The following is a 47,601-nucleotide window of genomic DNA, read 5'->3' on the forward strand; positions in this document are numbered from 1 at the left end:
CCCCCGCTCCGTGGCGATGCGACGCCTGGTCGACCACGGCCCACCACCGCTCGGCCCCGGCGGCGAGGCGGCGGACGCCCTCCACGCCTACCTCGACCTCCTGCTCGACTTCGTCTGGGAGAACCGGGCGCTCATCCGCGCGCTGGAACACCGGGTGCCACACGCGTACTACGCCCACTCGTCGAGCCGGTACTGGCTCACCGAGCTGGCACGGCGGCTCGCCGCGACGCATCCGCAGGACACCGACTACCTGACCTACATCCTGTCGACAGCACTGCGGGCGGACGTCCTCGACTATCTGATCTCCGTGCGCGGGATGGACCCGGAGCAGGTGCGAGCCGGCCTGCACCGGCTCGCGGTGTCGGCGACGCGGGGCCCGGGTACACCTCTTGCCGATGTGGACCGGCGGTCCGTATCGTGACGACCTGGCTGGAGCAGGCAGGGGAACGCCGTGACGCGAGGTGACGCAACGTGCTGTTGGAGTTGAGTCCTGACCAGGAGGTCCTCCGGGAGGCGACCGCGCGGTTCCTGGCGGACCGCGTCCCGGCCGAGACCGTCCGGAGCCTGCGCACCAGCCCAGCCGGGTTCGAGCCCGGCTACTGGAGCGCCGGCGCCGAGCTGGGGTGGGTGTCGCTGCTCGTCAGCGAGGAGCAGGGCGGTGGCTCCGTCAGCGGGTCCGGGCTCGTCGACCTGACCCTGGTCGCGCACGAGTTCGGGCTGCGCGCCGCCCCCGGCCCGCTGACCGGGACGAACGTCGTGGCCGCCACGTTGTCGGACGCCGGCGGCGCCGACACCGACGGCCCGCACGCCGACGTGCTCGCCCAGATCATGTCCGGGTCGGCCGTGGCCTCCTGGTGCCTGGCCGGGGCACCGCCGCTCGACCGGCTCGGCAGCGTCGGGGTCACCTGGCGCGCCGACGGCGACGACTTCGTCCTCAACGGCTCGTGCCGCCCGGTCGAGGCGGGTGGCCAGGCCGACCACCTGCTGGTCACCGCCCGTGGGGAACAGGGGCTGACCCAGTTCCTGGTCTCCGCCGGCGCCTCCGGAGTCTCCGTCGAGCCACTGCGCACCGTGGAGCTGAGCCGGCGGTTCGCCACCATCCGCTTCGACGAGGTCCGGGTAGGGCCCGGCACCGTCGTCGGCGCTGTCGGCGAGGCGGCCGAGCAGGTGGAGCGGCAGCTGCAGCTCGCGATCGTCATCCACAACGCCGAGGCCGTCGGCGCCATGCAGGCCGCCTTCGACATGACCGTCCAGTGGGCGTTCGAGCGCTATTCCTTCGGCCGCCCCCTCGCCTCCTACCAGGCGCTCAAGCACCGCTTCGCGGACATGAAGACCTGGCTGGAGGCCTCGCACGCGATCAACGACGCGGCCGCGGCCRCCGTCGACGCCCGCTCCCCCGAGGCCAGCGAGCTGGTCAGCGCCGCGAAGTCGTACATCGGTGACAACGGCACCGAGCTGCTGCAGGAATGCGTCCAGCTGCACGGCGGCATCGGCGTCACCTACGAGCACGACCTGCATCTGTTCCTGCGCCGCGTCACCGTGAACCGGGCCCTGTACGGAACACCGGCCGAACACCGCCAGCGCGTCGCCGGCACCGTCGAGCAGTACAAGGAGCGGGCATGACCACCGAGCCGACCGACACCTCCCCGGCGGATACAGCGCCGGTGGAGAGCGTCGAGGAGTTCCGTGCCCGCGCACGGACCTGGATCCGGGCCAACCTCCAGCCGCTGGTCACGCATGCGAAGACCGGAGTGATGCGGGCCCGCCTCACCGACGACGAGGAGCTCGCCGAGGTCGCCCGCGAGCGCGAGATCCAGCGGATGCTCTTCGACGCGAAGCTGGCGGGCATCTGCTTCCCACCTGCCTACGGCGGGCTGGGCCTCAGCCCCGCCCACCAGCGGGCGTTCAACGAGGAGATCACGGGCTTCGAGTACCCGTCCCGCATCCAGGCCCCCACGTTCTCGCCCTGCGCCGCGGTGCTGCTGGAGTTCGGCACCGAGGAGCAGAAGCTGCGCCACATCCCCGCCATCCTCAAGGGCGAGGAGATCTGGATGCAGTTCCTCTCCGAGCCCGGCAGCGGCTCGGACGTCGCCTCCGTCACGACCAGCGCCGTCCTCGAGGGTGACGACTGGATCCTCAACGGCTCGAAGATCTGGACGACCGGCGCCTGGTGGTCCGACTGGGCGCTGTGCCTGGCCCGCACCAACTGGGACGTCTCCAAGCACCGCGGGCTGACCGTGTTCATCCTGCCGATCAACCAGGACGGGGTGGACGTCCAGCGGATCGAGATGCTCAACGGTAACAAGGAGTTCTGCCAGGAGTTTCTCACCGACGTCCGGGTGCCCGACAGCGACCGGATCGGCAACGTCGACGACGGCTGGACGGTCGGAACCCGCTGGATGTTCCACGAGCGGATGCTGCACAACTCCCCTTTCGTCACCATGCCGTCCGGCTGGTCCTACGGCGGAGTCGACGCCACCTTCCTGGTGGACGTCGCCCGCGACGCCGGTCGGCTCGACGACCCGCGCACCCGCGACCTCATCGGCGAGGGCCGCGTGCTCGACCTCGTCCGCGAGGCCCTGCAGACCCGGATCAGCACCGGTGTGCGGTCCCGCAAGCTGCCTGACCAGTCGGCGGCCATCGGCCGGCTGTTCGCTGGCCTGTCCTCGACGCGGGTCACCTCGATGGCGTTCGACATCTCCGGCTCGGCCGGAGCGGCCTGGGCACCGGACGACGGCGCGATCGCCGAGATCGGCACGGACTTCCTGCTGCGTCAGACCACCTGCATCGGCGGCGGGACAACCGAGATCGCGCGTAATGTCATAAGTGAGCGGGTGCTCGGTATGCCGCGGGAGGCCGCGCTCGACCGCGACCGCGCCTTCCGGGACGTCCCACGGGGCGGCTCGGCCCGATCCTGACGCCAGAGCCGGGTGGACCTCCGGGCCGGCCGGCTCTCACCGCGTGACCCACCCACACCCGTCCGGTTCCTGTTCCTCCGGCAGCCTTTCCAGGAGGTCTGATGCCCAGCCACGACATCCCGGTCTTCGACGCGGACAACCACTTATACGAGACCCGGGACGCGCTCACCCAGTTCCTGCCCGAGAAGTACAAGGGCCTCATCGACTACGTCGAGCTGAACGGCCGCACGAAGATCGTCGTCAAGGGACAGATCAGCGAGTACATCCCGAACCCGACGTTCGACGTCGTCGCCCGCCCGGGCGCGCAGGAGGACTACTACCGGCACGGCAACCCGGAGGGCAAGACCTACCGGGAGATCTTCGGCAAGCCGGTGCGCTCCATCCCGGCCTGGCGGGAGCCGGCCGCACGGCTCGCCCTCATGGACGAGCAGGGCCTCGACCGCACCCTCATGTTCCCGACGCTGGCCAGCCTCATCGAGGAGCGGCTGCGCGACGAGCCTGACCTGATCCACGTGGTCGTCCACTCGCTCAACGAGTGGCTGCACGAGACCTGGTCCTTCAACTACGAGGACCGGATCTTCACCACCCCGGTCATCACACTGCCGATCGTCGAGAAGGCCATCGAGGAGCTGGAGTGGGTCCTCGAGCGCGGCGCGCGGGTGGTCCTCATCCGGCCGGCGCCCGTGCCCGGCCTGCGCGGCCCGCGGTCGTTCGGGCTGCCGGAGTTCGACCCGTTCTGGGCCCGGGTCCAGGAAGCCGGCATCCTCGTCGCGCTGCACTCCTCGGACAGCGGCTACGCCCGCTACAGCAGTGACTGGATGGGCCGCAGCCGCGAGATGCTGCCGTTCCAGMCCAACACCTTCCACATGCTGCAGGCCTGGCGGCCGGTCGAGGACGCCGTCTCGGCGCTCGTCTGCCACGGGGCACTCTCCCGGTTCCCCGAGCTGAAGATCGCGATCGTCGAGAACGGCATGAGCTGGGTCGCGCCGCTGCTGGCAGCCATGGCGAAGCTGTACAAGAAGATGCCGCAGGACTTCCTGGAGCACCCGGTCGACGTCGTGCGGCGCAACATCTACATCAGCCCGTTCTGGGAGGAGGACCTCGCCGAGCTCGCCCAGCTGCTCGGTGAGGACCATGTCCTGTTCGGCTCCGACTACCCGCACCCCGAGGGGCTGGCCAGCCCGCGCAGCTACCTGAAGGAGCTCGAGCACCTGCCCGAGCCGCTGGTACGCAAGATGATGGGTGGCAACCTCGCCCAGCTCATGAAGGTGCCCGCGGCGGTCTGAGGCCCCCCTCCCGACCAGCCTGGCGCAACGCGCAGCGGCCCACACCCACTCGGTGCGGGCCGCTCTCGTTCCCCGCTCGGGCCCGACCTGACCTGGTCGGGCCCGAGCGGGCCCGGTCAGGCCTGGTCAGGCCGGAAGGCGGTGACGCTGTGGTCGCCGTGCGCCCGGCCGACGTAGTGGTCACCGAGGAACGGCATGCCGAGCACCCCCTGGGACCAGTCGACCGACGTGCCGAAGTCACGGAGCCAGTCGTAGAGCATCGTGCGGTGCGCGATGCGCCACTGCCCGTCACGCYGCTCCAGGCGGTCCAGGTACCGCCCGCCGATCACGATGTCGTTCTCCTGCTCACCCAGGTTGATGCGGTGGTAGGCGGTCACGTGCGTCTCCGCGGTCGCCTCGTCCCCGCTGACCTCGATCAGGCTCTGCCCCAGGGTGTGTAACGTGACCGTGATCGCGTCGGCGCCCGGGACCACCCACTCGAGGTACTCCTTGAGCCCACCGATGAAGATGCCGTGGTCGTCGGTCGCCTCCGGCCAGTACGCGCTGCTGATCAGATCGGCGTCGCGGCGGTCCTCGCCCCGGGCGACGCGGGCCACGCAGTCGAGGATCCGCGCGCGGTCGACAACGTACCTGAGGTCGTCGGCCCCGTAGGCGCCCTCGGTGGTGTCGTTGGTCATGGTGCGGGCTCCCTCATGGTTGGTCGGTCCGTTCCGGCGGGCGGTCAGGGGACCTGCGGCTCGCGCAGGTTCGTCAGCGGCCGCTGGTAGGACGGGTCACCCGACCCTCGTCCCGGGGTGCCGTTGAGGTAGACGCCGGGGACGTCCGTGAACGGGATGTCGAGGGTCGGGACGAGCCCGGACCACTCGATGGCATTGGTCCGGACCGCGATCCGCYACTCACCGTCGCGCCGGTCCAGGCGGTCGATGTAGCGCCCGCCGGCGATCCAGTTCGTCTCGTCCCGGTTGCGGCCGACGAACAGGTAGTAGGTCTCGGTGTGCGCCGTGTCGCCGTCGATGTCGTAGGTGACGTTGATCAGGTTGTGATGGGTGGCCGCCTGCCCCTGCTCGTGCATGGGGGCCGCCCATTCGTACAGCTCCACCGGGCCGCCCACGAAGGGCCCCGCAGCGATCACGGCATCCTTGTGGAACGCCGAGAGGAACAGCTCCCGGTCGAACCGGTCCATACCCCGGCTGAAGCGGGTCAGGCAGTCGAGGATGTCCTGCCGGTCGAGCACTTCCGAAAGCCTGGCGAGCTTCTCCGGGCTGATCGGGATATCCATTCTCTCCTCCAGAGGAAAAAGCGGGCGAACCCTGGTGGCGGCGCGAGGTCAGACGGGCGACCAGATGGGCGATCCCCGCTGCGCACGGACCGACGGGATGACCTTGCCGTCGATGTCCTTGATGCCGTACTCGGTCGCCAGCTCGGCGGTGATGAACGTGCCGCCCGACCTGGCCATGACGTCCGGGTCGACGGCGAGGGCCGCGATGACCCGTCCCGGGAACTCCGGCGAGCTGCCGATCAGCGGGTTGGTGACCGTCTGCGCCTTCATCGACGGGTCCCGGGCCAGATTGCGCTCCGCCCGTTCGGTGAAGGTGAGCCCCTGCCACAGCGACAGGGAGGCGACGGAGTGCGGCTTCAGCTCGATCGCCATGTCGCGCGCCATGCGGTCGACCGCGGACTTGCAGGTGCCGAAGACGACCCCGTAGGTGTAGGTGACGCCCACGTACCCCGAGGTCGCCACGATGAGGCCCTGGCCCTGCGGGACCATGAGACGGGCGGCGTGCCACGCCGCGACGAAGTTCGACCGGACCCCGACGTCGACCATCTCCCAGTTCGACAGCGGCTTCTCCCAGAACGACCCGGGCTCGGTCAGGTCCTCGGGCAGCGAGAAGGCGTTGTTGACGAGGATGTCCAGCCGGCCCTGCTCGCGCTCGACCTGCTCGAACAGCGCGGCGACCTGCCCGTCGTCAGCATGGTCGACCTGTACCGCGACGCCGTGTCCACCGCGGCGGTCGACCTCCGCCGCGGTCTCCCCGACCGTGCCGGGGAGAGCGTGCGAGCCCGGCACCACCGTCCGCCCCGTGACGTACACCGTGGCGCCGTGGTCCGCGAGCGCCAGCGCGATTCCTCTGCCGATGCCCCTGCTGGCTCCAGTGACGACAGCGACTTTCCCGGCGAGGGAGCCCATACCAACTCCAGTCTGCGATCGGTGCCCGGGGCGGGTGGACACGGCCTGGCGGCGGGGCTCGTCGCACACACGTCCGCATGCGCCGACGGTCGCGCCCGCCACCCGCCGGCCGTCATGTCCCGCTCCCCGGCGCGCGGCGAATCCCCCGCGACGACGCACCTGAGAATATGAGAGTAATCCTTTCAAGGATAGATGTTTTTCGCCGTCGCCTAACGTGCTAGTGCCACCCCCGACCGAACCCCGGTATGGCCGGCGGCCTGCTGCACCCCCACGGGTCTCCGAGGCCTCCCGAGGCGGCGGGACGGATCATCGACACCCGGCTCCGACAGCCGCCTCGCCCAGGGGTGGTCCGCACGCGGAGTTCCGATGGCCCTGCGCATACGCGCAATCGCGCATCGCACGACCGCGCGCCCCGCGCGACCGCCGGCTCCCGGTGGCCGCCCGGGGCGCCGGGAGCCAATATCACGCCCGGAGGGTCAAACGGTTAATTGAGCCGCCGCCGCGCCCGGGCGGTTCTCCGGCCGGCTTTTGGTCAATACACGGTGCCTCCGCACGGGCCCGGCCGGCGGCGGGATCACCGGTCACCCCGGGGCGCCATGATACGATGATCCATTATCAGCTCTCACAAGGATCCAGATGTCTGTCATCAATGACCGTGCGCACGTCGACCGCCTCCTCAGCGAGTTCGCGCGGACGACCGACGAGATACTGACACTCGAAGAGCTGCGCACGCGCCTTCTGAGCGGCCGGCAGCTGATTATGAAATACGGTGTCGACCTCACCGCCCCGCATCTGCACATCGGCCATGCGGTGAACCTGTGGATGTACCGCGCGCTCCAGGATCTCGGGCACCGGGTCGTGCTTCTTCTCGGTGATTTCACCACGCAGATCGGCGACCCCACCGGAAAGAGCAGGACGCGCCCGGTCCTCTCCCCCGAGGAGATCGCGGCGAACGCGAAGCAGATCCAGGAACAGGCCACCCAGGTGCTGCGGACGGATCCGGAGCTGCTCGAGGTCCGACCGAACTCCGAGTGGCTGAACGCCATGTCACCGTCGGAACTGCTCAGCGTCATGTCCCGCGTGACCGTCGACCGGCTCCTTTCGCGGGACATGTTCCGCAAGCGGATGAGCGAGGGCCAGTCCATCGCCGCCCACGAGCTGGTGTACCCGATCATCCAGGGGTGGGACTCCGTCTGCCTGCGCGCCGACCTCACGATCATCGGAAGCGACCAGCTCTTCAACGAGATGATGGGGCGTTCCCTCCAGGAGAAGGAGGGCCAGGCGCCCCAGGTCGTCATCACCACGAAGATCACACCGGGAATCGACGGCGGGGAGAAGCAGAGCAAGAGCCTCGGGAACTACGTCGCCATCAGCCACAGCCCGCGGGAGAAGTTCGGCCGTCTGATGCGGGTTCCCGACCAGTACGTCGGCCAGTACCTCTCGGTGTACACCGACCTGCCGGCGGAGCGGATCCAGCAGGTGCTGAGCAAGCAGGAGTCGGCACCGATCGAGGCGAAGTACGACATGGCCACCGCGGTCGTCACCCGCTGGGACGGCGAGGCCGCCGCCGCCGCGGAGCGGGAGTGGTTCATCACGACCTTCAGCCGCCGCCAGGCACCGGCAGACGCCGAGCACGTCGTCATCGACACGGCATCCGTCCGGATCCTGGACCTGATGCGCACCCTGCTCGGCGCCGGGCCGTCCAAGGGCGACCTGCGCCGGCTCATCGAGCAGGGCGGGGTCACGGTCGGCGACGACCGCATCGACGACATCGAGGCGGTCATCACGGTGAGCGCCGAACCGACCCCGGTGAAGCTCGGGAAGCGCCGCTGGTTCCAGATCTCCCACCCGGTCGACTGACCCGCAGCACTGCCAGGCCGGGTCGCGGATCCACCGGCCGGAGCCGGTGGATCCGACCGGTGCCTCAGCCCGCCGCGTCGGCGGTTGCGGCCCCCTCGGAGGTGGCAACCCCGGGGGCGGCGCCCGCCGGGGGCAACCGGTCGAGGAAGTCGCCGAGCCGACCGGCGAACACGTCGTTGTCGTCGCCGGCGACCATGTGGCCGGCGCCGGTGACGTCGACGTACTCGGCGTGCGGGATGAGCTCCAGCAGCTCCGCCACGCCCTGCTCGCTGACGATGTCGGACTGCTTGCCCCGCACCAGCAGGGTCGGCACCCTGATCGCGCGGGCCGCGGCATGGAGCGGTTCGGGCTGGTGGGCCGGCGTCGAGCCGGCCCCGGCCACCGTCGGGCCCCGCAACGCCTGCTGGATCTCCAGCGCCCGGTCGGCCTCCTCGCGGATCCGCATGAACGCCGGATCCCAGTGCCAGAACCAGCGCCCGTCCCGCTGGCGCAGGTTCTTCCGCAGGCCGTCGAGGTTCGCCGGGCGCCGGCGGTGCGGGTTGTAGGCGCTGATCGCGGCCGACGCCTCCTCCAGCGAGGCGAACCCGTCCGGCGCCGAGGACATGAAGGCGAAGATCTTCTCCGTCCCCTCGGGCTCCACCCGGGGCGTGATGTCGACCAGCACCAGCGCACGGCCGAGAGCTGGTTCCTGCCCCTGCGCGATCAGTGCCGCCATGCCCCCCATCGAGGCGCCGACGAGGACAGGCGGCTCGCCGAGCTGGCTGGCGACCGCCCGCACGTCGCCGACGAGCGTCCGATAGCCGTAGTCGCCGTCCGGTGACCAGTCGCTGTCACCGTGGCCGCGTGCGTCGACCGCGACCGCCGACCAGCCCAGGGCGGCGAGACGCTCCCCTGTCCGCTGCCAGGAGTGCCGGGTCTGCCCGCCGCCGTGCAGCAGCAGCACGGTTCCCCTGCCGCCACCGCCGGCGGGATCCCAGCGGTCACCCGCCAGCCGCACTCCGGCCCCGTCGAACGACCTCTGCACGCGCGCGCTCACCGACCGCCTCATCCCCTCGTCGCCTCGCCGCCTCGTCTGTGCGGCACCGCAGCACCGCAGCACCGCACGCAGGCGGCAGCACTCATGACCTGGTTTCTCCAGCCAACCACGGGCGAGTGCCGGGTGTGGACGACTCCCTTGTCCAGCGAATCGGTGGAGGCCCGGTCGCGGCGGCGATAATGTGCAGTTCCAGGACTTACCTCCTGGCATTTTCCGCCGCCCTGCCGGTGTTGCAGCGGCGGCGGTGCGGTCCGCGTGCAACAGCGGGCTGACGGCCGGCACATCTCCATGTCGTCGTCGATGGGCGGAGTATGGACGAGTTCCAGGTCAAACGCTGGAAACGCTTCGGGCAGGACCGGCTGTACGTGAACTTTCCCGATGGACGAAACRCCGCCTGTTTCGATCTGCTGACCGGGAGGCTCGACATCAYGGCCGACGGCGTCGACCGCGACACGGTGCTTTCCGTCCTGAGCCCGCATCTGAGCACCATGCCGGCTCTGAGCACCATGCCGACAGCGGCAGCGGTTCCGACCTCGGCCACCAGCCCGGCCATGAGCCCGCCCTCAGCAGCCAGAGGCGCCCGGCGGGGCCACCCGGCCAGACCCGACGATCTTGCGGTGAACCAGCCTGGTGCGGCCATCGAGGCACTGCTCGCCGAGCTGGAGCCCGGTTTCTGGCGGGCGCTGGTGGACCGCCTGCTACGGCGCGAGYGGCCGGAGACCGAGGGTTGGCGGACGGGCCTGGTGGGCGAGCGGATCGTCGCGGCCGAGCTCGCTCCGCTGGAGTCCCGCGGCTGGCGGGTGCTGCACTCGATCCCCCTGGCCAACGAGGTGGACATCGACCATCTGCTGATCGGCCCCGGCGGGGTCTTCACCATCAACACCAAGCACCACCACGGCGGCCGGATCTGGGTGGGAGACGAAGCCGTGCGGCTGGGTCCCCGTGCCTACCAGTACGTACGCAAGGCCCGCGCCGAGGCGCTGCGGGCCTCGACGGCGCTGAGCCGCGCGTGCGGTTTCGACATCTGCGTCGCCGGCGTGCTGGCCTTCGTCAACGCGGAACAGCTCACGGTGGTGGACACGCTGAAGGACGTCTATGCCGTACACCACGACGACATCGGTGCGGCCTTCGACGTGGTCCGGCCGGTGTGGGGACCGGCGGACGTCGAGCGCATCTACACCTGCGCCCGGATCCCGGCCACCTGGGTGGGTGTCTGAGCGGCGGGGACCGTCAGGACGCCCACTCGCGTACCTGCTCGATCGCGGCGACGCGCGCATGGTGGTGTGCGGCGAGCGGCGTCACGTTCAACGTCGTCGCACCGGCCTCGGCGTAGGCGGCGAGCCGCTCCTGGAGGTACCCGGGCGGGCCGATGAGCGCGGTGGCGCGAAGCAGGTCGACGGGTACGGCCGCCTCCGCCTCCTTCTTCCGGCCGGCCAGATACAGCTCCTGGATGAGCTCGGCCTCCCGGACGTAGCCATAGCGGCGGGCGAGGTCGTTGTAGAAGTTGCGGCCCTTGGCGCCCATGCCGCCGACGTAGAGGGCGGCCATCGGGCGCATCAGGTCGAGCAGGCCGTCGGTGTCCTCCCCGATCGCCAGCGGCGCGGCGACGACGACGTCCAGGGGGCCCAGCTCGGGGGCGCGCCGGGCGGTGCCCTCCGCCAGGGCCTCTCCCCACACCTCGCCGGCCTTCTCCGGGTGGAAGAAGAACGGCTCCCATCCCTCGGCGATCTCCGCGGCCATCGCCACGTTCTTCGGCCCGATCGCCGCGAGCAGCACCGGGATCCGCTCCCGCACGGGCTGGTTGATGATCTTCAGCGCCTTGCCGAGCCCCGTTCCCTGCTCCGGTGGCAGCGGCAGCGTGTAGTGGCGGCCGGCGTACTCGAGCTTCTCCCGCCGCCACACCGCCCGGCAGATCTCGACGACCTCCCGGGTGCGGGCGAGCGGGGCGTCGTAGGGCACCCCGTGGAAGCCCTCGATCACCTGCGGCCCGGATGCGCCGAGGCCGAGCGTGAAACGGCCGCCGGAGACGAAGTCGAGGCCGGCCGCCGTCATGGCGGTCAGGGTCGGCGTACGGGTGTAGATCGGCAGGATGCCCGAGGCGATCTCGATCCGCTCGGTGCGCGCCGCGAGGAACCCGAGCTGGCTGACCGCGTCGAACGAGTACGCCTCCGGGACGAAGACGATGCCTAGCCCCGCCTTCTCGAAGTCACCAAGCTCCGCGACAGCCTCGGTGAACCCGCCGCTGTAGTTCAGCGGCATTCCGATCCGCATGCGTCTCCCGTCCCCTGCCTTCGATTCCCGACCTTTCCGGTCTTGCGCGTGCCTTGCCGCTGCCAGCTCCCAGCCTCGGTCCTCGGCCTCCTGTCTCGGCGCGAGGCCCTCGGCGCGGAGGAGGCTACCGAACCAGCCGAACCGACTCCTGTATGACGCCGCCGACCAGCCTGCCGGCCCTCGTCCCCGGCCCGCCCGAAGGAGACGGACGCGGAGCGTTCAGACGATCCCGCCGGGCAGCATCACCGGTTTGACGACCGCGCCGGACAGCGATGCCTTCTCGGCCGTGTTGATCTCCGCCAGCGGAAAGGTCTCGATCAGCCGGTCGAACGGGAACCGGCCCTCCTGCCACAGCTCGATCAGGCGCGGGATGAGGACCTGCGGGTCGGCGCCGCCCTCGATGATCCCGGATGCCGTCCTGCCCAGCAACGCGGCCGGGTCGAGGACGAACGGCTCGTGCTGCAGGCCCACGAGCCCGCAGTGGCCGGTCTGGCGCAGCACGGAGATGGCGCGCGCCGCGACGGTGACGTTGCCGGTGGTGTCGATGCTGAAGTGCGCCCCACCGCCGGTCAGACTCCGGATGCTGCGGGCCAGGCGGTCGGCCGTCCCGTCCAGAACGTGGGTGGCTCCCAGCTCGCTGGCGAGCGCCAGCCGGCTCTCGTGGAGATCCACGGCGATGATCGGGTCCGCACCGACGACCTTCGCGGCCATGACGGCGGCAAGGCCCACAGCACCCGCGCCGAACACCACGACGCTGCTCCCGGCGGTGATGTTCATCCCGACGAGGACCGTGCCGGCGCCGGTGAGCATGCCGCAGCCGAGCGGGCCGAGCTTCTCGAGCGGCAGTGCCGGGTCGACGACGACCGCGTTGCGCTCGGTCGCGATGCAGTGCGTGGCGAACGACGACTGGCCGAACCACCGGGCCGCGATCTGCTCGTTCTGCGAGTCGTACGCGCAGGTCGACCCGTCGACCCGGCGCCCGAGCATGTTGCGGCCCAGGAACGTGTCGCAGTAGGGCGGCAGCCCCCGGCGGCAGTTCGCGCACTCACCGCAGGAGTCGAACGACAGGACGACGTGGTCGCCGACCGACACCCGCTCGACCCCGGCACCCACGGCCTCGACCACTCCGGCGCCCTCGTGCCCGGTGATGATGGGCGGCGGAGCGAGGGGGTCTCCCTGCCGCGGCAGCATGTCCGAGTGGCACATGCCCGCGCTCACGACCCGGACCAGCAGCTCGCCGGGCCCGGGCGGGTCGAGGACGACGTCCTCGATCAGATAGGGGCCGGTGGCCTGACGCAGCACAGCCGCGGTCGCCTTCATTCGAGGCCTCCTGGTTTCGTCGGTCGCTCTGGCTCCGCCGTTCGCTGGTTCCGCAGTGTCCGCTGGTTCCCGGGAACGACGCGACTTCCGGAACCCTAGAGCACCGGTATCCGGCGTTTCAACCAGACAAAGAGACGGCGACCTGATTCCCACGCCCCGCACTCGGGACCCACGGGACCATCAGCGGACGCCAGACCCGGGCACCTGTTGGCCGGGCGGGCACCACTGYTCTCGGCCGCGGCGGTTGCGCGGGCCGGCCGGCGGAATTGCGTTCCGGGCTGCCCGCACCAGAGCACGAACGGCGGCTCCACCGATGGCACGCCGGGGCCGAGCCGCGCGAAACCTGCTCGCCAGCAAGCGAATCGAGAGAGCGGCTGCGCACATTCGCCGCCCGCCGGAGAGAAGCGGGATTGCGACATCTGACACAGATCACCTGCGTTTACCGCACCGTGCATCGCCGGCGGCGGCGACGCGACGCGAGAGGAGTGGCTGACAGCGGCGCCGCGGCTCGCATGGTACTGCTATAGTCCGCTTCGCCGACAGCAAAAAGGCGGAACAGGATCGACTCACATTACATTCTTCTTCGGGAGGCCCGCAGATTGAGAAACTTTTTATCACTGTTATGCTGTGCAGTCACTCTCGTCGGCACGACCGCGTTGTCCGGCTGCCGGCAGGACAACGTACCCCAGGCGGCCCCCTGCGATACTCCGGGCGTCACCGGGCAGGAAATCGCTGCCGGGCTCGTCTATCCGGACTCGGGTCTCGGCGCCGACATCTTCACCCCGTTGCGTGCCGGCGTGGACGCCCGTTTCGGGGCGGCCAACGCCGCCGGTGGGGTACACGGCCGCCAGATCACCTACGAGACGCGCAACGACCAGGCCCAGGCGGCCGTGAACCGGGCCGTCAGCCAGAAGCTGATCGAGGAGGGCGATGTCTTCGGCATCCTCCAGGCCAGCGTCGCGTCCTCCGGAAGCGCCGACTACCTCGCCGAGAGAGGCGTTCCGGTCGTAGGCCTCGCGGTCGAGAAGGTATGGACTCGTTACCGCAACATGTTCACCTTCGGCTACAGCTTCACCGGCGACGGCGCGGTGGACACCTTCGGTAGATTCGTCCAGGAGCAGGGCGGCACGCGCGCGCTGATCTTCTACAACGCACTGGACGCGACGGTGTCGCCACAGATCGCTCAGCAGTTCACCACCAGCCTCGCGGCGGCCGGTATCAGATCCTCCTCGATCGGCGGCGACAACGATCCGTCACCGGACCAGATCGAAGCGCTCGAACAGCGGATGCGGGCAGAGGGCGCCGACACGATCGTGGGGGCGATCGGGGCCGAGGGCCTGGCCGAGATCGTTACCGCGCTGCGCCGGAACGGGCTGCCCGTCAAGGTCGTCCTCAGCGGCAGCCAGGCACCGAGCAGGGAGCTGCTCGCCCAGTACGGTTCCAGCATCGCCGGCCTGACGACATTCACCAGCTACCGGCCGCTGGAGCTGAACTCACCGGCGATCGACGCCTACCGCACGAACATGGCCAGGTTCGCCCCCGAGCTGCAGGATGCCAACCAGACCCTCGCGCTGGTGGGGTACATCGTCGCCGACATCTTCGTGCGCGGCCTGCAGGAGGCTGGCGCCTGCCCGACCCGGCAGAGCTTCATCGACGGCCTGCGCGCCGTGAAGAGCTATGACGCCGGCGGTCTCCTCAACGCCATCGACTTCGGCGCGGACTTCGGGAAGCTCGAGGAGTGCTACTCGTTCACCCAGGTGAACGCGGCCGGCGACCGTATCGAGGTCGTCAACCCCAACTTCTGCGGCCGCCGGCTGGGCTGAGCCGGCGCGGCGCGGTGGCCGGCGGCGCGGCAGGCAGCAGGCGGCCTCGTCGGACGAGGAGTGCAGCGGAGTGCCTGCGGACGGTAGGGGCGGGATGTCCCTTAGGCGCGTCACGTGCACTGTGGGCCGTGAACAGGCTAGAGTCCGCCGGTGCTGATCATTGGGGTTGATCTGACGTGATGGGGCAGACGCACGTGCTGAGCGGCGCGGTGGTCTGGCTGGCCGCGGCGCCTGTCCTGTCACGGGAGGAGTTGCTGGGGTCGTACTCGGTGCCGCTGTCGTCCAGCCAGCTGATCGCCGGCGCGGTGGTGGCCGCCGGCGCCGCGCTGCTGCCCGACATCGACCATCCGTCCGGACGTATCGCGAACACGCTGGGGCCGGTGACGAAGACGCTGTGCCGGTGGGTGAGCCGCGCGGCGGGAGGCCATCGGCAGGCCACGCATTCACTGCTGTTCGCCGTCGCCATGGGTGTCCTGATGTGGGCGCTCGCCGAGTACGTCCGGTACGGCTGGTGGGCGGCGCTGTTCATCCTGGTCGGATTCGGGCTGCGCGGGCTCGGCCTGGACTTCAAGGGCCACGAGTTCTGGTCGGGCCTGAAGGACTGCCTGGCCGCCGGCGCCGCCGTCTACCTCATGCACGACCTGGACATGGGCTTCGCCGGGATCGCGGTCACCCTCGGCTGCCTCGCCCACCTGCTCGGGGACTGCCTGACGCCGCGCGGCTGCCTGCTCCTCTGGCCAATCCCGTGGCGGATGGAGACCGTCCTGGTGCCCCGCACCGACGGCCGGGTCGAGCGGCTTGTGGTGGTGCCGGTCCTGACCTGCGCGGCGATCGTGCTGACGTCCGGCGTCCTGGTCGGTGACAACCCGTTCCTGTGGTTCGAGCGGATCCCGACCGGCTGAACGGCACCGGGCCGTTACCGTGTCGATGTCCGCCTGTTCCCCAGGAGCGCGCCTGCCCGCGCGCGGCACCGCGAGGAGTGTCCGGTGGCTCTGCTCGACCTGACTCCCGAAGAACTGCTGACGACGACGCGCAGCGTGCGCAGGCGGCTCGATCTGGATCGCCCGGTCGAACCGGAACTGATCGAGGAGTGCCTGCGGATCGCGCTGCAGGCACCCTCCGGGTCGAACCGGCAGGGCTGGCACTGGATCGTGGTGACCGACCCCGAGCTGCGCGCCGGCATCGCCGAGTACTACCGCAGGAGCGCCCTCGCCTACCTGGACGACGCCGACAGGCGCAACGCCGGCTACACCGGCGACCGGGCCGCCATCCAGGGCCGGGTCACCGACTCGGCGCGGTATCTCACCGAGAACCTGCACCGCGTGCCGGTGCTGGTGATCCCCTGCCTGGAGGGGGATGTCGCGACCGTCCCGCCGCAGGCCCAGGCAGGGTTCTGGGGGTCCCTGCTGCCCGCGGTCTGGAACTTCATGCTGGCCGCGCGGCTGCGCGGGCTCGGCACGGCGTGGACGAGCCTGCACCTGGCCTACGCCGGTGAGGTCGCCGCGCTGCTGGGCATCCCGCCCGGCTACAGCCAGGGCGCGCTGATCCCCGTCGCGCACACCATCGGCACCGACTTCCGGCCGGCAGCCCGGGATCCCCTCGAGACCATCCTGCACCGCGACCGCTGGTAGCCGCGGCCCCTGGCTGCCGCGCCCGCTCGGCACGGCTCGGACCGCTGCTGTCGACTCAGACCGCGGGTGTCGGAGCGGCTGGCGGCCGCCGGCCCCAGGCGATGGCGGTGGCGGCGGCGAGGTCGAAGAAGCCGGGGTCGGCGAGCAGGTCGAGCGCCTCGTCGAGAACGTCGGCGGCGACGAGCTGATGCTCGAGGATGTGCGGGCGCAGGCGGCTCAGGGTGAGCGCCCAGCACAGTGCGGAGGCGTTGGCCCCGCCGGTGGCCGGCAGACTGACCGTCAGGCCGACATCCAGCAGGCCTCGGTCCAGCAGCGGTGCCGGGAATCTGCGCCCCCAGGTGGCGTCCGTGCCGATCGTGACCGCGAGGACGTCCTCGACGGCGTGCATCGCCCGGCGGAAGGCCGGGTGCGGCGAGGAGCCGACGGGAAATCCGGCGATCGACTCGACGACAATCACTCCGCCGGGTGCCAGCCAGGCCACCAGGCGGTCCAGGACCTCCTCGCGGGCTGGCAGGTGTTCCAGCACGAACCGCGCGTGGACGAGGTCGAACGGCCCGCCGGGCGGCTGCGGGTCGCAGGTGATGTCGTGGTGCAGGACCGTCAGGTTCGGGCCGGCGAGGTCGTCGAGGGGGCGAGGGTCGATGTCGGTCGCGACGACGTGACCGCCGGCGGGCCGGACCCGGCCCGCGAGCCAGGTCGCGACCGTGCCCGCGCCGGCGCCCACCTCCAGGCAGCGCCAGCCGGGGCCGACGCCGAGATCGTCCAGGACGCGGGCGGTGGTCGGGTCGCAGACCGCGGCCATCGCCGCCAGTCTCGCCCGTTCGCTGTCCTGCGCGCCGCCGAGCACGTCATCCCCGTAGCCACGCATGCCCTGATCATTCACCGGAGCATTCTCTCAGCCCGCAGGCGCGGGGTGGGCTGCGAAGAAGTCCCAGATCCTCGCCGTCGCGTCGAGGGCCGTCGAGGGGGTGGCGGCGCCGAGGCGCTGCGCGAGGGTGTTCGGGTCGCCGCCGGGYCACTGGTGCCCGGCACCGTCGATGGTGATCAGCTCAACCGCGCGCCCTTCGGGGCAGCGTGCGGCCGAGGTGGTGAGCACGCCCGCGACCGTCACCTGCGGTGCGGAGCAGTCGTCATGGCTTCGCCAGGCGGCGTGCACCTCGGGGACGGGCGGGCCGTCGATACCGGCGTTGCGCCGGTTGTAGGGCTCTCCCGGAGCGCCGTCGTAGCGGATCGCCGTGTCCTGCGCGCCGTGGATGTGCAGGATGGAGGCCTGTGCCGGGTCCGGGCAGTCGACCAGCATGGTCGTCGACACCGCGCCGACGCCGGCGAAGAGGTCGGTCTCGCACGCCATCCGGTACGCCATCGCGCCGCCGTTGGAGATGCCGGCGACGAACACGCGCCGCGGGTCGACCGCGATCTGGCCGCGCAGGGTCGTGACCATCTCCCTGATGAACGCGACGTCGTCGACGCCGGAGGCCGCGGCCGGGCCGCAGCACTGGCCGCCGGCGTTCCAGGAGTGGTTGGTCCCGTCGGGGAAGGCGACGAGGAAGCGGCCGCTGTCGGCGACCCGGTCCCAGTGGTAGCTGGTCTCGGCCTGGACGCCGTTGCCGTACCCGCCGTGCAGCATGACCACGAGCGGGGCGGGCTCGACCAGCCCGGCCGGGCGGTACAGGTTCACCGTCCGTTCCACTCCGCCGACCGTGAGCGTCTGGCTCGACCGGCCCGCCGGGATGGCTGCCGCCGAGCCGGCGGTGGACGGGGTGGGCCGCGGCTCGCCGGCCCTCCCCTGCTGCAACGGACCGGACCGCCGCTGCCCGGGCTCGCAGGACGCCAGGAGCAGGGCGAGGACAACGGTCACGAGCAGGGTGCAGCCCAGCACCATCCGCGGCCGCGGCCGCGGGGAACCGATCGAGGTCGACATACCGGCCAGAATAGGCAAGCCCCTTGCCTATCTGCAATGGGACGATGGGTCGGTGACGCAGATGTACCGCCCGTTCGCCGCGCCGACGACGCCGGCGCTGCTGCAGATGGTCGCCCGCAGGCAGGCCGCCCGGGTGGCCGAGGGCTTCGCCGCCGCCGGGCTCACCGACCTGCGCCCCGGCCACGCCCAGCTGCTCGTGCCGCTGCTGGGCGGCGGGCGGCGGGTCTCCGAGCTCGCCGACGGCCTCGGTGTGACCAGGCAGGCCGTCGCGCAGGCCGTCACCGTCCTGGAGCGGGGTGGCTACGTCGAGCGGGTCGCCGATCCGGACGACGGTCGGGCGCGACTGGTGTGCCTGACCCCGCACGGCATGACCGCCCTGCGCGCGATGCGCCGCACCGCACTCACGCTGGAAGGCGAGTGGTCGCGACACCTCGGCCCGGACGGCCTGGACCAGCTCCGGGAGCTGCTCACCGCGCTCCTGTCCGAGGACGGCGGCGGATCCCGGAACGGCGCCGGGAACACCGCAGGCCGCTGAACCCGGGAATCATGGTTGCCCGCGATGTCGGAGATGTGCTAGACAGGTGCCCAACACGGTTTGGGCACCCGCCCAAAAAGTTCTCTGCCGTGCATTCGACTGCCCCGGAGGAGAGCGGGTTGACCGACTGGAAGACGATCGATTTCTTCAACGACGAATCGCTCGTCGAGAACCCGTACCCCTATTTCGACACACTGCGTTCGGCGTGCCCGGTGCTGCCGTTGCCGCATCTCGGAGTGGTGGCGGTATCCGGCYACGCCGAGGTCACCGAAGTGTATCGCGACGTGGAGACGTTCTCGTCGTGCAACTCGGTGGTGGGCCCGTTCGCGGCGTTTCCCGTGCCGCTGGAGGGTGACGACGTCGGCGACGTCATCGACACCTATCGCGACCAGCTGCCGATGAACGAGCACATGGTCACGATGGACCCGCCGATGCACACCAACGAGCGGGCGCTCGTGATGCGCATGCTGACGCCGAAACGGCTCCAGGAGAACGAGGCGTTCATCTGGGGACTTGCGGACCGGCAGCTGGACGAGTTCCTCGCCGACGGCCACTGCGAGTTCATCCGTGCCTTCGCCCAGCCGTTCTCCATGCTCGCGGTGGCCGACATCCTCGGGGTGCCGGAATCCGATCACGAGCGGTTCCGGCAGGGCTTCGGTCTCAGCACCAGCCCGGGCATGATCGGATCCGGCGGTGACGGCGACGGCGAGATGAACGCGCTCGGCTGGCTGGACGAGTGGTTCACCCGGTACATCGAGAACCGGCGCGAGACCCCGCGCAACGATGTGCTGACCCAGATGGCGTCGGCGGTGTACCCCGACGGCAGCACCCCCGACGTCGTTGCCGTCGTCCGGGCCGCGACGTTCCTGTTCGCCGCCGGACAGGAGACCACCGCCCGGCTGCTCGGTGGCGTCCTGAAGTACCTCGCCGAGAACCCGGAGGTCCAGGACGAGCTGCGTGCGCACCGGGAGCTCATCCCCGACCTGATCGAGGAGACGCTGCGGCTCGAGAGCCCGGTCAAGACGGACTTCCGGCTCGCTCGGCGGACGACCACGATCGGCGGTGTCGAGGTGACCGCCGGAACCCCGGTGATGTTGCTCAACGGAGCGGCCAACCGCGATCCGCGGCACTTCGAATGCCCGGCGGAGTTCCGCATCGACCGGCAGAACCTGCGCCAGCACGTCGCCTTCGGGCGCGGGGTGCACTCCTGCCCCGGTGGTCCGCTCGCCCGGGTCGAGGGCCGGATCAGCCTCGAGCGCATCCTGGACCGCACCCGCGACATCCAGCTCGCCGAGAAGCACCACGGGCCGCCCGGCGACCGCCGCTTCAACTACGAGCCGACGTGGATCCTGCGGGGTCTCACCGAGCTGCACCTGGAGTTCACCCCGGTCGAGGGCAGCGCCCGATGAGCCGGGTCGCCGTCGTCACCGGCGCGGCGTCCGGCATCGGCCTCGGCGTGGCCGAGCAGTTCGTCGCCGACGGATACCACGTCGCGCTGCTCGACCGCGACGGCGACGCGGCCACCACGGCGGCGGAGCGTCTCGCCGCCGTCGGCGCGAAGACGCTCGCGGTGGCGGTGGACGTCGGTGACCGCGAGGCGGTGCGGGCCGCCTTCGACCAGGTGCACACCGCACTCGGGCCGACCGAGATCCTGGTCACCAGCGCGGGCATCGAGTCGTTCGTCCCGCTCCTCGACCTGACGCCGCAGGCGTGGGACCACATGCTCGCCGTGAACCTCACCGGGACGTTCAGCTGCGTCCAGGCCGCCGTTCCCGGCATGATCGAGGCGAAGTGGGGACGGATCGTCACCATCTCCTCGTCCAGCGCCCAGTCCGGCGCGCCGAACATGGCCCACTACGCCGCCTCCAAGGGTGGGGTCATCGGCCTCACGAAGTCGCTCGCGCGGGAGCTCGCCGCCCACGGCATCACGGCGAACACGATCCCGCCGACGCTCGTCGACACCCCGATGGCACGTCGCGGCGAGGCCGAGGGCGGTGTCCCCGGCATCGACGTGATCGCGGCCATGGTCCCGCTCGGCCGGGCGGGGACACCGGCGGACATCGCCGGCGCCTGTTCCTATCTCTGCTCGGAGGCCGGTGGTTACGTCACCGGCCAGATCATCGGTGTGAACGGCGGCATGTACATCTGACGTCGCTCCGCTGCCCAGGCAACCGGCCGCAGAATCCGGGTGCCAGGGCTGCACCGCCCCGGGTGCCGGGTGCCGGACGTTGCGGCGCAGGGGCCCGGGTGCGACGGCCGGTCTGTCCGTGATGAGAGCATCCGTACCATGCCAGCGAGCAGACGGGCGCTTCTCATCGCGGCCGCGGCGGGCGGTCTTGCCGCGGGATGCGGAACGGACAGCCCGCCGCCGAGCGGTCCCACTCCCGCCGGCGGCGCCGGCACGGCGGGCGGCGTCACCCCGCCGCCCGCCGGTGATCCGTCGCCGTCCGGCCAGGCGGCGGCCTCACCCACGGTCGGGCCCGTCGCAGTGCGGCGGACGACGTTCGCGAGCACGGCACGAGGCCGCCACGTCGGCATGGTCGTGGTCGCCCCCACCACCGCGGGCGCACCCTCCGCCGCGGGCGCGGGCGAGCTGCCGGTCTGCCTGGTGCTGCACGGGCGCGGCGACAACGCCGACCGGGCGGTCGGCCTGCTGGGGCTCGACGCGCACCTGACCGCCGCGCTGGCGACCGGCACGGCACCGTTCGCGCTGGTCACCCTCGACGGCGGGGAGACCTACTGGCACCGTCGTGCCTCCGGCGACAACCCCGAGGGCATGATCCTTGGCGAGGTACTCCCCCGGCTCGCCGCGCAGGGGCTGCGCACCGACCGGATCGCGGCAACGGGCTGGTCGATGGGCGGCTACGGCGCGCTCCTCCTCGCGCGCCGCCACCCCGACCTGGTCGTGGCCGTCGCCGCGAGCAGCCCCGCGATGTGGCACTCCTACCGTGCCAGCGCTCCCGGCGCGTTCGACTCCTCCGCCGACTTCACCGAGCACGCGATCCTGGGGACGCCGCCGGTGCCAGGCGTCGCCTACCGCATCGACTGCGGCGAGGCGGACCCGTTCTACAGCGTCTCCCGCGAGGCGGCGGACGCCCTGCAGGCGCAGGAGCGGAACTTCGGCCCCGGCGGCCACACCCCTGCCTACTGGAGCGCTGTGATCCCGGCCCAGCTCGCCTTCCTCGGCCACCAGCTCGCTCGTGCGACCTGAGCCCCGGGCCGATCGGGCGGGTGAAGACTGACCCCTGAAGATCATTTTTGCGAGTGGGTGCACGTCAACACCGATGACTATCTTGACGACCGGACGGGACGACCAACGCCGGCGCTGCGGGCCCGGTGACCCGACAGCCGGCCCGGTCAGGCAGGCGGGTCCGGGGGATCCGAACCTGGCCCGATCGGCGCGAAGCCGGCGAGAACGCCGGTGAGCGCGGCGATCGCGCAGGTCAGGCCGACCACCGTCCACATGGTGGTGCGCAGGCCGACCAGTTCGGCCAGGCCGCCGATCAGCGGTGGCCCGGCCAGCCAGCCGGCGTAGCCGACCGAGCTGACGAGCGCGATCGCCGGCCCGGCGGGGGCGCCGGCGCGCACCGCCCGCTGGCCCGCGGCGGAGAACGCCGCCGGCACGACGCAGGCCAGCCCGGCACCGAGCACGGCGAAACCGGCGATCCCCAGCACGGTGCCCGACCGCGTGTCCGCGGCGGCGAGGGCAAGGGCGAACACGACCGCGGCGGCGAACGCGAGCGGACGGATCGTGCGCCGCACACCGTGCGCCTCCACCAGGCGGTCCCCCATCAGCCGCACGCCGAGCATGCACGTCATGTAGGCCACCAGGCCCACCCCGGCCAGACCCGGCGACGCACCGGTGACGTCGGTCAGGTACACCGCGCTCCAGTCAGCCGCGATGCCCTCGCCCAGGTAGCTCGCAAAGGTGATCATCGTCAGCGGGAGAAGCGGCACCGCCCACCGCAACGAGGGCAGGCGCCACCGGCTCCGTCCGCGCCGGAGCCGGCGCGGCGAAGCCCGGGGCCGGCCCACCGGCAGCGGTGCGCGAGCTGCGTCAGCCGGAAGGGCCGGGTCAGCCGGAAGGGCCGCGCTCGCGGGCCGGGTCGGCCGGTCGCCGGCGAGCATCCAGCCGGTGACAGGCAGGGCACCGGTGATCGCGGCGGCTCCCAGCACCAGGAACTGCAGACCCAGGGAGAGGCCGAGGGCCGCGGCCCCGGCCCCCAGCACCGCGCCCGCGAGGGCGCCACCCGTCCAGGCCGCGTGCACCGTCATCATGATCCTGCGGCCGAACCGGTCCTCGACCATGGCGGCCTGGGCGTTGCTCGCGACGTCCAGCGCGCAGGCCAGGGCGCTCCAGAGCGCGAGCACCGCGAACAACGACGGCACGCCGGACACCACGACCAGCCCGAGGGCCGCCGCGGCGTAGCCGACGAGCGTCACCCTGACCATGGCGCGGCTGCCGAGCCGCCCGACCAGGAGCCCGGCGATCGAGATGGTGGCGAGTGCACCGGCAGGGCCGCCGAGCAGGGCGAGGCCCAGCTCGCCGTCGGAGAGACCCAGCTCCTCCTTCACCTGGGGGATCCGCGGGGCCCAGGACGCGAACAGCAGTGCCAGGACGAAGAAACACACCATCGTCGCGGTCCGGGCCCGGGACAGCTCGCGCCGGGCGGCGGCGTCCACCGCGGGTGGAACGGCCTCCTCCGTCACTGACCGTGCCAAGGCGGGTTCTCCTGTCTCAGGCCAGGCCGCGCAGCATCAGGTTCCAGTAGAGCGCCGGCAGCCCGTAGCGCTTCAACAGGTACATGTCCCGCCGGGCCCGGGTGGTGTCGATCAGCGGGATGGTCGGGGCCGGCCGCATCGAGTAGTCGAACTCGGCGAGCACCATCCGGTCCCGGGCGGTGACGATCGGGCAGGACGTGTAGCCGTCGTAGCGGGCCGCCGGCTCCTGCCCGGCGAGGACGGCCTGCAGGTTCGCGGCGACCACCGGCGCCTGCTTGCGGATCGCCGCCCCGGTCTTGGACGTCGGCAGGTTCGCCACGTCGCCGAGCGCGAAGACGTCCGGATACCGGGTGTGCCGCAGGGTGTGCGGGTCGACGGTGACGTACCCGCCGGGATCGTCGGGGCCCGCCAGCGGACCGGTCCGGATCCAGTCCGGAGCCCGCTGCGGCGGGGTGACGTGCATGAGGTCATAGTCCACGTCGGCGGTGCCACCGGTGGCGAGATCACGCAGGACGGCCTGCCGCCGCCCGGAGCGGATCTCGGTGAGCTCGGTGGACAGCCGCAGCTCCAGGCCGTACCGCTCGACCGCCGCCTCGAGCGCCGGCAGGTACTCGGCGACCCGGAACAGCGCGGAGGCGCCGAAGGCCAGTACGACCCGGATGTCGCGGGCCACCCCGGTGCGGCGCCAGTAGTCAGCGGCCAGGAAGGCGATCTTCAGAGGTGCACCGCCGCACTTCACCGGCGTCGACGGCATCGTGAACACGGCGGTGCCCGACCGCAGGTTGCGGATGAAGTTCCAGGTCGCCGGGGCGAACTCGTAGCTGTAGTTGCTGGACACCCCGTCACGGCCGAGGGTCTGTTCCAGGCCGGGGACGGCATCCCAGCACAGCTGCAACCCGGGCGCCACGACCAGCGTCTGGTACGCAAGCCGCACGCCGCTGGCGAGCCGGACGGTCCGGGCGTCCGGGTCGATCTCGACGGCCCCCTCGGGGTACCAGCGGACGCCGCGGGGCAGCACGTCCTGTTCGGGGCGCGCGGTGCGCTCCACCGGCGCCCGGCCGCCGCCGACCAGCGTCCACAGGGGCTGGTAGTAGTGCGTGCTGGACGGTTCGACCAGCGCCACGTCCGGCAGCCCGGCGCGACGCAGCCGGGCCGCGACGCTCACCCCGGCCGTGCCGCCCCCAATGATCAGCACTCGGTGCCTGGCTGCGATGCCACTCAACGTGGACCTCCCGATCCTGCGGGTACCGAGTCATCTCCCCGTGCGGGTCTCGTACGGGTCGACGCTACGTTCGGAGTCCGGGTAGGAACGAGCGGTGCACGCCGAGGTGGCGTACCTGGCACACCAAGGGGACGGTCAGCCGCCGCCTTCCCCTGGCGGAGTGGCGATCCGCGGGGACTGCAGCACCTTCTTCGCCATCTTGCCGGTCGGGGTCCTGGGCAGCTCGGCCACGAAGTCGAACCTGCGCGGAATCTTGTAGGACGCGATCCGCCCGCGCAGGAACTCCGCCAGCTCGGCGGCGAGCGCAGGCCCGGGTGGCAGGCCGGGCACCGGCTGTACCAGCGCCAGCACCGACTCGCCCATCTCCTCGTCCGGCATCCCGACGACGGCGACGTCGAACACCTTCGGATGCAGCACCAGGCTGTTCTCGATCTCCTGCGGATAGATGTTCACTCCGCCGGAGATGATGATGAACACCTTGCGGTCGGTGAGATAGAGATAGCCGTCGGCGTCGGTGTGCCCCACATCGCCGACCGTGATCCAGGTCGGATGGTCCGGGTGCCGGGACCGCGCCGTCTTCTCCGGGTCGTTGTGGTACTCGAACAGCGGGTCGTCCCGCTCGAAGTAGACGGTTCCGGTCTCACCCGTCGGCACCGGCGCTCCGTCGTCCCCGCAGATGTGCAGAATGCCCAGCCTGGCCCGGCCGACGGATCCGGGCCGGCGCAGCCATTCCGGACTGGTGATGAACGTGGTCCCGATGGCCTCGGTGGCGGCGTAGTACTCGTAGAGAATCGGCCCCCACCAGTCGATCATCGCCTGCTTCACCTCGACGGGGCAGGGCGCGGCCGCGTGGATGGCCACCCGGTGGCTCGACAGGTCGTGCAGTTCCCGGTCCGCGGCCGGCAGTTTCAGCATGCGCACGAACATGGTCGGCACCCACTGGCTGTGTGTCACCCGGTACCGCGCGATCGCGGCCAGTGCCGCCCGCGCGTCGAAACGGCGCATCAGGACGACCGTGCCGCCCACCGCAAGGACGACACCGGTGTACCGCAGCGGCGCCGCGTGATAGATCGGCGCGGGCGACAGATAGACGGTGCCGGCATCGAATCCGTACATCGGCGTGAGCAGCTCGACGTACAGGTCACCGGGCTCGTGGACCTCCCGCTCCGGCAGTGCCTTGCGGATTCCCTTCGGCCGGCCGGTCGTCCCGGACGAATACAGCATGTCCGCCCCGCGGGGCTGCACCGGAAGCGGTTCCGGTGAGACGGAGCGGAGCGCGGCATCGTAGTCGTCATGGTTCTCGGCCGCCCCGCCGAACACCAGCCGGACCCGCACCGCGGGCGTGTCCGGAACGACCTTCTCGGCGATGTCGCGCAGCACCCCCGAGACGACCAGCGCACCTGCGTCGCAGTCGTTCACGATGTAGCTGGCCTCGGCCGCCGAGAGATGACTGTTGACGGCGGTCAGGTAAAGCCCGGAGCGCATCGCGGCCCAGTACACCTCGAAGGCGCGCGGGGAGTTGTCGGTCAGCAGGGCGATGTGGTCGCCACGGCGGAAACCGGCGTCGTACAGATACCGGGCCAGCCGCGCGGATCGGTCCTCAAGTTCGCGGTAGGTCAGCCGCTCCCCCGTTTCCGCCACGACCACGGCAGCCTTGTCAGGAAAGCGCTCGGCGTGTACCCCCGGATGCATTCGTTCCCTCTCCGTCCGTCGTCTCTAGCGGGAAGGGCCGGTCGCGGGCGGACGACGGGACACCAGGGCAGGTTAGGCCAGTGGAGGCGGCGTTGTCCGGCCGTTGCCGGACCCCCGGGCCGCGGTCCTGCTCCCGGCCCTGCCGGTTCCGTCGACCTGAGGCGCGCCGGGGCCGGAGAATGGGCGGGTGCTGACTGCGTTGCGCCGAGGCGAGGCCAGGGTCCAGGTATCGGACGTCGCTCTGGAGGGAGACGATCTTGCGGGCGCCGTCGGCGCCGTCGCCGCGCGGCTGCACGGCGCGCGCCGGGTGGCCGTGGTCGCCACCCCCACCCTGGAGACGGTCGTCGCCATCGCCGGCGCGGTGGAGGCCGGCGTCACCGTGGTCACGATCAACCCGCAGGCGGGCGAGACGGAACGGGCCTACGTCCTCAAGGACAGCGCGCCCGACCTGGTCCTCGACGAGGTCGACCTGACCGCCCGCTCCGCGCTGCCCCCCGAGGTCGACGGGGCTGGCGGGCCTTCCGGGGCTGGCGCCGAAGCCCCCGCGCTTGTCATCTACACCTCGGGTACGACCGGGCCGCCGAAGGGCGCGGTCATCCCCCGGCGGGCGATCGCCGCGAACATCGACGCGCTCGCGGACGCCTGGGCCTGGTCGCCGGACGACGTGCTCGGGCATGCCCTGCCCCTGTTCCACGTGCACGGGCTCGTGCTGGGCACGCTGGGCCCGCTGCGGATCGGCTCCGCGCTGCGGCACGTGGCGCGCTTCGCGCCGGTGCCCGGCGGGACGCTGTACTTCGCGGTGCCCACCATGTGGTCCCGGGTGCCGGCACCGGAGGCTTTCGCGTCGGCCCGCCTGCTTGTCTCGGGCTCGGCCGCACTGCCGGTGCCGGTGTTCGACCGGTTCGTGGCGCAGGCCGGCCAGCGGGTCGCGGAACGTTACGGCCTGACGGAGACCCTCATCAACACCGCCGCGCGGGCCGACGGCGACCGCCGGCCGGGGGTCGTCGGTGCCCCGCTGCGCGGCGTCGAGGTCCGGGTCACCGGGGCGGAGGAGTTCGGCCCGGTGGAGGTTCGCGGCCCGAACGTGTTCACCGGCTACCTGGGCAATCCGGCGGCGACCGCGGTGGCGCTTGCGCCGGACGGCTGGTTCGCCACCGGTGACCTCGGGGTGTTCGAACCGGACGGGCAGCTGCGCATCGTCGGCCGGCAGAGCACCGACCTCATCAAGTCGGGCGGTTACAAGATCGGCGCCGGGGAGATAGAGAACGCGCTGCTCGCCCATCCCGCGGTCGCCGAGGCCGCTGTCATCGGCGTTCCCGACGACGATCTGGGCCAGCGGATCGTGGCGGTCGTCGTCACCCGTGACACCGTCGAGGCCGCTGACCTGATCGATCACGTCGCGTCGACGCTGGCCCCGCACAAGCGCCCACGGGAGGTCCGCTTCGCGACGTCCCTGCCGCGCAACCCGATGGGCAAGGTCCAGAAGAAGCTACTGCTCACCTGAGCGACGGGAGTGGACGGACGTGAGACTCGGATTCTCGATGCCGCACATGCTGCGGCTGAAGGCCACCTGCCAGCCGTGGGAGGCCCAGGTGACCGGCGCGGACCAGACCCGCCTGGCCCGCTGGGCGGAGCAGCTCGACTACGCGATGATCAGCCTGCCGGAGCACCACATCATCCCGGAGAGCCATGTGGAGCTCTCCGGCCCGCACTACTTCCACGCCTATTCCGGCATGGCCTACCTGGCGGGTGCCACCGAGCGGATCCGGGTCAACTCCTGCATCGCGATCCTGCCGCTGCAGAACCCCGTGGTGACGGCGAAGTCACTGGCGACGACGGACTGGTTGTCCAGTGGGCGGGTCACCGTCACCTTCGGCGTCGGCTGGCTGGCGGAGGAGTTCGAGATCCTCGGCGTCCCGTTCCGGGAACGCGGCGCCATCGCCGAGGAGTACGTCCAGGCGATCATCGAGCTGTGGACGGCGGAGAAGCCCGCCTTCGAGGGCCGTTACGTCTCCTTCCGGGACGTCGCCTTCGAGCCGAAGCCGGTGCAGCGCCCGCACCCGCCGGTGTGGTTCGGCGGCGACRCCGACCCCGTCCTGCGACGCACCGCCCGTTACGCGTCGGGGTGGTGGCCGTTCCTCACGAAGCCCGAGGACATCCCGGCACGGCTGGACTTCATCCGCTCGCAGCCGGACTACAAYGGCCGGCTCACCGAGGTGTACTACGGGTTCGCCACCTCCCGGGTCGGTGAGGGCCACAGCGTCCAGACGGATCCGCGGGCCCGGCCGGGCATGACCAAACAGGAGATCATCGACCGACTGGGCTGGTTCTCCGAACTCGGCGTCACCATGAGCTCGGTGCCCATTCCCGCCGTCAACGACATAGGAATACTACGATTACACCCAGTGGGTGGCCGAGGAGATCATGCCCGCGATCGCCTGATTCCGGGCCTGCTGCGCCGCCCCGGTACGGCGGCCACCCGTCCAGAGCGAACTGGTCAGGCGACGATCCAGCTGGGGAACCACATGCGGTCCCGCCAGTCGTTCAGAGGAATCACCTGCCAGGCCAGCAGCGGGTAGAAGTAGGCGAACAGCAGGATGGCCACGATGAGGTAGCTGCCGACGACCACCGCCCCCGCCAGGCGGCGCGTGTCGGACGCGGTGCGGGGGCCGAGGACCAGGCCGGCGGACATCGTGATCCCGAGGATCAGGAACGGCAGCAGCGGCAGCGCGTAGAAGAAGAACATCGTGCGGTCCGGGAACGCCAGCCAGGGCAGGAACGACGAGCCGAAGCCGACGAGCACCAGGGCGGCGCGCCAGTCGCGCCGGCTGACCCACAGCGCGATCATCGCCGCCAGGGCGGCGGACCCGACCCACCAGACCGCCGGGTTGCCGAGCGCCAGCACCTCGCGGGCGCAGCCCTCCGCGGCCCGGCAGCCCTGCTGGCCGAACGGGACGGGCTCGTAGTCGTAGGCCACCGGACGCCCCATCACCAGCCAGCTCATCGGCATCGACTGGGCGACGTGCGGGGAGGACAGGTGCTCGTGGAAGTTCAGGATCGCCTGCTGGTAGGACCACCAGCCACGCCAGGCCGCGACGAACCCGTCGCCGTGTTCGTGCCGGCGCCACCCGCCGTCGGTGGCGAACCAGCCCGTCCAGGTGGCCAGGAACGTGACGATCGGCAGCAGGACGTAGCAGCCCACCCAGGCGGGGGCGTCGCGGCGCAGCGCCCCGCGCCCCGGCATGGCTGCGCCGGCAGTGCGCCGGGCGCCGATGTCCCAGGCCAGGGCGAGCGCGGCTAACCCGACCAGGGTGTAGAGCGCGCTCCATTTCACCCCCATGGACGCGCCCAGGCACAGCCCGGCGGCGATCCGCCAGGGCCGCCACCCGAGCCGTGGCCCGTACCGCGCCGCGCGCTCGTCGGGCGCGGCACGGTCGTCAGGCGCGGCACCGTCGGCCGCGAGGCGGGCGGCGAGGCGGGCGCGGCCGTGGTCGCGGTCGAGCACGAGGCAGGCCAGCGCCAGGACGAGGCCCGTCATCAGGAAGATGTCGAGGATGCCGATCCGGCTCTGGACGAAGGCGAGCCCGTCCAGCGCGAGCAGCAGGCCGGCGACGCAGCCGAGCAGGGTGGAGCGGAACATCCGCCGCGCGAGCCGGGTGAGCACCAGCACGGCGAGGGTGCCGAAGAACGCGGAGGCGAACCGCCATCCGAGCTCGGGACTGCCGTGCGGCACCCCGGCGCAGTCGATGTAGCCGAAGACCTTCTCGGACGCGGCGATGAACCACTTGCCCAACGGCGGGTGCACGACGAAGGCAGGCCCGGAGCAGGTGTTGCTGTCCACCTCGTAGCCCGCGGTCATCAGGCCCCAGGCGTCCTTGGTGTAGTAGACCTCGTCGAAGTAGATGCCCTTCGGCTCGGTCAGCTGCCAGAACCGCAGCAGGCCGGCGACGACGGTGACGGCGAGGGCCGCTGCCCAGCCGAGCATCCGATCGGTCGGCATCGGCGGGCACAGCCGGTTCCTCAGCGCCTCGTCGGCCCGGTCGCTGCCGCCGTTTCCCGACCTGCCGGCAGCGGCCTGGCCTGAGCCTCCGGCGGCGACGCGGAACCGGAGGGCGGCGACGCGGTCCGGGAGACGCCGCCACCGGGGCCCGCCCCCGCCCGGCCGCGGCGTGCCCGCCGTACCGGGGCCGGTCGCGGAGGTGGCGGGGTCAGCCGTCGTCGGTGCCGTCACGCGTCCAGCGTAGGTGGTGACGGGGCGGAACCTTGCCTCCGATACCCATACAAAAGCGGTCGGAGCGTCGCAGTGGATGGTGATCCGGGGCAGGTTGCCCGAACAATGATTTTTCGTCGAAGCCGTATCGCGGGTCCAATAACCACGATACGGTCACGTCGGCCGGCCAGGAGAAGGTCGCGGAGCCCCGGCCGGATCGCTACCACGTACGGAGGTCGATCATGTTCTCCTATGCTGGCCGCAGGGCCCTGATAACCGGGGGTGGCCGCGGCATCGGCCGGGCCATCGCACTGGCCTACGCGAAGGCCGGAGCTGACGTCGCCGTCGCCGCCCGCAGCCCCGGGCAGCTCGACGACACCGTCCGGGAGATCAAGGAGCTGGGCCGGGAGGCGTGGGCGCTGCCCGTCGACCTGACCGCCCGCGGCGCCCCGCAGGACCTGGTCACCCGCGCGCTCGACGTGATGGGGCGGATCGACGTACTCGTGAACTCGGCCGGTGACACCGGGCGGCTCGAGCGCTCCACCTTCGATCTCACCGACGACGATGTCGACCACGTCTACCAGCTGCATGTGAAGTCGGCGCTGTTCACCTCGATCAAGGCCGCGGAGTCGATGGTGCGCCTGGGCATTCCCGGCGCCATTCTCAACATCACCTCGACCGGCGGCCTGTTCCCGACGCCCGGCGCCGTGCTCTACGGGTCGGCGAAGTCGGCCATCAATCATCTGACCTCGACGCTGGGCATGGAGTTCGGCACGCACGGAATCCGGGTGAACGCGATCGCGCCCGGCCTCATCGACACCCCGCTCGTCGCCGACCGGCTGGTCTCCGAGGAGGACCAGATCGACCTGGCGTCGTTCTACCCGATCAACCGGGTGGGCCATGTCGACGACGTCTCCGCCGCGGCGCTCTACCTGTGCTCGGCGGAGGCCGGCTGGGTCTCCGGCGTGACCCTGCTGATCAACGGTGGCCAGCACGCGTCGAACGCGATGTTCCGCTGGCCGCGCAGGCACAACGAGGTACCGGCCGGACGCCGGATCTGACGGCCGATCAGTAGCACAATCGAACCACGATCCGAGCGCCGCGGTGGGTCGACGCGAACGCGAGGAAAGCACGAGCAGGACCAGCGGGTCGGTGGCTCCCGGGCGGGGCACCGGCAGGAGGAGGAACGACGGATGGCCGTGATCACCGTGGAGAGACTGAGCGAGCACGTCGGAGTGGAGATCCTCGGTGTCGACGTCGAGCGCCTGCGCGCCGACGACGATCTGCCGGGGGCCTGCACAGCCGCGCTGGAGGAGTACGGCGTGCTGCTTTTCCGCGAGTTACACGCTGACGACGAGAGCCAGGTGGAGTTCTGCCGGAAGCTGGGCAGCCTGGCGAAGTCCGCCAAGTACCGGATCCCCGAGGTCACCGAGATCAGCTTCGACCCGGCGAACCCGAACGCCGAGTACTTCCGCAGCAACGACCGCTGGCACCTCGACGGCTGCCTGGACGCCGTGCCCCCGCCGAAGGCCGGGGTACTCAGCGCCCACGTGGTCGCCGCCCAGGGCGGCGAGACGGAGTTCGCCAGCACCTACAACGCGTACGAGGCCCTCTCCTCCGCGGAGAAGGAGCGCTTCGCGAAGCTGCGGGTGGTGCACACCTTCGAGGCCGTGCAGCGCCACAGCTACCCGGACCCGACACCGGAGCAGCTGGCGGAGTGGGCGTCCCGGCCGGAGCGGACGCACCCGCTGGTCTGGGAGCAGCGCTCCGGCCGTCGCTCGCTCGTGATCGGGTCGACGACGTCCCACGTGGTGGGGCTGGAGGCCGCCGAGGGCCGGGAGCTGCTCGACGAGTTGGAGCAGCGCACCACCACGCCCGACCGGGTGCTGCGCCACACCTGGACGGTGGGCGACATGGTGATCTGGGACAACCGCGGCCTCGTCCACCGGGCCTGCGAGTTCGACCGCTCGAAGCCGCGCGTCATGCACCGGACGACTCTCCTCGGCGACGAGCCGATCCAGTAGGCCAGGCGGGATGACGACCTACCCAGCGCTGTTCACCCCGGGGCGGCTCGGTCCGCGCACCACCCGCAACCGGGTCTGGATGACGGCCCACGCGACCGAGTTCACCACCGACCACACCTACTCCGACGCGCACGCCGCCTACTACGGCGAGCGGGCGGCGAACGGGGTCGCGGTCATCACGATGGAGGCGACGTCGGTCCATCCGACGAGCCAGCCCCGCACCGGTGTCGTGCTCGCCTACGACCCGGCGGTCGTGGAGAGCTACCGCAAGGTCGCGGCGGCCGTGCAGCCGCACGGCACCCTGCTGTTCGCCCAGCTGTGGCACCGCGGCCGGGAGACGGACAGTGTGGTGAGCCGGCTGCCGGTGTGGGCGCCGAGCCCGGTCCCGTGCGCGGTGTACCGGGAGATCCCGCACGAGGTGACCGCCGCGGAGATCGACGAGCTCGTCGACGGGTACGAGCAGTCGGCGCGGCTCGCCGTCGAGGGCGGCCTCGACGGGGTGGAGATCCACGGGCTGGCGCACGGCTACCTGCTCGGGCAGTTCCTCTCCCCCGCCACCAACCACCGCACGGACGACTACGGCGGCAGCGCGCAGAACCGGTTCCGGCTGGTCGAGCGCATCATCGAACGGGTACGCGCCGTCGTGCCGCCGCATCTGGTCGTCGGGATCCGGATCAACGGCGATGACGGTGACTTCGAGGCCGCGCTGCGCCCCGCGGACTGGGTGGAGATCACCCGGCGGATCGCTGCCACCGGCAAGGTGGACTACCTCTCCGTCTCTCAGGGCACCTATCTCGACCGGATGCTCATCTACGGCGCCGCCCCCGCGCCGGCGGGCTACGAGCTCCCGGCGACCGAACGGATCAGGGCAGCCGCCGGCGGGCTGCCCGTCATCGCCGTCGGGCGCATCACCACCCCCGACCTGGCCGAGGCCGTGCTCCAGCGCGGCCAGGCGGATTTCGTCGGGATGGCCCGGCAGCTGATCGCCGACTCGCAGTGGGTGGCGAAGGCGGCGGCGGGGCGTCCCAACGACATCCGGCCGTGTGTGGGCGCGAACCACTGCATCGCCTCGATCGCCCGCACCTCACTGGCCTGCATCCACAACCCGGACGTCGGGCGGGAGGCCGGGACCGTGGTGGCCGCGGCCACCGCCACCACCACGCCCGCGGCCACCGTCGCGGTCGTCGGGGCGGGGCCGGCGGGGCTGCGGGCGGCGCTGACCGCCGCCGAGCTGGGCCACCGGGTGACGCTGTTCGAACAGGCGGCGGAAACCGGTGGCCAGGTGCGCTGGCTCAGCGCCGCCGAGCCCTACCGGGAGTGGCTCGGCATCACCGACTGGATGACCGAGCAGCTGCGGCACCATGACGTCACCCTGCGGCTGGGCCACGAGGTGAGCGCCGCGGAGCTCGCCGGCCACTACGACACCTGCATCGTGGCGACCGGGTCCGTCCCGCGCCGCGACGGGTGGACGGCACTGCGGCCGTCCCGGTGGGCGCCCGGGTCGGCGCCTGTCCCGGGCACCGGCCAGTGGAACGTCTACACGGTCAGGGAGGTCCTCGGCGACCAGGTGACGCTGCCGGCGTCGGTGCTCGTCCTCGACGACATCGGGGACCGCCGGGCCCTCGCCGCCGCCGAGTACCTGGCCGCCGGCCGCACCGTCGAGATCGTCACCCGGCTCCCCCACGTCGGCATCGGGCTGGCCGACAGCCACGACCTGCCAAGCGTCACCGGGCGGCTGCGCCGGGCGGGCGTCCGGCTCACCGCCGGCTTCGAACTCGTCGCCATCGACGAGGACAGGGTGCGTCTCGCGGACGTCTACACCGGCGAGGAGGAGGTGCGCGAACCAGTCGACGCGGTGGTGCTGGTGACCGGGCAGATCGCCGAGGACGGCCTGCTGCGCGAGCTCCGCGCCGCCGGCCAGCACGCGGTGGCCGTCGGGGACTGCGTCGCCCCGCGCCGGGTGTTCGACGCCGTCTGGGACGGTGACCTCGCCGCCCGGTCGATCACTACCGCCTCCCACCCGCTACCAGGCCCGAGGAGACGAGACCATGCCCGGTGACCCGCTGGGATACCGCGCCAAGTTCGGCGTGGTGACACCGTCGGTCAACACGGTGGTCCAGCCCGAGTACGACGCGATGCGGCCGTACGGGGTGACGAACCACGTGGCGCGCATCCACATCCCGGAGAAGCCGATCGACGGGGACTCCGGGTTCCAGGAGCTCGTCCGCGCCATCGACGGCGCGCTGGACGACGCCGTCGAACGGGTGCTGTCCTGCGCCCCGGACTATGTCCTCATGGGTGTCTCGATCGAGGCCGTCTACCAGGGCGGGGTGTCGGCCGCGCGGGCGATCGAGAAGCGCCTCGCCGAGAAGTTCGGCCCGCTGACCCTCATCCACGCGGCGGATGCCCTGCCCGCGGCGCTGGCGGCACTGGGCGTCGACGGCGGCGAGGTCTCCCTGGTCACCCCGTACATGCCGGACGCCGACGGGCACCTGCGCGGGTTCGTGGAGGAGCTCGGCTACGACTACCGGCGGGCGATCCACCTGCGGGCACCCACCCCGCTGCAGATCTCCCACATCCCCGAGGCGGACGTCCGCACCGCCCTCACCGACCTGGCGCGGGACCGGCCGCGGGCCATCATCCAGTTCGGCGCGAACCTCTCGATGGCCCGGCTCGCCGACGAGGCCGAGCGCTGGCTCGGGCTGCCGGTCATCGCGGTGAACACCGCGACGTACTGGCACGCGCTGCGCCGGGCCGGTCTGCCGGACCGGCGCGAGGGATTCGGCTCACTCCTCCTCCACCACTGAACCTGAAGGCAGCACACCGATTGCGAACCAACGACCAGGACGACGAGCCGGAACGCGGGGCAGCCCGTGACGCCGACGCGGTGCAGGTACTCCACCGCCAGGCGCTGATCCTCGACTGCTTCTCCCGGGGGCAGCCGCGGCTGCGGGCATCGGACGTCCGGGCGGCCACCGACCTGCCGGCGACGACGGTCGCCCGGATCCTGCGGTCACTCGTCCAGGAGAACCTGCTGGCGCGGACAGGTGACTTCTACTCGATCGGGCTGCGGGTGATGGCCTGGTCGGCGGCGGCGACCGCCGGCTCCGACCTGATCGAGGCGGCGAAGCCGGTCGTCACCGAACTGCGCGACCGCACCGGCGAGTCGAGCATCGTCTACGTGCGCCAGGGCGGGTCGCGGGTCGCCGTGCTGATCAGCCACTCCGAGCAGTCGATCATCTACCAGGGCCGGGTCGGCCAGATCCAGCCGCTCAACGCCGGCGGCGCGGGAAAGGTCTTCATGGCCTACGACCCCGAGGCGCTGCGGGCCGCCCTCGACGCCGGCCTCACCGCGTACACCACGAACACGATCGTCAGCCGCGAGCGGCTGGAGGACGACCTGCGGGAGACCCGGAGCCGCGGCTGGGCGTACGCCCCGGAGGAACGCGAACGCGGGCTCAGCTCGATGGCCGCGCCGGTCACCGACGCGCACGGGACCCTTGTCGGGGCGCTGGCGATCGGCGCACCCACGTTCCGGCTCTCCCTGGAGTCGGCCGCCCGGCACGCGCCGACCCTGGTGGACTGCGCGAAGGCGATCTCCCAGCAGCTTCTGTAGGCACACCGAGGATCGAGGAGACCGGAGATGGTGGACGAACCCGGGACGACGAGCGCGCCGGCCGCACGCCGCCGGCCCGGTGAGGGGCCACTCGCCGGCATCCGGGTGCTGGAACTCGGCCAGCTCATCGCCGGCCCGTTCTGCGGCCAGCTCCTCGGCGACTACGGCGCCGAGGTCATCAAGATCGAGGATCCGTCGGCCGGCGACCCGATGCGGCGCTGGGGGCACACCGACGGGACGAGGGACCCCGTCCACTGGTCGGTGCTGGCCCGGAACAAGCGCTCGCTCGGCTGCGACCTGCGCAGCGCCGAGGGCCAGGCGCTGGTCCGCCGGCTCGCGGCCACCGCCGACATCCTGGTGGAGAACTTCCGCCCCGGCACGATGGAACGGTGGGGCCTGGGCTACCCGGAGCTCTCCGCCGTCAACCCCGGCCTGATCATGGTGCGGGTCACCGGTTTCGGCCAGACCGGCCCGTACGCCGCCCGTGCCGGCTACGGCTCCATCGGCGAGGCGATGGGCGGGCTGCGGGCCCTCATCGGCGAGGCTGACCGCCCGCCGAGCCGCGCCGGCCTGTCGATCGGTGACAGCCTGGCCGGCACCCTCGGCGCGCTCGGCGCGGTCTCCGCGCTGGTCGAGCGCGGCGTCAGCGGGCGCGGGCAGGTCGTCGACTGTGCGCTGTACGAGGCCGTCCTCGCGATGAGCGAGTCCCTGGTCGCCGACTACGCCGCCTTCGGGCATGTCCGGGAGCGCACCGGATCGGTGCTTCCCGGCGTCGCCCCGTCCAACGTCTACCCGACCTCGGACGGCGCCGAGGTGCTGATCGCCGCGAACCAGGACACCGTCTTCCGCCGGCTCGCCGCCGCCATGGGCGCCCCGCAGCTGGCGGACGACCCCCGCTACGCCACCCACGGTGCCCGCGGCGACCGGCAGGAGGAGCTCGACCAGCGCATCGCCGCCTGGACCAGCACGCTGACCCACCACGAGGTGGAGCGCAGCTGCGAGGAGCACGCCGTCCCGTGCGGGATGGTCTACCGCGCCCCCGAGATGCTCGACGACCCGCACTTCACCGCCCGGCAGTCCATCGTCGCGGTCGATGTCAAGGGCTCGGAGCTGCCGATGCAGACTGTCGTCCCGCGGTTCGGCCGCACCCCGGCGCGGGTGCGCTGGGCCGGCCCGCCCCTCGGCGACGCCACGGACGACCTGCTGGACGAGCTCGGCTTCAGCGACGGCGACATCGCCGACCTGCGTGAACGGGGAGTCGTCCGATGACGCCGGCCGCATCGGCCACACCGGCCGAGGGCGGGTCGCCAGCAGCGGCGCTCACCCTGCAGGACAGCGTGACACTGGTCGAGGTCGGGCTGCGGGACGGCCTGCAGTCGGTGGAGCAGACCATCCCGACCGAGGTGAAGGTCGATCTCGTCCACCGGCTGATCGAGGCCGGGGTGCGCGAGATCGAGGTCGCCTCGTTCGCGCACCCGAAGGTCCTCCCGCAGCTCGCGGACGCCGAGGCCGTCCTGGCCGCGGTGCCCCGGGTCGACGGGGTCCGCTACCGGGCGCTCGTCCCGAACCTGAAGGGCGCGCTGCGCGCCGCCGGCTGCGGTCTGGACCACCTGGTCGCGCTGACCTGCTGCGACGACGACGTCAGCCGGCTCAACCAGGGCCGCGGTGTCGAGGAGGTGCTCGCCGAGCTCCCGGCGATCGGGGCGGCCGCCCGCCGTGAGGGCGCCTCGCTCGTCGTCGGGATCGCGATGGCGTTCTTCGCGCCGTGTGTGGGGCCGACCGACCCGGCCGTGCGGATGGAGGTCGTCGGGCGGGCCGTCGACGCCGGCGCGACCGGGGTCTACTTCGGCGACACCGTCGGCATGTCCAACCCGGTGCAGGTCGTCGACGCGCTGGCCGCGGCCCGGCAGCGCTTCCCCGGCCTGGAGCTCGGACTGCACCTGCACGCCCGCAACGGCTTCGCGCTCGCGAACGCCCTCGCCGCGCTGCAGACCGGCGTCGACTGGCTGGAGTCGGCGTTCTGCGGCATCGGCGGTGACCTGTGGTTCCCCGGCGAGCCGGACGTCCTCGGGAACCTGCCGACAGAGGACCTCCTCGCGTTCACCGACGCGATCGGTGTGCGCACCGGGGTGGACCCCGAGAGGTACACCCGGGTGTCGGAGCTCGCCCGGGAGGCGACCGGCCGCGACCCGCTCGACCACCGCACCCGCGGAGGATCGGCGCGCGGCATGGTCGACACGACCTGGAAGGAGATCATGAGCGGTTTCGGCGGGGTCACCACGACCCGGTAGGGCTGACCCACCGCGGGCGGGGGCGGCTGTTCGTGACGACGGGGCTGACCGCGGCGACGGGGCTGACCGCGGCGATGACGGATGGCCGCCGCGGCACCGGTTTTCTCCCGGGGTCCACGGCCGCCCGCGGCGACGGCTTTTCCGGGGACCGGCTTTCCGTGGACTGCGGGGGCGCCGGTGACGCCGTTTCCCGGCTGGCCGGTGTACGCCTTCCGCCAGCAGGGTGAACGGCGTCCTCCTATCTGCTCATGCCCGCCCGGAAAAACGAGTTCCGAGGACCTTGTCGGTCGCTGCGTAAACTCGCCGCGCCATTTCCGCCGGCCCGAGTTCCGCGAGCGGAGCGGAATACACCTCGGCCGCGATGACCGGCGTGGCACCGGCGGCGGCGAGCACATCGAGCACGGCCGGGATGTCGATGTCACCCTCCCCGGGCAGCAGCCGGCCGGTCGTCGTCTCCACCACCGGGTCGTCGGCGGGTCGAGCGGGAGCGTCGCACAGCTGCACCACGTGCACGCGGTCGGCGGGCACCGCCCGCAGCACCGCCTCGTCCAGCCCGCCCGGCTGGCGGAACAGGTGCCAGGTGTCCAGCACCAGCCCGAGATTGGGCCGGTCGACCGCATCGAGCAGGCGCAGCGCATCCGCCAGGGTCGGCACCACCGACCAGGGTATGAACTCGTAGCTGATCTGCAGGCCGCGCTCGGCCGCGAGATCGCACAGGTAGCCGAGCCGCTGCGCCACCTCGGCCGCCGACGCCCCCGACCTGTCGATCGTGATCGCCACGACCTTGTCGCAGCCGGCGTGCCGGGCCAGGTCGAGCAGCGGCACGGCCTCGGCGGCGATCGCCTCCTGGTCGGCCGTCGCCCAGCCCATCAGCACCTCGACGGTCACGACCTCCAACCCGCGGGCCCGGTGCAGGTCGAGGAACTCCTCGCGGGCCATCCCGTCCGCGGCGGCGCCGTCGACATGGGCGCCGGTCAGCTGCACGGCACCGAAACCGGCACCGGCCACCGCGTCGACCAGGGCACGCGCCTCGGCCGCCCCGAAGGGACCGCCGAGCGGAAAAAGCGTCGGGGCGGTCACCGCGGCCGACGCGGCACCGGGCGCCGGCGCAGTCACCGTGCCGCCCCGGCCCACACGGAAAACACAGCCCGGTCATCGACAAAACCGGGACGCATACTCGTGCGGATTCCCGCACCCCGGCCGCCCGATAAACAGATCGCCCTGCTCACCAAACAGATMAGCCTGTCCACGGCAACTCCCGTTGACGATATGACGACATTCGGATAACACAGATTAGGTGTGTCGTCGGTCGCGCGTCAAGGCAGCGTCCCGGAAGCAATACCGTTCCGTTCCACGTGAGATGGCGGAAATGGCCGCGGCGGTGCACCGGATTCTTCTGCCCCCAGCCGGCCGCCGGGCTGACGCAGCCGACACCGGCCGCAGCGCGCCACCGGGCTCCGCCCGTGGGGCCGATGCATGCAGACGTGTGGGCAGACCCGCGCGGGGCGGGAGGCCGGCTCTGCGGTCGGCGGGGCGGTCCGCGCCGTAACATCCGAGCCGTGCACAGACGATCACGCGCGACCCGGTCCGCAGCGACACTGGTCGTCGCGCTGGCCGCACTGACGGTCACCACCCTGGGTTCGCCCGCCTGGGCCCATACCGCGCTCACCGCCTCCGATCCGGCTGCCGGTGCGACGCTGGACACGGTGCCCGGGCAGATCTCGCTCACCTTCAGCGGGCTCGTCCGCGCCGACGGCTCCACCGTCACCGTGACGGGCGGCGCGGGCGCGCCCGTCACGGTCGGCGCACCGTCCGCTGCCGACACCACGCTGACGGTGCCCGTCACCGGGCTCGCCAACGGCGGCTACCAGGTCGTCTGGCGGGTGATCGCCGGGGACGGCCATGCGATGAACGGCGATTTCTCCTTCACCGTGGCCGCCCCCGCACCGCCGCCCACACCCACACCCACACAGACGTCGACGACATCGACATCGACGTCGGCACCGACGGCTGCCGTCACGTCCGCGACGAGCACCGCCCCGGAGGTGATCCGCCCCGCGCCGGATGACAGCGGCGGCGGGCACGGCTGGATCCTCGCGGTGATCGGCCTGGGCATCGCCGCCTTCGCCATCATCGCCGCCACCTTCGTGATCAAGAGGCGCCGACCGACCCGCCGCGAGCCCTGACGGGCGGACCCCCGCTCGTCCGTCAGCTGCCCGGGCGGCAGGCGCCCCGACCGCTCGGACGGGTCAGGCCAGGCCCGCCGGGGTGACCCAGTCGGGGGCGAGGCGCTCGCCGCCGACGGTGAGGGTGAACGCGCCCTCCTCGTCGAGGAGGCCGACGAGCAGCGCGAGCAGCGTCTGCAGCCGGGCGAGCCGGGCGCTGGCCGCGACGGTGGGTGACTCCAGCGCCGCGGCGAACGCGTCGAACCACTCGGCGAAGACCTTGTCGTAGTTGTCGTGGAAGTAGGCGAACCCCAGGCACTCGGTCGCGGTGCTGCCGGGCCCGCCGCGCATGAGTTCGCCGATGGCCCGCTGCTCCTCCCGCCACAGCATGAAGCGGGAGGAGTGGTAGGTGTCGACCCGGTCGTACTGGTCGCTGCCGAACGCCCCGCCGATGTCCGCGAGCAGTGCGGCGACGACCCGGGTGTCGTCTGCGCTCTCGAAGCGCAGCAACGCCAGGCGCGAGTACACGATCTCCAGCGTCCCGAAGTAGCGGGCGACGCAGAACAGCGTGCCCAGCAGCGCGAGCCGACTCCGGCGCTCCGTGGACGTCAGATAGGCGAGGAACTCCTTCTTGCGGATGGCGTGGATGCGGGAACCGAGATCGAACGCGGCGACCAGCAGCGGTTCCCGGTAGCGGTCGAGCTCGGTCTTCGCCGCGGACCGCTTCTCGTTGTCCCGCTCGGACCGTTCGAGGTCGTAGCGAAGGCGTTCCATCTCGACGCCCTGCCGGTGTGTCCACACCGTCGCGGCGACCGCGACGACGGCGCTCAGCACTGAGGAGATCAGGGCAGCGACGATCCCCGCGTCCATGATCCCCCGCCCCCCGTGCCGTCGTCGATCTGACGCGACAGCAGCGTATCGATCGTCCGCAGCGCCGCCCCGGAAACGCACGGACACAGCGCTGCGCGCCCGACGCTCAGCGCGCGACGACGGTGACGTCCGAGAGGAAGGTGCGCCGGCCGTCGAGGACGACCGTGTCACCGGCGATCTCGAAGGTGCCGGTCAGCCGGATGTCCGCGGAGGAACTGCCGACGTGCACCTGGACGGGGCCGGGCTCGAGGACGAACTCGCCGGTCAGGCCGACGTAGCCCAGCTGGCTCATCGGCACCGTGAACCGCACCGCGGCGGCGGTACCGGCGGCGAGGGTGAGGCGGGTGAAGCCGACGAGCTCCCGCGCCGGCCGGCTGACTCCGGTGGCCTGGTCGGAGAGATAGAGCTGGACGACCTCGTCCCCGGCGTGCTCCCCGCTGTTGCGCACGGTCACCTCCACGGTGACGGCGCCGGTGCCAGCGCCGGTGCCGGTGCCGGCGTCCACCCGTTCCGGGGTGACGATGAGATCACCATAGGTGAAGTCCGTGTAGCTGAGTCCGTGGCCGAACGGGAACAGCGGGGTCGAGGCCAGGTCCTGGTAACCCTGGTGCATGTCCAGGTCGGTGCGCCGGTAGCCGGTGCCCGTCGGCTGCCCGGAGTGGACCGGCACCTGCCCGGAGTGGCGCGGGATCGAGACGGGCAGGCGCCCGCCCGGGTTGACCTCGCCGAACAGCACCTCGGCGAGCGCCGTGGCGGCGTGCGGCCCGCCGTAGTAGGCGTACAGCAGGGTCGCCACGACGTCGACCAGCGCGGTCAGCACCATCGGCCGCCCGGTGTGGACGATGCCGACACACGGCGTCCCGGTGGCGGCGACGGCGCGGGCGAGATCCACCTGGTGGGCGGGCAGGTCGATGTCCGCGGTGTCGCAGCCCTCGCCCTCGGTGATCCGCGGGGTGAACCAGCCGGCCCGGCCACCCAGGGCCAGGATGACCACGTCGGCGTCACGGGCGGCGGCGACGGCGGCGGGGACGTCCACCGGTTCCTCGGCCAGCACGCCGCAGCCGGGCGCGGTGGTCACCTCGGCCCCGGGGGCGGACCGCCGGACGGCGTCGACCAGCGAGATGGCGCCGTAGCCCGCGCGGACGTACTCGTCGATCGGGCTGGCGAAGGCGGCCATCAGCTCCTCGCCGAGCAGCTCGATCGCCTCCGCGGGCAGATCGGCGGTCAGGTGCTCGGTACCGGGGATGGCGGCCCGCTCGCCGGTGATCCGGGCGCGGAGCATCTCCAGCGCACCCGGGTAGGTGTAGGGCGGGAACGCGACGGCGACTCCGTCGGCGTGCGGGCCGACGACCGCGATCCGCCGCAGGCCCTCCCGGTCCAGCGGGAGCGTCCCGTTGTTCGTGAGCAGGGTGACCGACTGGCGGGCCAGGGCCAGCGACAGCTCCGACCCCTCGCCGGCGACGCGGCCGAGGGTGGCCGGGTCCTCGTCGACATAGGGCCGGTCGAACAGGCCGAGCGCGAACTTGTCCCGCAGCACCCGCCGCGCGGCCCGGTCGAGGTGCTCCTCGGGGACGGTGCCGCGCCGCACCGCCGCCGCGAGGGCCGGGCCGTACCCGTAAGGGGTCGGCAGCTCGACGTCGATGCCCGCGGCGAGCGCGAGGCGGCCGGCCTCCTCGGCGTCGCGGGCGACCTCCAGGCGGGTGTGCAGGTGGCGGACGGTGTCGTAGTCGGAGACGACAGTGCCGGTGAAACCGAGCCTGTCCCGGAGCAGGGTGGTGAGCACGGCCGGGCTCGCGCCCACCGGCACCCCGTCCACGCTGCTGTAGGAGTTCATCACCCCGCCCAGGCCGGCGAGCCGGATCGCGGCCTCGAACGGGCGGGCGTACACCTCGTACAGCTCCCGCGGCCCGGCGGTCGTGCGTGCCATGTTCTGCCCGCCCTCGGTCAGCCCATAGCCGAGGAAGTGCTTGCCGGTCGCGATCACCCCGTCGCGCGGGTCCGGCCCCTGCAGGCCCCGGACGAAGGCGACCCCCATCGCCGACACGAGGTACGGATCCTCACCGTAGGTCTCGTGCACCCGGCCCCACCGGGCGTCGCGGGCGACGTCCAGCACCGGGGACAGGACATGGCGGTGCCCGATCGCCCGCGTCTGGCGGCGCAGGACGCCCGCCATCTCCTCCACCCCGGCCGGGTTCCAGGTCGCGRCCAGGCCGATCGCGGTCGGGAAGCCGGTGAACCCCGGTGAGACGACCCCGTTCAGCGCCTCCACGTGGAACAGCGCCGGAATGCCGAGCCGGGTGTGCGTGACGAGGAACCGCTGGATCTCGTTCACCGAGGCCGCCAGCCGCGCGGGAGTCGGATGGCTGAGCATGCCCAGCGGGGCGATGTGACCGATGCCGGTGCCCAGCAGCCGCTCCGCCTGGTCGCGGAGCAGCCCGGCCCGGCCGAACAGGGCGATCGGCATGACGCCGGTGACCTGCTGCGCCTTCTCCTCGACGGTCATCCTGCGCAGGAGTTCGTCGGCCCGGGCCTCCGGGCTGCGGGTGGCATCGTCCCTGCGGGTCACCTGGGTACTCCCGGGTCCGGGGTCTGCGGTCTGCGGGTCCGGCGGCACTCGCGTGGCAGTGGCCGTACAAAGCGTGACGCTAACACCACCATCGGCCTGCTGGCAGCAGCCGCAGATCAGGCGTTCACCGGACCTCGCCCGGTTCCACCGGCGCGTGATCCGGTCACTGACGCCGGGCTGGTCGACCGAACAGCGCCCTGGTCACCTCGCGGGTCGCCTGCGCGACCGGCAGCCAGAACGTGCGGCGCACCCAGCGGGCCGGGGCGACAACCGCCAGGCCCCAGACCACAGCGACAGCCCGGGCCACCGGCACGACCACCGCCCGCCACACCACGACAACCGGCCGGACCAGCACGATCCGCAGCACGATGCCCACGCCACGGCAGATCGCGGCCGCGACCCGCAGAGCGAACCGGACCGCCACGGCAACGGCGCGGCCCACCGGCACCACCACCACCCGCCCGACCCAGCGGAGCGGGCACACCACCAGCACCCACAGCACCTGCGCCACCACCCGCCCCGTCAGCCGCAGGGCGAACCGGGCAGCGGCCAGCAGTGCCTGGAGTACCGGCCTCAGCACCTGCTGCCACAACCATCGCCCCGGCACGACCAGCAGGTAGGTGACCAGGAACCGCACGGGCACCACGACCAGGAGGTGAAGCAGGACCCGGGCGGCGGCCAGCAGGGGCCACAGCACCCACCGCCACAGCAGGCGCCCCAGAGGCGCCAGGAACCAGTCCCACACCAGGCGCTTCAGCCCGAGCAGGAGCGGCCGGGCCAGCCAGTTCCACAGCAGCATCCGGAGCACCCGCCCGGTCACCACGACCAGTTCCCAGAGCAGCCGCAGGGGTACGACCACCACGAGCGCGACCAGCAACACCGGCGCCCGGACCAGCCGGAACAGGAGACCCTCCGGCTGGGCGTCCTCAGCCCGCTCGCCACCCTCGGCCCGCTCGCCGGGYCTGGCCACTCGGGGTGGTGGGCTCGGCCGCGGCCCGCTCGGAGGCCTGGCCGCCTCTCCCGGGCGAGCCTGCCAGTCATCGGGATGCACGGTCACGGACATGTATCTACCGCCCGTACGCACCAACAGACCCGCTTTTGTCCTGAAACGTACACGCGCCGACCCGCGTGGGTTGCGGCGCCGTGCCGCGGTCAGCCGTCGCGTCGCCCGGCCTACGGGACGTCGCGCAGCACCCGCTCGAAGAAATGCGTCGCGAACGGATTGTCGTTGTACCGGTCCACCGGCTCGTAACCCGCCTTCGTGTACAGGGCGATGGCCTCGGTGAGCGTCTCGTGGGTGTCGAGCCGGACGGTGTGGTGGCCCAGCTCCCGCGCCGCCTCCTCCAGCCGGTGCAGCAGACGGGCACCGAGGCCGGCACCGCGCCACCCGCCGTGTACCCACATCCGCTTGATCTCGCCGACACCATCCCCGACGGTCCGCACTCCCCCGCAGGCCACCGCCTCACCGCCGGCACCGCCCCCGTCGCCGTCACCGTCACCGTCACCGTGGAGAGTCGGGTCGTTCGCCTCAGCCGGGCCGCCACCATCCACCGCGGCGCCCGCAGGGGCGGCGCCGGCCGCGAGGGCCACCAGGAAGCGACCGGTCGGCGGGGCGAGCTGCGCGGCATCCCCCTCCGGTACACCCGCCGGGTCGTAGCCGAAGCGCCGCCCGATCTCGGCGAGGTACCGGCCGACGGCATGGAGCGCGGCCGGGGACACCGGGTCGACAGCCACGAACCTCACTGCCGCAGGGGCCGGGCGCCGGACGTGCACCATGCCCGCAACGCTGACCGACATCGCACCCCTGATCACAGGCACGGACGCTGATGTCGCAGCGGACCGGCACCGCGTCCCTCCGGTTCCGCGGTGCCGCCCGGACCGGAACGCTAGGCGGTCGGCACCGTCGACGACGTGACGGACCGGGACGGATGCGCCGGCACGACCGAGAGACGGGGCCCCGTCACGCGAGGCGCCGCCGGACGGGACGAAGCCGCCGGAGGGGACGAAGCTGCTGGACGGGACGGCGCCGCAGAACCGGGCGCCGGGGTCTGACGGGGCACGATCGACAGGAGCGGCGCTGCCGCCGGACGGGGCGCGCCGGTCGGGTCGGGCACCGCCGCCGGACGGGGCGCGGCGGACCGCCCGTGCGCCGCCGGCGCGGCGACCGCGGAGCCGGCGGGTGGCGTGGCGAGAGTCAGCCTCGGCGGCTCGGCGGACGTGGCCGGTCTGGTGAAGGCGCCCTCGATCGCGTGCATCCCCAGCATCATCACCATCAGCGCGAAGGGGAACAGCACGATCAGCACAACGATCATCTTCGGTCGTCACCCTCCGGACGGCTCGGTCCGGCGCCTGGTCCGACGTCCAGGAACCCGGCCGGTTGTGAACGCTACGCGGCGCGGACCGGCCCGCCCACGGCAGAGAGCACCGTCGGCGGACGCCGCAGGTCCCGAGGTCCGCGGGGCCCTCGCCAGGTGCCAGGGGCTGGGCCTGTCCCGCAGGCTGCCCCGCCGGTGTTTCGGTCACCGTCCCCGGGATCTGCCAGATCGACCTATGCCTGGTCAGAATCCCTTTCCCGCCCGGCGACGCCCCGCCCATCGGTGGCCCCTACAGTCAGTCGGGTGTACTCGATCCGGGTGAGCCGACGGGTCGGCGCCCCGCGGCCGGTGGTGTACGAGGCTCTCGTCGACCCCACGGCGATCGCCCACTGGCGGGTGCCCGACGGGATGAGCAGCCACGTCCACGAGTTCGACGCCCGGCCCGGCGGTGCGTTCCGGGTCTCGCTGACCTACGACCGGCCGACCGGCACCGGCAAGACCTCTGCCCGCACCGACACCTACAGCGGACGGTTCCTGCGGCTCGTCCCCGGCGAGCAGGTCGTCGAGGAACTCGCGTTCGAGACCGCCGACCCGGCGATGGGCGGCACGATGACGCTGACCACGACCCTCACCGACGCCGAGGACGGAGGCACCGACGTCGTCATCGTCCACGACGGCATCCCGGACGCCGTTCCCGCCGCGGACAACGAGACCGGCACCCGCATGGCCCTGACCCGGCTCGCCGAGCTGGTCGAACACCGGTAGGGCTGCATGGCTCAGGCCGGCAGGCGTCCGTGGTGGATGCGCCGGGTGCGCCGGGCAGGGCGCTCGTTGTCGGCGGTGAGGCGGAACACGGTGCGTTCCAGGCCCGGCAGGATGTCGGCGGCCCCGATGACGCCGTTCGTGAACTGCCAGACGAGTCCGTGGGCCGCGTTCGTCAGCACGGCGGCGATGTCGTCGGCATAGAGCGGTTCGCAGCGTTCGAACAGCACACGGGACGCCGGTTCGATGGCCGCGGTGGCCTGTTCGAAGAGCCGGTAGCCGCCCGGCTCCCGCTGGGAGCGCACCCAGGCTGCGAGCAGCTGCGGATGCTCCATCCACGGTTCGAGGACCCGGCGG

At 71.9% G+C, this 47,601-nt stretch carries 41 protein-coding genes and 2 pseudogenes (1 of these 43 cut by a window edge); 24 read left to right on the forward strand and 19 right to left on the reverse strand.

Annotated features, from left to right (window positions below):
* The 4 genes from CC117_RS19645 to CC117_RS19660 all read left to right on the forward strand — a co-directional run.
* On the forward strand, positions 1 to 421 hold the 3' portion of the coding sequence (locus CC117_RS19645) for a TetR/AcrR family transcriptional regulator (RefSeq protein ID WP_071086351.1). The gene continues 191 nt to the left of window position 1, outside the view; only the last 421 of its 612 coding nucleotides appear in the window; its start codon lies beyond the left edge, outside the window; it ends in the stop codon at positions 419 to 421.
* Between the two features lie 50 nt (positions 422 to 471).
* The gene (locus tag CC117_RS19650) at positions 472 to 1,623 is read left to right on the forward strand and encodes an acyl-CoA dehydrogenase family protein (RefSeq protein WP_071086263.1); all 1,152 of its coding nucleotides are present in this window, start codon (positions 472 to 474) and stop codon (positions 1,621 to 1,623) included.
* Entirely contained in the window at positions 1,620 to 2,918 is a 1,299-nt protein-coding gene (locus CC117_RS19655) for an acyl-CoA dehydrogenase family protein (RefSeq protein ID WP_071086265.1), read from the forward strand. Before CC117_RS19650 ends, CC117_RS19655 begins: the two co-directional genes overlap by 4 nt.
* Before the next feature lie 101 nt (positions 2,919 to 3,019).
* On the forward strand, positions 3,020 to 4,204 hold the full coding sequence (locus tag CC117_RS19660; RefSeq protein ID WP_071086267.1) for an amidohydrolase family protein: 1,185 nt from the start codon (positions 3,020 to 3,022) through the stop codon (positions 4,202 to 4,204).
* Between the two features lie 116 nt (positions 4,205 to 4,320).
* On the opposite strand, the gene CC117_RS19665 is transcribed toward CC117_RS19660, so the two are convergent.
* The 3 genes from CC117_RS19665 to CC117_RS19675 are packed head-to-tail and all read right to left on the reverse strand — an operon-like array spanning position 4,321 to position 6,392.
* The gene (locus CC117_RS19665) at positions 4,321 to 4,881 is read right to left on the reverse strand and encodes a nuclear transport factor 2 family protein (protein ID WP_071086269.1); all 561 of its coding nucleotides are present in this window, start codon (positions 4,879 to 4,881) and stop codon (positions 4,321 to 4,323) included.
* A gap of 44 nt (positions 4,882 to 4,925) precedes the next feature.
* Positions 4,926 to 5,483 carry a nuclear transport factor 2 family protein gene (locus CC117_RS19670; protein ID WP_071086271.1) on the reverse strand — a complete coding sequence of 186 codons (558 nt, stop codon included), beginning with the start codon at positions 5,481 to 5,483 and terminating at the stop codon, positions 4,926 to 4,928.
* A gap of 48 nt (positions 5,484 to 5,531) precedes the next feature.
* Positions 5,532 to 6,392 (reverse strand): SDR family NAD(P)-dependent oxidoreductase, encoded by an 861-nt coding sequence (locus tag CC117_RS19675; protein ID WP_071086273.1) that lies wholly within the window; start codon positions 6,390 to 6,392, stop codon positions 5,532 to 5,534.
* A 636-nt stretch (positions 6,393 to 7,028) separates the two neighbouring features.
* On the opposite strand from CC117_RS19675, the gene tyrS reads away from it, so the two are divergent.
* On the forward strand, positions 7,029 to 8,252 hold the full coding sequence (gene tyrS, locus CC117_RS19680; RefSeq protein WP_071086275.1) for a tyrosine--tRNA ligase: 1,224 nt from the start codon (positions 7,029 to 7,031) through the stop codon (positions 8,250 to 8,252).
* A 64-nt stretch (positions 8,253 to 8,316) separates the two neighbouring features.
* On the opposite strand, the gene CC117_RS19685 is transcribed toward tyrS, so the two are convergent.
* Positions 8,317 to 9,300, reverse strand: coding sequence for an alpha/beta fold hydrolase (locus CC117_RS19685; protein WP_071086276.1), 984 nt, complete (start codon positions 9,298 to 9,300; stop codon positions 8,317 to 8,319).
* A 299-nt stretch (positions 9,301 to 9,599) separates the two neighbouring features.
* Between CC117_RS19685 and CC117_RS19690 the strand changes: the two genes are divergently transcribed.
* On the forward strand, positions 9,600 to 10,505 hold the full coding sequence (locus CC117_RS19690; protein WP_071086278.1) for a nuclease-related domain-containing protein: 906 nt from the start codon (positions 9,600 to 9,602) through the stop codon (positions 10,503 to 10,505).
* Between the two features lie 13 nt (positions 10,506 to 10,518).
* Here the strand turns inward: CC117_RS19690 and CC117_RS19695 are convergent, their stop codons facing one another.
* Together CC117_RS19695 and CC117_RS19700 are read right to left on the reverse strand one after the other, a co-directional pair.
* A complete protein-coding gene (locus tag CC117_RS19695) occupies positions 10,519 to 11,559 on the reverse strand; it encodes an LLM class F420-dependent oxidoreductase (RefSeq protein ID WP_071086279.1) in 1,041 nt (346 codons plus the stop codon).
* A gap of 219 nt (positions 11,560 to 11,778) precedes the next feature.
* Complete coding sequence (locus CC117_RS19700; protein WP_071086281.1) at positions 11,779 to 12,879, reverse strand: NAD(P)-dependent alcohol dehydrogenase; 1,101 nt, start codon at positions 12,877 to 12,879, stop codon at positions 11,779 to 11,781.
* A gap of 656 nt (positions 12,880 to 13,535) precedes the next feature.
* Between CC117_RS19700 and CC117_RS19705 the strand changes: the two genes are divergently transcribed.
* The 3 genes from CC117_RS19705 (at position 13,536) to CC117_RS19715 (ending at position 16,333) form a co-directional block, all read left to right on the forward strand.
* Positions 13,536 to 14,702, forward strand: coding sequence for an ABC transporter substrate-binding protein (locus tag CC117_RS19705; protein ID WP_071086284.1), 1,167 nt, complete (start codon positions 13,536 to 13,538; stop codon positions 14,700 to 14,702).
* Between the two features lie 179 nt (positions 14,703 to 14,881).
* Positions 14,882 to 15,604, forward strand: a complete 723-nt coding sequence (locus tag CC117_RS19710) for a metal-dependent hydrolase (protein ID WP_071086285.1) — start codon at positions 14,882 to 14,884, stop codon at positions 15,602 to 15,604.
* Between the two features lie 84 nt (positions 15,605 to 15,688).
* Positions 15,689 to 16,333, forward strand: coding sequence for a nitroreductase family protein (locus CC117_RS19715; protein ID WP_071086287.1), 645 nt, complete (start codon positions 15,689 to 15,691; stop codon positions 16,331 to 16,333).
* Positions 16,334 to 16,388: 55 nt separating this feature from the next.
* Here the strand turns inward: CC117_RS19715 and CC117_RS19720 are convergent, their stop codons facing one another.
* Both CC117_RS19720 and CC117_RS19725 read right to left on the reverse strand, forming a co-directional pair.
* Positions 16,389 to 17,201, reverse strand: coding sequence for a class I SAM-dependent methyltransferase (locus CC117_RS19720; RefSeq protein ID WP_084132425.1), 813 nt, complete (start codon positions 17,199 to 17,201; stop codon positions 16,389 to 16,391).
* Between the two features lie 27 nt (positions 17,202 to 17,228).
* The gene (locus CC117_RS19725; RefSeq protein ID WP_071086291.1) at positions 17,229 to 18,215 is read right to left on the reverse strand and encodes an extracellular catalytic domain type 1 short-chain-length polyhydroxyalkanoate depolymerase; all 987 of its coding nucleotides are present in this window, start codon (positions 18,213 to 18,215) and stop codon (positions 17,229 to 17,231) included.
* 100 nt (positions 18,216 to 18,315) lie between these two features.
* On the opposite strand from CC117_RS19725, the gene CC117_RS19730 reads away from it, so the two are divergent.
* The 4 genes from CC117_RS19730 to CC117_RS19745 all read left to right on the forward strand — a co-directional run bounded on the left by CC117_RS19730 (position 18,316) and on the right by CC117_RS19745 (position 22,000).
* Positions 18,316 to 18,789 carry a MarR family winged helix-turn-helix transcriptional regulator gene (locus CC117_RS19730; RefSeq protein ID WP_071086353.1) on the forward strand — a complete coding sequence of 158 codons (474 nt, stop codon included), beginning with the start codon at positions 18,316 to 18,318 and terminating at the stop codon, positions 18,787 to 18,789.
* A 119-nt stretch (positions 18,790 to 18,908) separates the two neighbouring features.
* Positions 18,909 to 20,198: a cytochrome P450 gene (locus CC117_RS19735; RefSeq protein WP_071086293.1), complete on the forward strand. Its 1,290-nt coding sequence runs from the start codon at positions 18,909 to 18,911 to the stop codon at positions 20,196 to 20,198.
* Positions 20,195 to 20,938 (forward strand): SDR family oxidoreductase, encoded by a 744-nt coding sequence (locus CC117_RS19740; protein WP_071086295.1) that lies wholly within the window; start codon positions 20,195 to 20,197, stop codon positions 20,936 to 20,938. Before CC117_RS19735 ends, CC117_RS19740 begins: the two co-directional genes overlap by 4 nt.
* 138 nt (positions 20,939 to 21,076) lie before the next feature.
* Positions 21,077 to 22,000: an alpha/beta hydrolase gene (locus CC117_RS19745; RefSeq protein ID WP_071086296.1), complete on the forward strand. Its 924-nt coding sequence runs from the start codon at positions 21,077 to 21,079 to the stop codon at positions 21,998 to 22,000.
* Between the two features lie 146 nt (positions 22,001 to 22,146).
* Here the strand turns inward: CC117_RS19745 and CC117_RS19750 are convergent, their stop codons facing one another.
* From CC117_RS19750 to CC117_RS19760, 3 genes are all read right to left on the reverse strand, one after another.
* Complete coding sequence (locus CC117_RS19750) at positions 22,147 to 23,511, reverse strand: MFS transporter (protein ID WP_241830255.1); 1,365 nt, start codon at positions 23,509 to 23,511, stop codon at positions 22,147 to 22,149.
* Positions 23,512 to 23,527: 16 nt separating this feature from the next.
* Positions 23,528 to 24,733, reverse strand: a complete 1,206-nt coding sequence (locus tag CC117_RS19755) for an NAD(P)/FAD-dependent oxidoreductase (protein WP_071086300.1) — start codon at positions 24,731 to 24,733, stop codon at positions 23,528 to 23,530.
* Positions 24,734 to 24,868: 135 nt separating this feature from the next.
* Positions 24,869 to 26,425, reverse strand: coding sequence for an acyl-CoA synthetase (locus CC117_RS19760; RefSeq protein ID WP_071086302.1), 1,557 nt, complete (start codon positions 26,423 to 26,425; stop codon positions 24,869 to 24,871).
* A gap of 187 nt (positions 26,426 to 26,612) precedes the next feature.
* On the opposite strand from CC117_RS19760, the gene CC117_RS19765 reads away from it, so the two are divergent.
* Together CC117_RS19765 and CC117_RS19770 are read left to right on the forward strand one after the other, a co-directional pair.
* Positions 26,613 to 27,929 (forward strand): AMP-binding protein, encoded by a 1,317-nt coding sequence (locus CC117_RS19765; protein ID WP_071086304.1) that lies wholly within the window; start codon positions 26,613 to 26,615, stop codon positions 27,927 to 27,929.
* Between the two features lie 19 nt (positions 27,930 to 27,948).
* A pseudogene (locus CC117_RS19770) lies at positions 27,949 to 28,867 on the forward strand (TIGR03619 family F420-dependent LLM class oxidoreductase).
* 55 nt (positions 28,868 to 28,922) lie between these two features.
* Here the strand turns inward: CC117_RS19770 and CC117_RS19775 are convergent.
* Entirely contained in the window at positions 28,923 to 30,425 is a 1,503-nt protein-coding gene (locus CC117_RS19775) for a dolichyl-phosphate-mannose--protein mannosyltransferase (RefSeq protein ID WP_241830261.1), read from the reverse strand.
* Between the two features lie 452 nt (positions 30,426 to 30,877).
* Between CC117_RS19775 and CC117_RS19780 the strand changes: the two genes are divergently transcribed.
* The 7 genes from CC117_RS19780 (at position 30,878) to CC117_RS19810 (ending at position 38,566) form a co-directional block, all read left to right on the forward strand.
* A complete protein-coding gene (locus CC117_RS19780; RefSeq protein WP_071086307.1) occupies positions 30,878 to 31,696 on the forward strand; it encodes an SDR family NAD(P)-dependent oxidoreductase in 819 nt (272 codons plus the stop codon).
* Positions 31,697 to 31,828: 132 nt separating this feature from the next.
* A complete protein-coding gene (locus tag CC117_RS19785; RefSeq protein ID WP_071086309.1) occupies positions 31,829 to 32,659 on the forward strand; it encodes a TauD/TfdA dioxygenase family protein in 831 nt (276 codons plus the stop codon).
* A gap of 10 nt (positions 32,660 to 32,669) precedes the next feature.
* Positions 32,670 to 34,718 carry an oxidoreductase gene (locus tag CC117_RS19790; RefSeq protein ID WP_071086311.1) on the forward strand — a complete coding sequence of 683 codons (2,049 nt, stop codon included), beginning with the start codon at positions 32,670 to 32,672 and terminating at the stop codon, positions 34,716 to 34,718.
* Positions 34,708 to 35,466, forward strand: a complete 759-nt coding sequence (locus CC117_RS19795) for a maleate cis-trans isomerase family protein (protein WP_071086312.1) — start codon at positions 34,708 to 34,710, stop codon at positions 35,464 to 35,466. The genes CC117_RS19790 and CC117_RS19795 overlap by 11 nt, the downstream gene beginning before the upstream one ends.
* A gap of 20 nt (positions 35,467 to 35,486) precedes the next feature.
* Positions 35,487 to 36,275 (forward strand): IclR family transcriptional regulator, encoded by a 789-nt coding sequence (locus tag CC117_RS19800; protein WP_071086314.1) that lies wholly within the window; start codon positions 35,487 to 35,489, stop codon positions 36,273 to 36,275.
* A 27-nt stretch (positions 36,276 to 36,302) separates the two neighbouring features.
* Positions 36,303 to 37,544 carry a CaiB/BaiF CoA transferase family protein gene (locus CC117_RS19805; protein ID WP_071086316.1) on the forward strand — a complete coding sequence of 414 codons (1,242 nt, stop codon included), beginning with the start codon at positions 36,303 to 36,305 and terminating at the stop codon, positions 37,542 to 37,544.
* Positions 37,541 to 38,566 (forward strand): beta/alpha barrel domain-containing protein, encoded by a 1,026-nt coding sequence (locus CC117_RS19810; protein ID WP_071086318.1) that lies wholly within the window; start codon positions 37,541 to 37,543, stop codon positions 38,564 to 38,566. The genes CC117_RS19805 and CC117_RS19810 overlap by 4 nt, the downstream gene beginning before the upstream one ends.
* 246 nt (positions 38,567 to 38,812) lie before the next feature.
* Here the strand turns inward: CC117_RS19810 and CC117_RS19815 are convergent, their stop codons facing one another.
* Positions 38,813 to 39,682 (reverse strand): sugar phosphate isomerase/epimerase family protein, encoded by an 870-nt coding sequence (locus tag CC117_RS19815; protein WP_241830257.1) that lies wholly within the window; start codon positions 39,680 to 39,682, stop codon positions 38,813 to 38,815.
* A gap of 443 nt (positions 39,683 to 40,125) precedes the next feature.
* On the opposite strand from CC117_RS19815, the gene CC117_RS19820 reads away from it, so the two are divergent.
* A complete protein-coding gene (locus CC117_RS19820) occupies positions 40,126 to 40,752 on the forward strand; it encodes a copper resistance CopC family protein (protein WP_071086322.1) in 627 nt (208 codons plus the stop codon).
* A 63-nt stretch (positions 40,753 to 40,815) separates the two neighbouring features.
* Here the strand turns inward: CC117_RS19820 and CC117_RS19825 are convergent, their stop codons facing one another.
* The 5 genes from CC117_RS19825 to CC117_RS19845 form a co-directional block, all read right to left on the reverse strand.
* A complete protein-coding gene (locus CC117_RS19825; protein ID WP_071086324.1) occupies positions 40,816 to 41,601 on the reverse strand; it encodes a hypothetical protein in 786 nt (261 codons plus the stop codon).
* 106 nt (positions 41,602 to 41,707) lie between these two features.
* Positions 41,708 to 44,104, reverse strand: a complete 2,397-nt coding sequence (locus tag CC117_RS19830) for a beta-glucosidase family protein (protein ID WP_084132431.1) — start codon at positions 44,102 to 44,104, stop codon at positions 41,708 to 41,710.
* Between the two features lie 226 nt (positions 44,105 to 44,330).
* On the reverse strand, positions 44,331 to 45,137 hold the full coding sequence (locus tag CC117_RS19835; protein WP_241830258.1) for a hypothetical protein: 807 nt from the start codon (positions 45,135 to 45,137) through the stop codon (positions 44,331 to 44,333).
* Positions 45,138 to 45,340: 203 nt separating this feature from the next.
* The gene (locus CC117_RS19840) at positions 45,341 to 45,901 is read right to left on the reverse strand and encodes a GNAT family N-acetyltransferase (protein WP_241830259.1); all 561 of its coding nucleotides are present in this window, start codon (positions 45,899 to 45,901) and stop codon (positions 45,341 to 45,343) included.
* A gap of 152 nt (positions 45,902 to 46,053) precedes the next feature.
* Positions 46,054 to 46,479 (reverse strand): hypothetical protein, encoded by a 426-nt coding sequence (locus tag CC117_RS19845; RefSeq protein ID WP_071086328.1) that lies wholly within the window; start codon positions 46,477 to 46,479, stop codon positions 46,054 to 46,056.
* 306 nt (positions 46,480 to 46,785) lie between these two features.
* Here CC117_RS19845 and CC117_RS19850 point away from each other — a divergent pair, with 306 nt between their 5' ends.
* Complete coding sequence (locus CC117_RS19850) at positions 46,786 to 47,247, forward strand: SRPBCC domain-containing protein (protein WP_071086330.1); 462 nt, start codon at positions 46,786 to 46,788, stop codon at positions 47,245 to 47,247.
* An 11-nt stretch (positions 47,248 to 47,258) separates the two neighbouring features.
* Here CC117_RS19850 and CC117_RS19855 read toward each other — a convergent pair.
* Positions 47,259 to 47,601 (reverse strand): annotated as a pseudogene (locus CC117_RS19855) (TetR/AcrR family transcriptional regulator); the annotation flags it as partial.

The organism is Parafrankia colletiae (genome assembly GCF_001854655.1).
Taxonomy (GTDB): Bacteria; Actinomycetota; Actinomycetes; order Frankiales; family Frankiaceae; genus Parafrankia; species Parafrankia colletiae.

Bases quoted from the DNA above. Each gene is read 5' to 3' on its own strand.
- CC117_RS19760 (WP_071086302.1), bottom strand. From the start codon at position 26,425: ATGCATCCGGGGGTACACGCCGAGCGCTTTCCTGACAAGGCTGCCGTG.
- CC117_RS19845 (WP_071086328.1), bottom strand. From the start codon at position 46,479: ATGATCGTTGTGCTGATCGTGCTGTTCCCCTTCGCGCTGATGGTGATG.
- tyrS (WP_071086275.1), top strand. From the start codon at position 7,029: ATGTCTGTCATCAATGACCGTGCGCACGTCGACCGCCTCCTCAGCGAG.
- CC117_RS19730 (WP_071086353.1), top strand. From the start codon at position 18,316: ATGTACCGCCCGTTCGCCGCGCCGACGACGCCGGCGCTGCTGCAGATG.
- CC117_RS19810 (WP_071086318.1), top strand. From the start codon at position 37,541: ATGACGCCGGCCGCATCGGCCACACCGGCCGAGGGCGGGTCGCCAGCA.
- CC117_RS19825 (WP_071086324.1), bottom strand. From the start codon at position 41,601: ATGGACGCGGGGATCGTCGCTGCCCTGATCTCCTCAGTGCTGAGCGCC.
- CC117_RS19720 (WP_084132425.1), bottom strand. From the start codon at position 17,201: ATGCGTGGCTACGGGGATGACGTGCTCGGCGGCGCGCAGGACAGCGAA.
- CC117_RS19685 (WP_071086276.1), bottom strand. From the start codon at position 9,300: ATGAGGCGGTCGGTGAGCGCGCGCGTGCAGAGGTCGTTCGACGGGGCC.
- CC117_RS19780 (WP_071086307.1), top strand. From the start codon at position 30,878: ATGTTCTCCTATGCTGGCCGCAGGGCCCTGATAACCGGGGGTGGCCGC.
- CC117_RS19795 (WP_071086312.1), top strand. From the start codon at position 34,708: ATGCCCGGTGACCCGCTGGGATACCGCGCCAAGTTCGGCGTGGTGACA.
- CC117_RS19700 (WP_071086281.1), bottom strand. From the start codon at position 12,879: ATGAAGGCGACCGCGGCTGTGCTGCGTCAGGCCACCGGCCCCTATCTG.
- CC117_RS19675 (WP_071086273.1), bottom strand. From the start codon at position 6,392: ATGGGCTCCCTCGCCGGGAAAGTCGCTGTCGTCACTGGAGCCAGCAGG.
- CC117_RS19775 (WP_241830261.1), bottom strand. From the start codon at position 30,425: ATGCCGACCGATCGGATGCTCGGCTGGGCAGCGGCCCTCGCCGTCACC.
- CC117_RS19790 (WP_071086311.1), top strand. From the start codon at position 32,670: ATGACGACCTACCCAGCGCTGTTCACCCCGGGGCGGCTCGGTCCGCGC.
- CC117_RS19740 (WP_071086295.1), top strand. From the start codon at position 20,195: ATGAGCCGGGTCGCCGTCGTCACCGGCGCGGCGTCCGGCATCGGCCTC.
- CC117_RS19785 (WP_071086309.1), top strand. From the start codon at position 31,829: ATGGCCGTGATCACCGTGGAGAGACTGAGCGAGCACGTCGGAGTGGAG.
- CC117_RS19745 (WP_071086296.1), top strand. From the start codon at position 21,077: ATGCCAGCGAGCAGACGGGCGCTTCTCATCGCGGCCGCGGCGGGCGGT.
- CC117_RS19710 (WP_071086285.1), top strand. From the start codon at position 14,882: ATGGGGCAGACGCACGTGCTGAGCGGCGCGGTGGTCTGGCTGGCCGCG.
- CC117_RS19655 (WP_071086265.1), top strand. From the start codon at position 1,620: ATGACCACCGAGCCGACCGACACCTCCCCGGCGGATACAGCGCCGGTG.
- CC117_RS19805 (WP_071086316.1), top strand. From the start codon at position 36,303: ATGGTGGACGAACCCGGGACGACGAGCGCGCCGGCCGCACGCCGCCGG.
- CC117_RS19695 (WP_071086279.1), bottom strand. From the start codon at position 11,559: ATGCGGATCGGAATGCCGCTGAACTACAGCGGCGGGTTCACCGAGGCT.